The sequence below is a fragment of the Streptomyces sp. NBC_01717 genome, assembly GCF_036248255.1.
In the GTDB taxonomy this organism is placed as follows: Bacteria; Actinomycetota; Actinomycetes; order Streptomycetales; family Streptomycetaceae; genus Streptomyces.
On record NZ_CP109179.1, the window covers coordinates 575,344 to 633,014 of the forward strand.

Consider the following 57,671-nt stretch of genomic DNA (forward strand, 5'->3'; position numbering starts at 1 on the left):
CCGGGCCGGCCACGACCGCCACATTGCCGGTGTCCCGCAGAGCCCCCCACGCGGCTGGCTCTAGATCCTCGATACCCGCCGGGCGCCAATCCTCCACCGGGATCAGGGTCGTTGGGCGCAGCGTCGGCGTGCTCGTCGGGGCGAGACGGTCGGAGACGCTCACAGTGAGATCTCCTTCCGGACGTGCTCCACGAGGGCCACGAGCACCTCCGGTGCATTCAGTCGGATCTCCTCGTCACTGAGCCGGCCGAGCGCGCTCAAGTGAGTACTCGGTTTCGAGCGCGACAGGAACAGGTAGCGGTACCAGCCCAGCCACTCGGCCCGTGTCTCGTTCCAGTAGCCTGGCCTGGTCCCCTTCTCTCCCAGGACCGTGGTGATGGGATCAGTGGAATCCGGCCCGCGCTGGTTGCCTTCAAGGTGTCTGTAGGCGTTCTCGAACGCGCACAACATGGCGTAGTCGAGGTCAAGCGGCTCGGAGTAGAAGACGGCGAATGTACGCAGGTGTTTCAGGATCGGCTTGATGTGCTTGAGACGGAGGCCGTCGTGGATCTCGTCGACGTCGTCGTAGTCGGCGAGACCTTCCAGTGGGTCGAGCCCGTTGTCCATGAGGCGGTTGCAGGCATCACGTAGCCGGGCCGGGCCCGCGCCGACTTTGCCGTAATCGAGGTCCAGCAGGGTGGCATGGGGGATGTCCAAGTCGTGGAGCAGCTTCCACATGTGGTTGGTGTGCCGGCCGTCGAGCGGCACCATCGCCACGAACGACGGGTCCAGCTGCACACCGTGAGCCTGGGCGATCCGGGGGATGACGAGCTGCTCGGTGTCGCCTTCGCCGAGTACCACGAACTTGGCGAAGTACAGCTCCGGGTGGGCACGCACCGCCTCCCGAATGTATTTGCCCGCCTCGGTGGTGTCGTCGGGGAGGGTGATCTCGCGGACTGATGCCGTCGAGGCGGCCTGCTCCGTACGGAAGTATCGGACGTCTTCGGGGCGGATACGGGGCATGACACTGGCGGAGTGGCTGGAGAGGATCGTCTGCGTCGCTGTGGTGCCGCTCAGATCTTGCAGCTGGTCAACGATCCGGGACAGGAAGAACGGCGAAAGGCTGTTCTCGGGTTCCTCAACCGCGATCAGGGTTAGGTGCGGCAGGTGAGCCGCTTGCAGGGTGAAGTCATCTATGTGCTGGCCGTCGCAGACCGCGGCCTCGACGTCGATAGCTGCCGCTACCAGGGCGAGGTGCAGCAGCGACCGCTGCCCGTCGCTCAGCATGCGGCCTGGCCTGGGCCGACCGTTGTGGTCGGGCTCGAAGACGAGTTCGGAGTTGCGGACCAGCTGGTTGAAGTCGCCGTCGAGAAGTCGCAGCTTGGGATCCGAGTGCATCCCCGCGTCATGCAGTTCCTGCCATCGGGCCGTCAGTGCGCCTTCGACCGCTTGGATCACGGGCTCCTCGGTGAACTTCTCGGCGACTTCGGCCGCTTGGCCACTGACGAGGTCACGCAGACCAGTTGACCACTGCGCAGCTCGCCACAGTCGGCTGCGGAGAAAGGCCGTCACCTGGCGCACGCCATCACGGGAGGCCGGGATGTAGATCATCTGGATACGGCTGCGCTCCGCAGCAGTCAGCTGTACGTAGTCGTCCTCGCCGTACTCCTCGGCAAGGGTGTTGACGATCACGCGCGACTCGGTGATCGCCCCCTCCACCGTGCCGTCATCGACCCATTCGGCCCGGAGTGCCACCCGGACCTTCAGGTCGCCATCCTCCGCGGCGGCCATGCGCCGGAAGAACTCCGGGACCGCTCGGGACGCGCCGGCCTGCTGCTGGTGCTCCGCGTCCTCCGCGGCATCGCCATCGTCGCCTTCTCCGACTTCGTCGTTTTCCCCGCTGTCGTCGAGTTCGGGGAAGGCGAGCACCGCTTCGATCGCCAGCTCGCGGCTGGCGGGCAGGTCGGTCTCGCCGACGGGCACGTGAAAGTCGTCCACACGTACGGACCGTTCCTGCCCGGATATCCCGAACAACCGCAGCAGCGCCTCGCAGGCCGCGGTCTTGCCCGAACCGTTGGCGCCGATGAAGGCAGTCATGCCCCGGTCCAGGCGAAGGGACGTGCGCCCCGGCCCGAAGCACTTGAAGTTCTCCAGCACGAGCTTCTCGATGAACATTCGCCACTTTCCGGTACAACGACGTCATGAACGGCGACTGCCCATGACGGTATCGAAACCGTGTGATCTCCGGGCTCTATCGATCAAAGTCGGCGCCGGTCCTGTCCGCGGCAACACCACGAATCGCAGCTGACGAGAGGCGTGCTGGGGGTGTGGCTGCCCTGCCCCGCAGGGCAAGCAGTACATCGCCTCCCGCGACGGCCTCACCGGCGTCGAGTGGTCGGTTATCATCCCAGGAAAAACGCAAACCTTCGCCAGCCCGACATTCTGGAACATCAATCACGAGATTCATCGCTACTCCTGCCCCTTGTTGTGGAAACTCAGTGGGGAGCCATTGGGGCTTCACTCAACGGCTCTCCGTATGCATGCTTCACGCGGCTGAAGCCACGCAACCCGAGTCAGCCCAGCGCGTCGATCGCCTTCACGATCAAGGCCCGTGCATTCGCCCCATACACAGCGATCTGCCGCATCTGCTCGAACGCCCGCACGTACAGGGCGATCTCGCTGGGCTGGGTAATCCGCACCTGAGCGGACACCAACTCGACGGACACAAGCGAATCGTCATAGACGTGAAACGTCTCGCGCGGCCACTGCCCCCGGCTCGCCGTTGACGGAATGATGCCGAGTGAAACGGCCGGCAGGGCGCCTGCGGTCAGCAGGTAGCCGAGCTGCGCCGCCATCGCATCGGGCGTTCCGATCCGGTAGCGCAACACGGCCTCCTCGATGAGGAGGACGAAGCGATGGCCCCGCTCGTGAATGATGCGGGACCGCTCGACGCGTGCCCGTGCCGCGGCCGCGCTGTCGTCGACGGGGAGTTCGCGGAAGCGGGCGCTCATGCCGAGCACGGCGGCAGCGTAGCCCTCGGTTTGTAGGAGACCGGGGACGAGGGAGGAGGAGTACACCCGGAACAGCTGTGTCTGATGAAAGAACGTGACGGCGCTGTCCTGCAGCTGTTTGAGCCCGTTGCGGACTTGGTGGCGCCACTCGGTGTACATCGACTCGGCATGGAGCGACTGAGCGATCAGGTCTTCTGCCTGGTCGTCCACTCCGAGGGTGCGGCACCACCGCCGGATGTCCGTGGCAGATGGGGCGGTGCGGGCGTTCTCGATCCGGGACGTCTTCGCGTGGTGCCACCCGCACCCGTCGGCCAGCTCAACGACCGTGAGCCCTGCCCCCTTACGCAGGTCCCTCAGCCGTCGCGCGACGACTTCGCGGGCGGCCTGGGCGGAGGAGGAGGGAGAGATGGTCATGGGCTGGCCTGTCCGGTGCTTCCTGCTAGCGGATCTTGTACTGGTCGTGCGGTACTGCCCGCTCCCACACCGCCTCGAAGGCGTCCGCGCACAGCTTCACCGCGGCCGGGCTCTCGGTGAGCTCCGGTCCTTGAGATGAGCCGTCCCCGGCGAAGTGGTTCCACTGGACCAACTGCCCGTCGAACAGCCAGTAGTCGTTTCCGGGCAGGGCAAGGTCCGACGCCTGCCGCCGAGGCAGCCATCGCACCTGCTCCCCGGCGGCGAGGTTCGTGAAGGTGCCGGAGTGCTCGTACTGGATGTACTCGCTGACCGGCTCGGACACGATCCGTGCCCGGCGCACGACCACACCGCGGCCTACCGTCTCGGTGATGAGGTCGAGCCAAGGCCGCCACCATGACGTCCGGTCGTCCAGGTTGTGGCGGAAGCCGGCACGCCAGTCGGCGAACGGGCCGCTCTCGTAGTCGACGGCGTAGGCGTCCCGCATCTCCAGGTGGACGGCGGAGCGGGTGCAGCTGGAGATCAGGTCACGGAAGGTGGGCTGTACGTTCGACGGCATCGCACGCCTCCCTGATCATGTGCACCATCCTGGCGGGGATTCGGATCACGGCCTCGCTCTCCGGGATTCCCACGGCGTGGCCGGGGAGTTCGAGCGCGGCGCACTCGCCTTCGAGTTCCGGGCCCGGCTTCCATCCCTGGAACACGAGCTCCTTCTTCTCCTGGTCGACCCACACGGTGGGGCTCTCGTGATCCCCGGTGTTCGGGTCGATCCCGATGAACAGTAACGACATGCCGGTCTCCATCCATGTGGTGTGCAGTTGTGTGCATCACAATCCTGCAGCGGGCCGAGGCGGTCAAGGGTGCGAAATGGCCAACTGACCACGCTAGCGGCGTGTGTGCACACTTCTGCACACGAGTTGCTGTAGTGCACATCGGCTCCCTACCGTCAGCGGTATTCACCGACCGACGGCGGGGGGCATACCCGTGACGATGACTATCAAGGTGTACGAGGTCGACCGGCAGGGCCTCACGCGCGTCTTGCGCCCGGAGACTGCGGTGGTACCGGCCACCACCGTTGACCGGAGCTCTGCCTACCCGGACTGCCAGTGCCCGCGGTGCCGGGCAGCTGAGACAGCGGACCTGTCGTATCGGGTGCTTCTGGACCACACCACGGTCTGTGGGGCGTGCCGAGCCGGGGCCCCGTGTGTGACCGCGGGCGCGCTGGGCCGGGCGTGGCGTCGGGGGCGGGCATGATCTGTGCACGCTGCGACCAGCCGATGACCGACGAAGAGTCGGCGGCGTACGACATCCCGGGCGCGACCGGGCCAGGGGTCACGGTTCGCGTCCACAAAGCCCGCTGCACACCACCGCCCCGGCCGAGGACGTACACGTACTTGCCCCACTGACCTCCCGCCCGCACCCGAGGCCGGCGGTCGTCGGGGTGCGGGCGGGTCCACTGATCACGGATTCCGGCCACGCGTACGAGATCCACCGCATCCGCGTGGGCTGACCTGCTGAATCAACGATGGACCACCCAGCGCGCGTTCGGCGGTCCGGCGGCAGGGCTTCGACGAGTTCTGGCTGGGAGAGCCGGGTGAGCGGTCAGCTGGCTGCGCACCAGCATGGCCTCCACCGGCGAGTTCGCCGCCCACCGGGGGACAACGGCCACGCCGGACACAGACAAGTCCCCGACGCGGTGGTAGTCGCAGAAGGGATTGGTTACCGACGGCGGTCGCTGCCGCGAAGCCGACGGAAGAAGATGTCTTTCCTCAATTGGTGGGCTCCCACAGGCAGGGCACATTCCTGATCAGGTCTGGCCTGGCACACGGGGCACGAGACGTTGTGCAGCCGGAAGCCGGGCACCATGCTCGCGGTCCCGCGGAGCGTTCGCTGGTCTTCCGCTCGCTGTGTCGCTTTGGCTTTCGCGGCCGCCTGGCGTTCCTTCACGATCGGCATGATTCGCTGATCGTGGCCGTGCTCCCGCTGGACCTCCTTGCCGTTGTCCTCGCCTTGTTCCACGCATACTTGGCCGGGCCGGGCGTTACAGACGGGGCAGGCCCGGCGGATCCAGAACCGCCGGGCAACCTGTTCGTGCAGAAGAACCGTCCGCGTCGGCCGGGGGCGTTTGAGCGTGGTCTCCGCCTCGTTTGTGACCTCCGCGTTGCTCTTCCGGACTGTCGCCCGGTTCCTTCTGTTTTGGATGCGCGCGGCAAGGTAGTCAGCGGCTGCGTCCGCGATGTTGTTCTCTTTCTCGGTCCGGTCGCTGCCTGCGGTCACCTTGGCGCGGTTCAAAAGCCGGCGGACTTGCTTGGTGTCCCGTGCGGTCACCGCCTTGTCTAGGTGGAAGAACAGAAGGCGGCGGCGTGCCTCGGTACTTGGCACACGCTTCTTGGTCTCCACAGCGGTCCACCGGGACGGGGGCGGTGTGCTGCGCGAGCGGACGATCTGCTCCACCATCGGTGTCGACAGCCCGCGCTCCGTCATCTCGCACTCGTCCAGACCGAACCACTCGGTCGGCCGCGCGAACGCCTCGGTGCCGATGCTGACCCGGCGGGCCGTGCCCTCGCTGTTCAGCCGGATGCGGTGGACATACCAGCGGCGGATCAGCGTTTCCTGGTCCACCGGCACCGATACCCCGAGCACCGGCTCCAGGCCGTCCTCGTCCCACATAGGCTCCACCGCCTGGTCCAGGTGCACGCGCAGCCCACGTGCCTTGAACCGGATGTCGACCACGGAGCCGATCGCCGCGCCGTCCGGCCGGGCGAAGTCGAAGTTGGCCTGATCGCCGCGGCCCCGGAACCAGGCCGCGGCCGCGGACTTCACGTACAAGTGGTCGGCGCTGGCAACGCCCCGGGCACGCCGCCCACAGACGTGAGGCAGTCCGTCCGTGCCCGGGTGGTGAGCAAAGTGGCAGACGCGGTCGGTGTAGAGCTTCGTCGTCAGCTGGCCGCCGCAGCCGCCGAGCAGCAGCCCGCACCAGAATGTGTCGTCACCGTGCCGCCGGCGGAAGGCGTCCAGCTCGATCGCCTCCAGCGGCAGCGTCAGCGGCTCGTCCGAGTCCGCACTTCCCATCACCGCCGTCTGAATTTGCCGCCTGTCACCCTGCACGAACCCCCGTCTTTCGTCCCAACTCATCGTTTCAGTTCGGACGTTGGTCCAACAGGTCATCGCCGGGAACAAGCCGTCGTTCGCAGCGAGGCAGGGTGCGCGACAACAGCCGCGGTTCCAGCCTGCTGGGCATTGCGTTCGGCACGCGCCCGCCGAAGGGCAGCCGCCTCGGTGGCGGCGGCTTCACGGCGGCGCTGGACGCGTGCCGCGGCGAAGGGGACCGGCGCATCCTTCGGCACGGTCTACGGCTCCGGGAACGCCCACTGGCTCAACTAGCGCATCGCCCTGGTCTCCCTCTCCACCGCCTCCGTGATCCCCGGCTCCAGCCGCTGTGCAGGAGCGACAGACTGATGCGCGGCAGCGAGCGGCGGTAGCCCTCGCACGCCGTCTCCCTGGTCCTCGCTGGACCGGTGCCGGGACCGGGTCCGCCGGGGCGACGTCGGCGGGACCGGGCGCAGGCGCGGCGCCGGGCGGCAGGATTCGCAGGGCGCTCACGACATTGCGGCCCGCTACCTTGTTGGCGGCCGCGATGAGAGCGGGTCTGCTCCAGGCGGGTCTGCGTCGCCCAGGCTGCCGACTCCGGGCACACGGTGAACTGGCCGGAGTCCGGGTCGTACGACACGGCGGTGACGTGCCGGGCCAGCTCGGGGGCAATGGCTGCCCACCGCTGGCGCAGGGAAGCGCCGGCGGCCGGAACCTCCCAGGCCCGCTCGGTAAGTAGCGCGCCGATCGTCGCTCCGAGGTCCATCGGATCGCGCCCGTCGCGCCGCGCCGTACGGACCGGCCGCGGCCTTTGCTTCGCCTTCTGGCCGCTGCCGCTCTTCCGGGCCCGCTCCATCGCGGCCCGCAGCGCGACCTGGGCCAGGTCGACGCCGTGCGTCTCGCTGTCGCTCATGCCTGCCCCCACGGCGTGTAGCCGAGGTCCAGGTGCCCGAGGCCGGACAGGCGCTGCACCTGGGCAACGAACGCCCGGGTGAACAAGCGCTGCGCCGACGTCTCGCCGTACCGGTCGATATGGTCGAACACCAGCTGGTGATCGGCGGCAGCGCGGTTGCGCCAGTCCAGGACCTGCTCGCGGGTCAGCTCCTCGAGGAAAAGCTGCTGGTCGTCGTCGATGTCGGCGGGCTCCGGTGCCGGAGCAGAGACGACGGCGGCCGGACGTGGCGCGGGCAGCACGACCGGCACCATCGGCGCGGCCGGGACGTCGTCGGCCAGCTGCTCGGCCGCGGCTTCAGCACGGTCCTGAGCTGCGGCGGCCTTCCAGGAACGGTGCTGCTCCCACTCGTACGCCTTCGCCCACGCCCTGGCGGTCACGTCCTGGTGCAGCTGCTGCTCGGTCGCCGCACGGCGCTCGGTCTCGGAGCCGCTCGGCATCGCTAAGTCGACGGCGGCCGCGACCGCACGTCGCTGGTCGCGGCGGTCGTCCTGCCTCTCCGCGCAGCGCGGGCAGTCCTGCCCGGAGTCGAGCAGCACCCGGTCGTCGCACCGCACGTCGCCGCACCGCTGGCGCTGGGGCAGTGCCAGGCCGATCAGCCAGCCCGCCGGGTCCTTGATCGGCCCGGCCAGCCGCATCTGGTCCTCCAGGCGCCGGGCGACCCGGTCGGCGAGGGCCTGCGGCGCATCCGTACGGCCGGTAAGCCCGACCACCCTGTCCAGCTCGCTACGGGCGGCGGCCACCACCAGCTTCCGGGCGGCCGGACGCTCCAAACGCGCCCACACCAGGTCGACCGAAGCCAGGACGGCCCGCAGATCCTCCGGCGGCAGAGGAACCCTCCCCCGCTGCTGCCTGCCCTGACCCGAACCGTCCACGACCCGCACCGAAGCCCCGGCCACCGGCCCGCGGCCGTCCTTCCCGCCTTCGACGACCGGGGACTTCTTTGGCTGTTCCCCGCGGAGCGGGCCGCCGACCTCGCGCACGCACACGCGGTCCGGCAATTCACCGGACCCACCACGGCCTTCGCCGGAAAAGCCACCAGAGAGCGCGAGAGACCCACCGCGAGTAACTACAGAAGCGTGGAGAGCGTGGTGCTGTGCAGTTGTGGCGAGGTCTGCCGATCCGGCCATCTTGCCCTGCCTGGTGCCCTCCACCCCAGTCGTCACACGGGTCTCGCCCGTCTTGACGGGATCAAGATCTCCGGATGCAGTACCGGCGAGGTCTGAAAACACGGCGTTCGCCACCCGGCGGGCCTCCCGCATGGCCACCCCATGGGCCTCAGCCACAGGCACCAGGCGCACCCGCGAACGCGCGCACAGGCCCGAGCCGGTCTCCTGCCGCACCACGTCCGCGACGCCGTGCTCCTGGAGCCGCTTGAGCACCTTCGCCCCGGCCGCCGCCGTACAGCCCAGCAGCCGCGCGACCGTCGTCGCCGGACGCCCCCGATGGGTGCCCACGGACCCGGGGCACAGCTGCAGCCAGCCCGCCGAACCCGTCGTCAGCACCATCAGCAGCAGCCCGAGCCGATCCGTCGCAGCCCCCCGGCCCGTACGCCCGGCAAGCAGCCCGGCCGGGACCGGCGCCTTGTCCTTCGGCGCCCACCCCGGACCGAACAACACCTCGATCAGGCTCAGCAGCACCGCCAGCTCCGAGCGGGACAACGCCAGCGCGTGCCGCCGGTCGCCGGCCTTCTGCGCCCGGTACATCGGAATCACCCAGCACTCCAGGCCCGTCGCGTGCCCGAAGGCGTTCGTCGCGACGTTTGAGCCAAGGAACCCCGCGCCGCGCAGCTCGGGCAGCACCGTGTGCGCGACCGTCGACTGCGACACCCCCAACCACCGACCGAGCTCCGCCGCCCAGATGGACGCCTGGTAGTCGTTGCGGGCCTTCGACTTCGCCGTCAGCACCACCGAAGCCAAGCGGGCGCCGTCCGACGCACCGGCCAGCGCCGGGGACGTCACCAGTGCACGCACCGCGGCAAGCAGCCGGGCGCGCATCGTCTTCGAGAGCTGGAGCGGGTTGCCCAGCTCCAGCGGAGCCACCGGACGGGCCTGCGCCCGAACCGACCGCAGCTGACGCCGCGAACGCTGGGCCGAGGCCCCGTCGACGGAGTCCCAGAGGGAGTGGTCCAGAGCAGCGGCCGGTGCCGCCACGGTGCTCACCGGACCAACCAAGGGAACGTCAGAACATGATCCATCCGGCGCCCATGGACCAGGTCGCCTGTGGACAGAGCCCGCTCAGCCGGTGCTCCCGCACGGCAGGCAACAACCTTGAGACCCGTCCCGCCACACGGGACGACACCCTCGCGAACCCCACCGTCCAATGCACCGAACTGCGCGTGCACGAGCGGGGCGGCCGACACCGCAACCGCGCTCATCGACACCCCGAAAGGGCTGCTCTTGTAGCTTCCTACCGGAAATCCAACTTCCGGCACGAAGCACACAAAATCATATGAACGGGACGCCGATCCCGTCACACGGAAAGTCCGCTGCTCCCGAACCGGGGTGAAACGGACAGGGTCAAGCTGACAGGGGACACCACTCTCAGGCACTATGAGAACGACCTACCTTCCATAGCTGGACCGACCAGATCCCCTCGGGGCTGGCCGAACCAGATGTGTGGATGTGTCAGGTGAAGCCCCCTTCGTGAGAAGCGGGCGAACACCGATCGGGTGGGGGGAGATTTCTCCTCTCCTCTCGGTTCTGGTGAACCGCGAAGCCCCTGTGGTGGGGGCCCGCGGTGACACCGGCGGCGCTGTCCGTGGCTGTGGTGGCCGTGGTTAGTGGCCGTGGTGTGGTCCTGGTTAGGGGCCGATAGAGGAATGTGCGGCTCGGTGAGCCGCAGCTCAGGACCGGGAGTGAACCGGGACCTGAGCGGCCGACGCGGGTGGTCAATCCGGTCGGTAGACGGGCCGCGCGAGGCCAGCGGGTGGTTAATCCGCTTCCTGGCGCGCGCGGCCGATGGCCACTAGGTCATCCCGATCCCCCTTCGGAGGTCGGCGTCGGCATGCCCTCATTCAGCTCAGCGGCTTCGGGGAAACGCTCAGCGAGCCGCTTGAGCAGGTGGATGCAGGCATCTCGCTGTGGACGCCGAGGGTTGCTCTTCCCCAGCTCCCAACGCACACCGACAAGACCTTTCACGCCGACCGCCTCCGCGACATCCAACTGCGTGAGACCCGCGGCAAGGCGGAGTTGGGGGATGCAGCCACGGTGAACGGCCTTGCGATCGACGGCCGGTAGGGTTCAGAACCATGCCCGGACTTGCGCTTTTCGATCTGGATGGCACGCTGGCCGACCGGAAGTCGGCGCTCAGCGACGCCGTGACCGGCCTGTGTCGGGCCAACGCCCTTGCTCCAGACGCTGAACAGTGGCTGCGCACCGAGCTGGTCGACCGCGCGAACGCCGCCGACTTTGCCCGTCTGCGGGAAGTCTTCGACCTGGAGGTGCCCGCCGCGCAGCTGTGGCAGGAGTACGTCAGCCTCATGTCGGCCGCCGTCACCTGCCGACCGGAGGTTCTTGAGGGCTTGGCCCGTCTGCGCGCTGCCGCGTGGACGATCGGTGTCATCACCAACGGGGCCGGCGACATCCAGCGCGCCAAACTGGCCGCGACCGGCCTCGCTGCCCTGGTCGACGGCGTCGCGGTCTCGGGCGACCTGGAGATCCGCAAGCCGGACCTGCGCCTTTTCGAACTCGCGGCATCCCGTTGCGGCGTGAGCCTCGCGGACGGCGGCTGGATGGTCGGCGACAACCCGGCCGGGGACATCGGCGGCGGACACCGGGCTGGCCTGCGCACCATTTGGCTCCGCGGCCGCCCATGGCCGGACGACCTCGCGGTCGCACACCATGATGTCGACGACGTCATCGGCGCCATCACCATCTTGCTCAACGAGACCTCGGAGTAGCACCGTGAACCAGCCGACCGTCGGTATCCTCCACCCCGGCAGCATGGGCGCCGCCGTCGCCGGCTGCGCCGTGGCCAACGCAGCCGCGGTCCTGTGGTGCGAGGCCGGGCGCAGCACCGCTTCCGCAGCGCGCGCCGAGCAGTTCGGCCTGACGTCGGTGGTCACGCTGACCGAACTGCTGGACCGCAGCGACATTGTCATCAGCCTCTGCCCGCCGGCCGCCGCCGAGGACCTGGCGCGCGACGTGGCCAAGCATGGCTTCACCGGGGTGTACGTGGAGGCGAACGCGATCAACCCCGTTCGGACGACGCGGATTGCCGGGCTGCTTGGACCGGACGCGACTGTCGTGGACGGCGGCGTCATCGGCTCCCCGCCCGTCCGCGGTAAGACGCCGACGCTGTATCTGTCCGGCCCGGCCGATGCGACCGAGCGGATCGAAGCGCTCTTTGCGGGCACGGCCGTGCGGACGGCGACGTTGGGCCCGGAGATCGGGAAGGCGTCGGCGTTGAAGTTGTCGTACGCCAGTTTCCAGAAGACCTCACGCGTGCTGGTGGCGCTCGCGTTCGGCATGGCGCGCGAGCACGGCGTCGACCACGAGCTCATTGAGGTCGCCTCCCGGCGGACCGACTCGTACCTCGCGGAGCCTGAGTACGTGGCTAAGACCGCAGCGCGCGCTTGGCGCTGGGGACCAGAATTGGAGGAAGCCGCCGACACGCTCGCTGCCGCCGGCCTTCCGCCGGAGATGCTGCGCGCGGCCGCGTCCACGCTGGCACGGTGGCACGACGTCAAGGACGACAGCGAGCTCACGCTCACCGATGCCCTGGACCGACTCGTCCAGCCGTAGCCCGCGTTCATGCCGTCGCCACTCCTGCCCGCTGCGTCAGTAACTGGTCGATGAGCCGCGCCGCGTCCTGCGGGGACGCCGTCGCGGTGTCCACGGTCAGATCCCAGTTCATATCCGGGTGCGCGTCCAGGTCCTCACGGGTCGCCTCCCACGCGGCCAAGCGCGCCGTGGTGTCGCTGTCTCCTCGCCCCGCAGACCGCTGCGCGGTCACCTCGCGCGGGCACCACAGCACCACCACGGTCCAGCCGGCCGGGTAGCCGCCGACCAGAGCCCGGATGCCATCGACCTGCCCGAGGTGCACCACCGGCACCCCGGCCGCGAACGCCGCGTCGACGCCCGGCCGGTCGATCACGTACGTGTTGCCGTACCGCGCGTTCGCGTAGACGACATCGCCCGCAGCCTCCAGCTCGCGTAGCTGCTCCTCTGTGCCCATCCGGTAGCCGGCGGACTTGCCCGTCCCAACCTTGAGTCGCGCGAACTGCGCGTACTTCGAGTTCAGCTCGGTGAGCGCGGTGGTGACGGTGTCCTTGCCCGCCGCCGGTGGGCCGTACAGGATCACGCCTTGCTTCGGGTTCACGCGTACATCGCCCCCATCGCCTGCCGGGCCTGGTCCGCGAGCGTCACCGCGGTCCCCAGCCGGTTGTCGACGACCAGGTGCGGCACCGCCGGGCGCAGCTCCAGGTCGATCGTGGCCATGTACTCCTCCCACCGCGCCAGCTTCCACGCGTCCCGGGCCGCGGAGCGGAATCCGATGTACTCGCGCATCGACTCTTCGTCGCAGCGAACCCACACCGGGAAGACGTCGACACCCATCGATCCCGCGCGGTTGCTCAGGCGCTGCATCCAGGCCGGATCCGTCATCTCCGCGATGAACGGGGCGGTCAGCACGGTGCTGATACCGCACTTGATGTTGGCCATGGCCGACTGCATCAAGCAGTCGTACTCCACCGGCCGGACCTTCTTCCGGTAGAGATCGGTGTGCCTGTCGTTCGCGTCGCCGCCCAGCGCGACCAGAAGGCGTTCCACGAGCGGGCGGGTGAGCGGGTCCTTGTCGAGTAGCGGCCAACCGGTGAGCTGAACGAAGAAGCGGGCAAGCTCGGTCTTCCCACTGCCGGCGAACCCGCCGACCAGGATGAGCACCGGGCGGTGCGGGTCGCCGCCCGTGTGCCTGCGCTTCCACGCGTCGATGATGCGCTGCTGCAAGTCGAAGTGGTCGGCTTCGCCCGAGCCCGGCGCAATGCGATGAATCGCCCGCTCAACAGCCAGGACATACGCGCCGTTGAAGCGGTCGTCCATCGGCGTGAGCTTGAAGGACGTCTCCTCACCCGGCAGGGCAGTGCGGAAACCGAGGTCGGGCTCGGTGGCCCGGTACAGGAGGCAGTAAGCGCGCCGGTAGTGAGGACCAGGGAAGACCTCGCCCTGCTCGTGCTGCCACAAGGTCTGAGGATTTGCGGCGGGGATGCCCTTCAACTTGGCCCGCTCGGCGACCTCCCGGAGACGCTCACCGGCCCTTTCCAGAGTCAGGCCGTGTCCCTCCCGCTGCTCGCGCAGCCGGTCCGGCCTCCACCCTGCACGCTGCTTCCCCACCCTCTGCCCCTCCGTCATCGTCATGGCCCCGAGCCTAGGACTCAGGCCCCAAATCCCATGTGTACGTGGATGTTGAAAACCCGTGAATGGAAGTGCGCACGGGCTTCGACAAGCCGCTGTGATGTTCCGTTTCCCTCGCCGCCGGTGTGATTGCCCCCAGACAACGAAGCGGTCGAAGGGGGCACAGAGCTATGGCTGGAGAGTTCCATCGCGAATGCAGTACCCAGCTCTTACACCGGGCGTCGGACAGTAAAGAGCTGATGGGCTCGGTCCGATCGGACTGGAAGCCGTTGCCGTGCAAGCCCACGGTCCACGAGCTCGTCGAGATGACCGAGGAGCGTGACGAGGGTGTATCCGAGGCGCGATGCTGCGTCCACGGTAGTAAAGCGAGTGTCGGCGTAGGACTTCCAGATCGCTCTATGCGCAGTTCGGCTGAGATCGAGCGGAGGAGGCTGCTCGATGCTCTCCACCGTCGGCGAGGTCTTCTCGACTACTACTACCAGGCCGCTCTCAACTGCGTTCCGCACCGTAGACACCGGATCCCTCTCGAACACGAACCACTCCCCGTGCGATCGAGCTTCGGCGAAGTGAGCGTGGATGGCTTGCTCGAGAGCGTTGCTGCCAGGACAGCTCCACAGAACCTCGAGCTTCACGGGGGACATGTTCTGAATTTCGCGCAGCCGACGCTGGAGGTCGCTTGTCACGCCGATCTTTGCTGTGAGTACACCTGGAACGCCGATCACATACACGTACACGGGTTCCTCCTAGCGATGATGCTGTCCGTGCGAGAGAACATTCAGGTGCCGCTGGGTCTCACTCGATCAACGTATCACCTTAAGGCGGGTCGACTTAAGGGTGGGATCGCAGAAAAGTGCCCCCACCGTCACCTTGAGGCCAGGCGCACTTGGATGGAAGCTTCAGGCGACGCTGAGCCGGTATCTCATGCGATACCGATGCGCAGCCTTCGCGAGCAGGGACACCTCGATCGGGCGGTCGTTGTCCGAGTAGACGACTCGGAAGGTCAACAGCACTGGCATGTCCTTGGGAAGTTCGAGTGCTACCACCTCGTCCTCCGTGGGGATCTCCGAGGAGACCTCGTCCGTGAACTCTCTTGGTGGGTAGCCCAATTCGCTGAGGAGCGTGGGCGTGCCACCACGGATCTTGCGGCGCTCCATCATCGCCGTACCTTGGGCCAGATCGAGCGGGTAGTACGACCTCGTGAGCTCGGTGGGTTCCTCGTCCAAGAACAGCACCTGCTTGCGCATAAGGACCTGACAGTCCTGCTCCAGTCTGAGTGCCTGCGCCACTTCACTCGGTGGTGTCACCACTGCTACCTCAATCAGCTTGGACGAGCCTCGCTGCGATCGCTTCTCGGCCTCGCTGATCCATCGGTAAGGCTCTCCGGCAGCCGGAAGGGGCATGTACACAGCTGGCGAAATGGCCTGCTGGGTGCTGCCTTTGACGAACACCCCCTTGCCGGGTTGACCGACCAGGAGCTCTTCGTCTTTCAGCATGAGGAGAGCTTTCTGGACGGTGGTTCCGGCAACGCCGTAGTGCTCCATCAGGGCAGGGGTCGAAGGCAGCTGGGTACCGGGAGCCAAGTCTCCCCGCGTGATCTGGCGTCGCAAGCCCGCGGCGATCTTCTGGTGAGCCGACCGCTTGTCGTCAAATGTTCTCGCCATGGATCAGCTGGCCTGCTTCCTCTGTCGGTACTGGAGGTGCCGCGTCATGGTCATGATGCTGACCTCCATCGGCGTGCCGTTGGTGGACGTAGTGAATCGAGTCAGAACCAGTACGGGCGTGCGTACCGGCAGGCACAACTGTCCGCACTCGGCCGAAGTCGCAGTGGAGGCGGCGACATCTTCAAGGGGCTCGCTTTCGGGAGTGAATCCCAGCTTGGCCAGCAGGGTTACCGCGCCGCCAGGAATCCTTCCCATCTCGGCAAGCCGGGTGCCACGGGCGATGTGCAGGGGGTAGTACGAGTCGGCAAGTTCGACCGGCTGGTCGTCCAACGTGATCAGGCGGCGGCGGACCACCACTTTCGTGCTGGTGTCGAGGCCGAAGAAGTCACGCACGGGCTCTGGAGCGTCTACCTCCTGCACGGCAAGGAGGCGCTGACTGCCTCTCCTGCCGCGCGTAGCGGCCTCCACACTCCAGGCGTCGCGCTCTCCTGGCTTGCGTGGTGCGAGATACGGCTGCGCTTCACCCATCCATGCATCATCGCTGCTCACGACTCATCCCCTCGGCTCGTCTCGACCTGCTCCAAACCATAATCCTCTCTCGCTTAAACCAGCATGGCGCGATCACATCCTTGCCACCTTAAGCCTTATAGCCTTATGGTCCAGAGGTCTCCCCGCAAGGGACGGGTCGCCAGAAGGCGCCTATTTGGCCTGCCCGAATACACCTGACCTGCCTCTGTGCCGGCTCCTACCGAACGGATCACCACCCCCATGAACGTCACCCGCCGTCCCGCTGTCAGCCTCGCCACCGAGCACTTCGACACGGAGACCCAGGAACTGTTGGACGCGATCGATGTGGAGCTGCGGATTTCGGCGACATCGACCTGGACGTTGTGTTCGATACGCCGCTGGAGATGGACGAGTACTTCACGCCGGGCAAGTTGGCCCGCCTTGATGCCACGGGCAGCGGCACCAAGGCTCGGGACGAGGTCGTAGCGGAGCTTTGGGCCCGCCAGGACGCAGATGAGGACATCGTCGCCACCGACCCCTCCATCACCGAGCGGGTTCGCGAGCGGCTGCTCGAGGCCCTGAAGCCGTCGATTGCCGAGTGGATCCGAGAAGAGCTGATGGGCGCTGCCCACTCCGTCGGCGCGCAGATGCTCCGCCCGACCCCCGACGCCTTTGCGCGGGCCGCCGAGCGGCTGCAACTCGTGGCTTGACCCGCTGGGTCTTCGGACCCGGCTCCTTCACCCGGAACTGCCCCGGCGGCGCCGGATGTGGGAGCCGGACCTCACAACCCAGCCCCTCCTTCAACTTCATACGTCTGGTTGTCCGGCTTACATGCCGGCCCGGGGTGACGAGTACGACGCGGTCCTCCGAGAGCAGCAGCCAGTTGTGCCACCCGCGGCCGTTGCGCTGCCCGTCGGTCAGGAGCGGGACCCCGTCCAGCTCCTGACCGACGGAGAACGCAACAGCAAGGGAGAACTTGATGCGTCACAACGGACGTACCCCGCTTCTGGCGAGCACGATGCGGCCCGAACACCTCAACCTTCGCGAAGGCGATCCCCGCATGGCGGTCTGCCCCGACTGCCAGACCTGGCACCGCCTCACCCGCTCAATGATTACCCCGCACCGCTCCAGCGACGGCGTTATCGCCTCCAACGACAGGCCGCGGCGCTTCTTCGGCGAAAAACCGGCCGGCGGTCGCCGCTGCCCCGGCAGCGCACAGCGCATCACTATCGACATCACCGTCGAGCAGTGGGGCGAGAAGTTACTCACGGCTGAGAGCACGGCGACCGGCCTCCGCTCCGCCCGGCAGCACTACAAACCGCTCCCCGCGCCGGCCAAGCCCGTCGCCAGGATGACTCCGGCACCGGTGAACGCGGCCGACGCGCTCACCGCCTACCGCGAGCACCTCAAGAAGTGCCAGGCCAGGAACACGGTCGATCGCTGCGGCAGCACCCACCGCTGCGCAGACGGCGCCCGGCTCGCCGCACTGTACGACCAGCTGAAGCGAACCCAGCCACACCGAGACCGCGAGCACCAAGACGATGCCCGCGTCGATGCACTGCTCACCCGCTACCGGGCGGCCAAAGCCACGAAGAACACCGCAGCCGAGTGGGCAAAACACCGCGAAGACACGGTCGACGCAAAGAAGGCCACAGCCAAGCGCAGCGGCACGACCGTTGAAGAGGCCAACAACGCATGCCGGATCCGCCCGGCCGAGACGGTTTCCGAGTTCCGCGGCTCGGCCTTCCACTGCTGACCACTTGAGCTGAACACCGACGAACGACCACGGCCGCCGCCACCCGCACATGCCGGGTGGCGGCGGCCGTGGCTGCTCGTACAGCAGTCACGGGGCCAACTGGCCCTGAATGCGACGGACCCCCGGGGGTGCAACCCCGGGGGTCCGTCTTCGCAGGTCACCTACCTGAAAGGACGACCTACGCATGCACAGGATGACATCTACTCAGGCCCGGCATACACGCCGGGCCGTACTCCAGTCCGCAATCGACGCCAGCGCCCACTGCGCCACCGCCGACCCGGACCTATGGTTCCGTACCGACGGCGAGCCCCAAATCACCTGGCAGGCCCGCCGTGCCGAGGCGATCCGGGTCTGCAACGGCTGCCCGGTTCGTGCCGCGTGTGAGGAACTCGCGCTCCGCGACGGCGACGGCAACCACCGTGTCGACGACATGGTGCGTGGTGGTCTCTCCGGTACCCAGCTCGCCGCCGCCCGTACAGCTGAGGCCGACCGCCTCACCGCCGTAGTCGACGGGGACCGGGACACCGAGGGCCGCCTGCTCGACGACCTGTCCATCGAGCTCCGCACCCAGGCCGGCCTCAACCCGGACGGCCGCCGCCACGGAGGCCGTCTCCGCCAGGACGAGAACCGGACCGAGCAGAACCTCCCGATCCGGGCCCTCGCCGCCAGCATCCGCCAGATCCGTACCGCCCGCCGGGCGCACGCCGGCTGGGGTGTGGCGGCATGGCCATCACCCTCACCCCGTATGCCGGGACGATCGACGACATCCGGCGCGAGGACGACTGCGGCGGGGACGACGGCCGCGGATACGAGCGGGACGAGACGGACAAGCTCCACCGAGTCGTGCGCCAGCTGGTCGCCGACGTCAACGACCGTGCCCGGGCCGCCAGCCGCCGAGCATGCCGCACCCTCGCCGAGATGGCGCCGGGCTACACCCGCCACCCGGTCCAGCGGCTCATCCTCCCGCTCAATTTCCGGGCGGCAGACGACGCTTGCGTGCTGTGCGGCTACTGGACGTGCCGCTGCGGCAGTACAGGGGCGGCCCGATGACCACCTGCACCTCCTGCGGCGGCTCTGGCCAGCAGATGGTCACCGTCAACCATGTCGGTGCCGATGGCACCCCCTACCAGGGCGTCGAGATGCAGACCTGCACCGACTGCAACGGCTCCGGACAGACGAGCTGACTGAGCCCTGGACCTCCAGATACGCGGTGCCCGCATCGCCCGCCACGGGGCGGTGCGGGCCATTACCGCACACGGTTTGGCCCACCCACTCCCCCTCGCCCTGCTCGCGGCCGCCGCCACGGCGGCCGCGAGGGCCTTGGGCGCCGGCCACTCCGTCACCGATATCCACCCTCGCCCCGAGAGGCACCACCTCCGATGGCTGACGACCTGCACGCCCGCTATATACGCGCCACCGACACCTGGCGCGCCCACCGCATGGGCTGCCCCACCTGCCAGCACGGCACCCCCTGTGAGGCCGGTGCCCCACTTGCCCAGCGACTCGAGCGCCTGCAAGACGCCTACCTGAACCGCCGTCGCACCTGAATTGATCAGAAGGAGAAGGCATGGAAATGCCGAAGCGTTTACAGAAGCCGCGTGGGATGGTCCTCTCCATCCTGGGGGTGATCACCCTGGCTGTGGCCGTCCTATCGGTGGCCGTGACCTACGACATCCTCGAGCCCTGGTTCGGAGGGTGGGCCGTGCCCACCGTCGGCGCCCTGGATGCCCTGTGGGTCGTCTTCCAGGCAACGGAGATCCTGGCCGGCAACAACAAGTCCCGCGCCCGGCGCGTCCAGTACGCCGGGCTGGCACTCACGCTCATCAACGCCGCCGTCCCCACAGCTCACCTGATCCTGGCCGCCAAGGGCGGCGCGCCGCTCGACCTGGCCGTTGTCATCACCCCGATCGCAGTCATCGCGACCAAGGGCGCTTGGTGGATGGCCCTACCCTCGCTCGGCCGTCCGGTGTCCGACACGACACGGCAGAACCTCGCCACCAAACGACAGACTGTGGCGGACCGCCTGGAGGAGATGGAGGCGGAAGCCGCGCACCGCATCGAACTGCTGGAGCTCGCCACCACGCTGGAGACGCGAGTCGCAGCAGCCGAAACGAACTACCGCGTGTCGGTCCTCAAGGCCCAGCAGGACATGACCCAGCAGCTCCACGGGCAGGCCGAGACAACCGAGAAGACCATCGCGGAGAAGCCCCTTCCCGCGTCGGTCGCGGCGATCCGGCTCCCGGAGCTGGAGGGCTGGGAGCCGACCGCGCCCGCCCTGCCCGGCACAGCCGTCACCAACCGGCACGCCCTCGGCACGCAGGTCAGCGGCCTGCCACTCGAAAACGGCACACCGTCCGGCACACCTGACGGCACACCGGCACAGCGAACGGCACGGGCCGCCGCCCTCGCGGACCTCGCAGCCGTGGCGGGTGTGCCCGTCCCCGAGCCCGGCGAACCGCTGACCGACGGTCAGCTTGACGTCGTGCTGCGGCACCTGCGGTACGTCGATGACCCGCCACAGTCCTACCGCCAAGCCCGCGACAGCTTCCGCGACAACGGCTACATCGGCTCCGAGGAGCGGGTGCGCCGCGCCTGGAGTGCCCTGATGGCGAAGGAAAAGGTCGGCGGCCCTCAGGTCGACAGGGACGGGGGAGCCGAGCAGGCCGAGGAGGAGGAGCCCGAGGACGCGGGCGCCTGACCCGCGGACACCGGACATCTGTCCGGCACCACCGATGCAGCCCAGCCATCACGACGGCTGGGCTGTGTCGTGACTGCCGGAAAACAACGCAGTCGAACGGTGCAGAACCGGTGAGTGATCCGGGGAGCGAGAGCGATCAATCGCAGACCCGGAAAGCAGATCCGGAAAGCACCGCGAAAACCCGAACGGAATTGTCAGGGACGCGATTTGCGCTCGCCAGTTCTCATCTCAGGTGACACGAAAATAGGGTGGGATATGGGGAAGAAACAGCAGTACAAGCACAACAACGAGGACACATACGGGCAGTTGGCCGGCGCGATCGGTGGCCTTGTCATCATGTTCGGCGTTCTGGCCGCCATCAAAGACAAGTTGGGCCTGTCTTGGCCGGCCACTGTTCTCCTTACCGCAGGGGCATTGGTCGCGCTCGGCTATCTGGCCTGGCGGCTCCGCACGGCCGTCGCTCGTCTGTTGGCGGGCGACGCGAACGCTGTCGTGGCCCTGAGCCATGATGCGCCCGACAAGGGCGCAGACAGGGCCCCTGTGGGTGCCGAGGCTGTCCCGACTCATCCGGGCCTGACCACGGTTCTGAGCCGGGCCGGGGCCATCGGCAAGGACGAGGTCATTCTCGCGGATGACGTCAGGACCGAGCAGCTGCCCGAGGTGGGGACCCTCTACGACTTCTTGGTGCCCCTGGGCCGTACGCATGAGGATGTCGCCAAGAAGCTGGGGCCTGTCGCGTCGATGTTCGGCGTTACCCGTCTGCATCTGAAGCTGGAGGCGAGCAGAAAAACCGAGCGCCGTGTGCGCTTGTTGGTGCTGGACGAACCTCCGTTCAGCCGCTCGTTCCCCGCGCCGACCCGCAGCGAGATCCAGACGTTCGCGGGAGTTCCGCTCGGGCATGAGGTAACCGGCAAGCTCGCCGGGGTGGCGACGTTCGACAAGGCGTCGCTGCTGATTGGCGGCATGACCCAGATGGGCAAGACGACGCTGGTCAACGGGCTCATCACATGCCTGCTGATCGCGTACGGCGAGTTCGATCTGTATCTGCTCGATGGGAAACTCTGTGGGCTGACAAAATTCGAGAAGCTTGCTGTCCGCTATGAGGCGTCCGATAGTCCGGTCGTTTTGGAGAGCATTCTCGATGAGCTGCTTGCCCGTGTGGACAGCCGGTATACGGAGTTGCAGAACGCCATCCGGTCTCGGCAGCCTGCACCGGTCTTTAAGCCGGTGTTCTTCATCATCGATGAGGCTGCCGACTTCTTCACCCACAACGGCACCAACGAATCGAAAGACTTGGTGCGCCGTGTAGAGGACAAGTCGCGGTCCCTGGTCGCGAAGTCTCTGGAATCCGGCATTTCCACGGTGATGCTGACCCAGCGCCCGGCAAACGATGCAATTCCGGTGAAGGTACGCGACCAATTCCTCTACCGAATGTGCCTGTACGTGGCATCGGAAGGCAGCGCAAAAGTCGCCCTCGGAGACTCATATTTCGACACGGTGGCCCCGATCCACCCGGCACTCCTCGACGCAAACATCAAGGGTCAGGGAGTCCTCTTCGCCAATGGGACGTCCACCCTGATTCGCGGATTCAACTTCCCGGACCAATTCATCTGGGAGACAGTCGATGAAGCGTTTACGCGACGAGAAAAAGCAATCCCTGAATCCCCACTCAAGCAGGCCATCAACCTGATGCAGAACAACGGGGTGGACTTCATGCCCACCCCCGACCTGGCCGCGTCCCTCGGAATCACGGAAACCGACCCAACAGAACGCGGTAAACGCTTGAAAGCGCTTCTCGACGTTCCCGCGGACAAAGGACCGAAGGGCGTACGCGGGTATCGACTGGCCGACCTCACCGCAGCCGCTATGTCCCGATCGTGACCGCCCCCGGCACCGCCAGACAACCGCACCGCCACCGCCACCGCACCGCCACCCCCACTCATCGGTGGCGGTGCGGTGGCGGTGGTCCGGCGCTCCCCGGGCGGTCACCCGTGGCGGCCCTGACCAGCAAAAACACTCAAAACTCCAGGAAAGGAGGTGGGGCCGTTGCGTGCCGCTGCAGCCGTCTCCATCGGTGTAGGTGCCACTGCGGCCGTTCTCGTGGCCGGCCTCGTACAGGCCGCCAACGAGAACCCCGCCATAGGGAAGGTGCTCAGCCTGTCCGTGCCCACCAAATACAGGAGCTTGGTCGAGGAGGCAGGGAAGACCTGCCCCGAGGTCAGCCCGAACCTGTTAGCCGCCCTCCTCACCCAGGAATCCGGCTTCAACCCGAAAGCGTCCTCACCGGCCGGCGCTCAAGGCATCGCGCAATTCATGCCCTCCACGTGGGAGACCCACGGAATCGACGGCAACTCAGACGGCAAGCGCAATGTGTGGGACCCGGAGGACGCGATCCCCTCAGCAGCCGGATACCTGTGCGACATGGCCAAGGACGTCAACGACGTTCCCGGCAACAAGCGGAACAACATGCTCGCCGCCTACAACGCCGGGAGCAGCGCCGTCCACAAATACGGCGGCGTCCCTCCCTACCGGGAAACACAGAACTACGTCCGGTCCATCAGCGCACTCGCTGACGTTCCGTCCGGCGGAAAAATTACGACCACCGAACAAGCCGCCACCGCCATCAACGCAGCAAGCGGAAAACTCGGAACCCCTTATTCATGGGGCGGAGGCAATACAAATGGCCCCAGTACCGGGTCCTGCTGCTCCCCCAACGGGAGTTCCGGAAAGAACCTCAAGGGTTTCGACTGCTCCGGACTCACGCTCTATGCCTACGCCAAGGCCGGAATCACCCTGCCCCGCACGGCAGCACAGCAATATGCCGCCTCAGAACCGGTAAAGCCCGGACAGAAACGCCCCGGAGACCTCCTCTTCTACGGAAACAGCCCCAGCAGCATTCACCACGTCGCCATCTACGTGGGAAGCGGCTACATGATCGAGGCCCCCCGGCCCGGCACGTCAGTTCGCTTTTCCTCCATCGACTCAATGTCCGACCTGTATGCGATCGCACGCCCCCTACGTCACGCGAACAAGGAGATCTGACCCGTGAGCAAGCTCGTTTTCCTCGCCAAGCCCGTCGACATGTCCGGCGGCTTCAAGGACTTCTTCGACACGATCGGCCTCACCGGCGGCGGGCTCGTCACCAAGGGCATCGCCGCCGTGATCGCCATCATCGCGATTCGCATGCTGCTCCAACTGTCCAACGACCCCAAGGGCGCCCTGCAGAAGGGGAGCATGGCGCTGGGCACTCTCTTCGTCGCCGTCATCCTCGCGCTCTACGGCGACACCCTGTTCTCGACCGTGACGAACGCGAAGGGCTGAACATGCCCGACAAGGACCCTTGCGGCCTGATCACGGGCATCGCCAAGAAGATGTGCGAGAACGACTGGGAACCCGAGGGAGGCGGGTCCTCCGACACCGGTGGCGATGGAATCACCCAAGGGGCCTCCGAGCACGTCAACCACCTCGCCAAAACGCTGATCAAAACGCTCAAGGGGCTGCTCGCCCCCAAGCACGCGTGGGCGCCGGAGAAGACCGACAATCCGGTGTACCAGCAGTTCTTATGGCTCGGGCAACATCTGGCCATCGCCATTTTGATCTGCGTGATCGTCGTGTGCGCCCTGACCGCATGGCAGGGCACACCCCGCCTCAAGCAACTCGGCGCATCCACAGGATGGACGCTGGCCGCCGTCGCCGGCATGGCGTCCGTCCCAGGGGTGGTGATGCTGCTGAACCAGGCCGTGAGCTCCGCGTTCACGACCGCGTTCGACAGCAACCAGTCGACCCTCCTCAAAACCATCAGCAAGGACCTGGATCACGGGGCAGATTCGGGGAATCCCGTGGCGATCCTGATCATCATCTCCGCACTCGTCGTAGCGCTGGCGTTCGCAGCGCTGGTGTTCATGACGCGCCAGCTCGGGATCCTCGCGTTCGTGCTCATGGCCCCCCTGGTCCTGGCCTCTATGGCTCGCGGGGGTGACACGTCCGCAGTCCGCGCCTGGGCGATGCGTCTGCTGGGGCTGATGTTCGCCCCATTCGCGTTGCTGCTTGTCAGCCCGTTCGTCCAGATGGTCAAGGGTTCGCTCGTGATGGATGCCGTGCTCCTGGTCGCGGCGGACGCGCTGATGCTGCGGATGATCTTCCACGGGATCCCGTACTTCGGTCCCAAGATCGCAGGAGCCGCACGCGGCTTCGTGGAGAGCCGGACGACCAACCCGCTCGCACGGGCGGTAGTCCGGGCCGGGTCCCCGGACTTCTACGAGCAGGAGAACCAGCCGCGGATGCCCCGCACCGTGGACACCCCGGGCCGCGCCGCGCACCAAGACCGCGGTGTTCTCTTCGCCGCCTACGGGATCAAACAGAAGCAGCGGTCCTCACGGCTGACCACCGCGTCCGCCATCGACAAGACCCAGCGGGAAGCGCCGCGCAATCAGCAGCTCATCGAGGCCCGCAGAACGGCGCGGGCTGCTGCCGCACAGACCAACACCCCCGGTCCCCGGACACCGGGGCGGGCACAGGGGCGCGGACCGACCATCCGGACGCAGGCTCCGGCGCCGGGGCCGGGGCCGGCCCCGGTCCGGCCGCCCAATCCGTAGAGAGCCAACACCCCCTGGCCCCGGCGTACGACCTCCCGCCCGATCTGGCGCGGAGCGTACGCCGGGGCCAAGGGCCCTTTCTGGCCCAGACTTCAAGGAAGAGGAACCCGTGTACTCCCTGACTCCCGGCTACCGCATTCCCGCCCTGCAACGCGGCCTGAGCCCCGCCGAGATGGTCCTGACGAAGCTCAACGCCGGGGCAGGGAGCGCCGTCCTGATCTCGGCGGTGCTCGCCCCACCGCCCGCCTGGACGTTTGGCGCGGTGGGCGCGGCCGCGGTGCTGCTCAACCTCGCGCCGGGGCCCCGCTCCATCGCCCGGTGGGCGACGGTCGGCTACCGGCACCTGCGCGAGCGCACCGCACCCGCCAGCGTGATGCCCGACACCGGAGCGACCAGGACGTGGGCGCTATATCCCGGGCACGGCACCATGCAGGACGCGCACCAACGCGCCGCGTTCCATGACGCGTTCTCCCGCGCCCTGACGTTCGCCGGCGGGCAGGCCCGCGCCGCCGGGATCCAGGTCCACGTCACCCACCACGCCACGGTCGGCGACTACACCGCCCACACCCAGACGATTTCCGTCCACGTGCCCAAGGGCCTCGTCGGCTACCCCACACGGGTCATCGACACGCTGGAAGGCGAGTTCGCCACCATGGGCGTCCTGACGCCCATCACCCCGGACCCGGTCCCGACAGTGACCGAGCGCGGGGCCGGCTGGGCGGCGCTGGACGACGGCCGCTACGCGGCGACCGCACGCATTACCGCATGGCCCGAGGAAACCGACGGAGACTTCATGCCCAAGCTGCTGCTGGGGCACGACGCCGACCGGTCCCTGGCTGTTCTGTACCGGCCCCTGCCGGCGGGGCAGTCACGCCGCTCCGCAAGATGGCAGACCGCCGCGGCTGAAGCGTTCACCACCGACAAGATCAAAGCCGACGCTCACGACCTGGCCAGCGGAGCCACGCATGGCGCGCTGGTCCAGGGCGCGGCCCTGGTGGACCTCGACGCGTATCTGACGGTGTGGGGCGACAGCCCCGAGAGCGTCACCGAAGCCCGCTGGCAGACCGCACTGACCGCCGACCGCCACCGGCTCCGCCTCGACTGGCTCCCCGGCCAGCAGCACCGGGCCCATGTGATGACCACTGCCCACGGAGCCTCCACCAGGAAAGGAGCGATCCTCTGATGATTCGACTGCCCTCCACCCACGCCGCGATCACCGCGCCCCTCATCGCCTCCAGCACCCGCTTCCCCGGAATCCCGGTCGGCAAGTCGTTACTGGACGGACGCCCCTTCCACCTCTCCCCGGTCCTGGCCGAGGCCTCGATCCTGCCCTCCACCAACAGCCTCGCCCTCGGGGGCCTCGGGTCAGGCAAGTCGACCACCGGCAAGATCCGGATCCGCCGCGAAATCCTCCACCACGGCCACCAGGCCGTCGTCATCGACAGCTTCGGGGAGGACAGCACCGGAGAGTGGGGAGCCCTCACCCACTCACTGGGCGGCCGGGTCATCGAGGCCGGCTCATTCACCCTGAATCCGTGCAGCCGCCTGTTGCCGCCCGAGGTACGGGAGCAGCTGATCCGCTCGCTGATCACCGCTGTCGAGCCCGGCGCACTCACCTACCAGTCCACCCACGCCCTGCAGCACGCCCTCAATCACCCCAAGGCGACCAACCTGAACGGTCTGGTCGATTCCCTGGTGCGGCCCGAGGACGGCAGGTGGCCGGCCGCAAAGCTCGCCGAGTGGGGAGAGGGTGTGGCGATCGGACTGTCCCGCTACACCGAGGGCTCGCTGCGCGGTCTCTTCGACGGCCAGGACGCGACCCTGCCGCCTACGAACCTGCCCATCCTCACCTTTGATTTCTCCCGCCTGGACCGCAACAGCCCCGCGATCCCGTCGCTGATGGCCGCGGTCTCGTGCTGGGCAGAACACGTATGGCTACGCCAGTCGACCGCCACCCACCGGCACCTGGTCCTCGAAGAGGCCTGGCAGATCCTGCTGTCCCCCGCCACGAGCGAAATGATCCAGCGGCTGCTCAAGAACAGCAGGAAGGCCGGGTTGAGCTTGGACGTGCTGATGCACACGTTGTCCGACCTCGGCGACGGCAAGGCACGCGACCTGGCCCGTTTGTGCGAGATCGCCCACGTCGGACGCCTCAATCCGGAAGAAGCCGCCAACGTCGGCGCGCTGCTCGGCCTGCCCGCTTGGGCGATCAAGGAAATCCCGAACCTTGCCCCGGGCCAGGCTGTATGGAAGGTCGGCCCCCACTACGTCGACATCATCGAGACCATGCGCAGTGAGGACGAGGCCCGCCTCACCGACACCTCCTCTCGGCGCCGCCAAGCACAGGAAGCCCTGGCCGTACCGGACCCGACGCTAGTGAAGGAAGAGGAGGAGGACAGCAACTACGAAGACCAGGGTCAGAGCCCGCCGGAACCCATCGACATCGAGCAGGGTGATGCCTGGGACTGGCAGATGCCTCCCAACGTCATCGACCGGCACTACGACGTGATCGAGGCAGCCCGGCAGGGCCGGTGCAACGAAGCGGCCGACCTGGCGGCCCTCGGCGAACGCCAGGACATCACCGCCCACGGCATCAACTCCCACCAGGCCGTCTCGTGGCTGTCCACCAGGGCCACGGTCGCAGAGCTGTGCGGAAGCCCCGCCACGGCTACCCAACTACGCGCTACCGTCAGCCACATGGGCAAAGAGGTCGAATGGTGGACCAACACGACCAATGCCCGCACGCCACCGGCAGAGCAGCACGGACCACCCCCGGCCGCACCTACAGCCGCAGCAGATCCTGACAGCGGACAACCACCCGTTCCGTTGAAGCGACGCACCTGGCCATACGCCGCTGCGGTCGCAGCCCTGACCATCGCCATCGCCGCCGTATGGCAGAGCGCAGCAGACGACAAGCAGGCCGCCAAGCAGGCCGCCTACAAGGGCGTCTCCGCCACAGAACTGAATATTGACGGAGTCAAGACGAGTACGTTCGCGGATTGGAGCAAGGACGGCCAGTCCGTCATCCTGTCAGTCTCGGTGGACACGGATGAGAAGGCGAAAATGGTCCGCATCGACTCGGGGAACCAGACCGCGCATGAGGAGACCCAGCCCCTCAAGGAAGGCCAGTTCGCCATGCCGATCGAGCTGGAAGTGACGGTCCCGGTCAAGGACCGCTATCAGGCGGTCCAGTTGTCGGTCATGGTCGGAGGCCCCCATTGGAAGCCGAATACCCGGGCCCCGCACCGCATCATTGAGTTCCGCCCGGACGACACCGCCATCGACACCGAAACCGGGAAAACCCTCAAGCAATGGCACTCACGGCTGCTCTGACATCTCCAAGGTCGGGTTCGACCGACGGAAGCTGACACACCAAGCACGCAGAAGGCCGGACCTCGAAGAGAACCGGGGTCCGGCCTTCTGCGTATCCTGGCCCCGCAGTGGGTCCGGCATTATCCCCCTGTGATTGTGATGCAACCCGTTCTGGAGATCTTCGCTGCCGACGACTTCGATCTCTGGCCGGCTGGGGAGCACGAGCCATATGGCTACCTCGTGCTGAACGGGGAGCTCACTCCGGCGGAGGTCGGCACGGCGGTTATGCGGATCGCCGACTGCAACGACTTCGAGCCGGAGGAGGAGCAAGGGCCGTGCCCGACCGACCCGCTCGGCACATTCCTGCACGGGCTGCTCACCATGCCGGATCTGTTCGCCGCCGGAGGGTTCCGGGTAAGCGACAAGACCACCGACACTGTCTTCGTCGAGCCGGGCTGCTGCAACGGCCTGGAGACCTGGCGAGACTGGCTGGAGGTGCTCGACGGCACCGGCTGCTCCTACTTCGGCCACGATCCGTCCTCGGTGGCCGAACGCGTTGGCGGCATCGTCCGGCTGACGCTCGACGCCCACGGGGCGGACGGCAGCCCGGTGATCGAGCTGTCGGTAGACCAGATACGCAGGCTCGTCGCGGGCGCCCAGCAGGATTTGCAGGACTTCCTCAGCCTTGCCGGAACCTGGGCTGAACAACACCTGCCAGCACACGCTGCCGCCGTCACGGCCGCCCTGTCACGGGCACTGGACCTGGCACCCACACAATGACCAGCTTCCTGACCCACCGAGCGCATGTGCACGACGCCCGCGTCCCTCTCCACCGTCGGCACAGCGCGCTGCGGACCTGCCTCACCCTCTTTGCGCCGTACGGCTTCCGGGCGACGTACCACCACCTCACGCTCAGCGCCGCGATCCCCCGGCGGCTGGAGGCGGACCCTGACGCCCTGGTGCGGGCGGTGGAGGAACTGCATGAGGCGCGGGTGCTGTGGCTCGCGCGAGCAGAGGAGTACGCCGCGCAACGCCGGGCAGAGAAGCGGGCCGGGCGGCGGGCTATACCAGACCCGCGACCGTGGTGGCTGCGGAGCAGGTGGGACGGCCCGGACCGCGTCTGGCACCAAGACCCGTTTCGCCACCCGTCGCTGCGACTGTCCGAGTACGTCCGGCGACAGAACGCGATTCTGGACGGCGCCGAGCCGACCGGCTGCCCGGCTTGCGGGGATGAAGGACCGCGGGTGCTGAGCTCGACCGGGCACGGCTGGGTCGAGCTGTGCCGTGGGTGCGCGTGGGTGCTGGCGCCATGTCCGTGCGGGCAGCGGCACCGGTTCGTCCCGGAGACCCCGTTCAACTGGAAAGGGATCTGGCAGCGGGCGCACATGAGCGATGACGACACGCCGACCGCCACGGACACACCGCCGAGGACACCGCACTCGCCGTGATCGGCAGCCGCCTGACCGAATGGCGAAGGACCGGAATCACCCCGCCAACAAGGTAAGGAGGCGTTTCATTTGGCGAGTGAGCGCGTGAGTTGGCGACCGGAGTATCCGATGCCGAGAGCTTGGGTGAGTCGGCTGCCCTGCCCCTTGTCTCGGGGCAGGGCAGGGTGTGTGGTCAGCTGACGTGGAGTGTCAGATTCTTGGGCCAGCCGGCCCGGTTGAGGTGGGTGAAGAGGTCCTTGAGGTCGTTGGGTGCGAGCTTGATGCAGCCGTTGGAGCTGTAGTCGCCGGCGTTGTCCCAGCGCCACCAGTCATCCCCGTTGAAGGGGTTGTCGAAGGCCTGCGTACCGTCGGCGAGCATCTCGCTGTGGATGAACATCTGCGTGCGCTGGACGCGCTCGTGGCCGCCAGGCTTGGGAGTGCAGGTCTTGTCCTCGATCTGGATGGCGTAGCCCTGGATCTGCACGCGGGGGTTGTAGTTCCAACCGCCGCGGTTGGTCTCGTGCCCTTTGACCTTGTAGGTCCCGCTGGGCAGCCACCCCTTGTCGGGCAGGCACTCGTCGGTGCTGCCCATTCCTGACCCGGCACGGTAGGAGTCGATCACCTTGCCGCCCCGGAGCAGCGCCAGTCGTGAGTTGAGCGGCTGATTCCCGTTCCTGGTGAGCTTCAGTGTGTAGGTGCCGGTTCCGGGCCTGGTGCTCGGCGTAGTCGGCTGAGTGGACCTGGACGTGGTGAGCAAGGCGTTCCAGGTCCTCGGGCCGATGACGCCGTCGGCTTCGAGGTGGCTGCGGGTCTGGAAGGCCTTGACCGCAGCCGCCGTGCGGGGGCCGAATGCCCCGTCCGGGGAGACGGCGTGGCCGCGGGCGGTGAGCAGCTTTTGGGCGGCGGTGACGGCGGAGCCGTGGCTGCCGGCGCGGACGGTGGTGACGAGGGCCTTCCAGGTCCTCGCGCCAGCCACGGCGTCGGCCTGGAGGTGATGGAGGGTCTGGAAGGCCCGAACGGCCGCCGCCGTGCGCGGGCCGTACGCCCCGTCCGGGGAGACGGCGTGCCCGCGGGCGGTAAGCAGATGCTGCAGGGCGGTGACGGCGATGCCGTGGTTGCCGCTGCGTGTCGTGGGCCAGTTCGGGTTGCCCTGGAGGGTGGTGGCGTGGCGAGCCGTGGTGGTCGCCGGGTCGCTGCTGGCGGTGGCGATAGTGGGTGCTTGTGCGGCGCCGAACACGGTGAGGGCCGCGATGGCGCAGGTGCTGGCGGCGGCGGTGCGCAGGGTGCGAGGTGAGCGCTTCATGATGCTGTGATCCGTTTCTGAGGATGTGTGTTCGGGGTGGCCGGGCCGCGCCCGGGCAGGGCGCGGCCCGGCCACCTGGCATGACGGGGGTGGGGCGGAGGGGTCAGCTGAAGGTGACGTCCCAGTGGACGCCGCCCCGCTTGGGGGTCTCGTAGACGTACTCGAGGGAGATGCCGTTGAGGCTGCCGTGCCAGCGAGGGTCATTGCCGCGCGGCTTGCCCTTGCGCTGGGTGTTCTTGATCCAGTTGGTGACGCAGGTGCCCTCGTCGCGGGTGCGCAGGTCGAGCTTGTAGCCCTTGGCGTGGGAGCGGGGGCCGACGCTGTGGCCGGACTCGGTGCCGCCGGTGATGGTGATGGGGCAGCCGCTGGCCTTCTTGAGGGCGATGACGCCCTGGATGGTGCGGGCGCGCACGCCTTCGAGGCTGGTGCGGCCGGAGGGGTGCTTGATGCCGGCAGCGGCGAGCTGTGCCAGGGCCTGCCGGTTGGTCAGGCGGCCCCCGCCGGACGGGGTGTGGGGGGCGGGGACGTTCGTGCCGACGACGAGCCTGTGCCAGGTGTTCGGGCCGACGGCTCCGTCGGCCTTGAGGCCGTGGCGCTTCTGGAACGCCTTCACCGCACCCGCCGTACGCGGCCCGAACGCCCCGTCCGCGGTGACGTTGTGCCCGGCGGCGGCGAGCTGGACCTGTGCGGCCTTGACGGCCTCGCCGCTCGAGCCCTGGCGGATGGTGCGGATCAGCTTGTGCCAGGTGTTCGGGCCGACGACTCCGTCGGCCTTGAGGCCGTGGCGCTTCTGGAACGCCTTCACCGCACCCGCCGTACGCGGCCCGAACGCCCCGTCCGCGGTGACGTTGTGCCCGGCGGCGGAAAGGAGGTACTGGGCGGTGCGCACGTCCGTCCCCCGGGATCCGCTCTTCAGTTGCGGCCATGCCTTCGCAGCGGCGTGGATGTTTCCGCCTGCCGGCGTGGCGGTCCTGCCCAGGGTGGAGGACAGGTGCTGGGCGCGGGCGCCCTGCGAAACGGTCCGGTTGTCACCCGCAAAAGCGAGGTCAGGGGAGGCGGCCGCGCCGATCGCGCCGAGGGCGACCAAGGAAGCGGCAGAGGCGGCGATGCTCCGCAGACGCGGAGTGAACGTGGTGTTCATGGTGGTTAACCCTTTCGTGTCATGGATTTTTGACGTGCTGTCCCGCCCAGAGGGCATGGCGGCCCAGGGGCATGGGAGTTGGGGTGTGGCCGGAACGATTGCGTCGGCCGTGAACACCATGGCGCACTCGGCCAGGGAATCTCTACGCTGGTCCGCCACCGGGTCATGCGCGTATATACGCAGCGGCATGCATGGCTCTGACCTGGTGTTATACGCGACTAGTTAGGGTGGGGATGGACGTGCAACGGGAGGCCGGCGTGCGGGGCGGTCAGAAGCCGGGGGCGGCCCGCGCCGAGCTGGGCAAGCTGCTCACGCGGTGGCGCACCGAGTGCGGGCTGAGTCAGACCCGGCTCGCCAGCAAGGTGCACTCGAATCAGCCGACGATCTCCCGCTGGGAGAAGGGCCAGCTGCTCCCCTCGGCTGAGGCGATCGAGGCGGTATGGCATGTCCGCTCGGCCCCCGAGCGCGCGCACCGGCCGGACAACGAAGAGCTTCAGACGGCTCTGCTGCTGCGCCGGCACGCGGAGGCAGAACCAAGGCCGCCGCGGCCCCAGGAACCGTCGCAGCCGGAGCCAAAAGCCGCGCAGCAGGCGAAGAAGAAGTGGGTATGGGCGGCGGTCGCCACCGTGTGTGTGGCCGCCATCGCCGCCGTCGTGACGGTTTGGGCCACCGGTGACGACGACCCCGCTCAAGCCGCGAAGCCGGGCTCGACGGCTTCCGCTCTTGTGTTCCCGACAGCTGCGGCCACAGCTACCTGTGCCGGTGCGACCTGCGCCTCGATGGAACCAGCAACCACCATCTGCTCAAAAGACGCCGTCACCGCCTTCGTCGAGCGCAAGTACGGGGCAACCGTCGAACTGCGCTACAGCCCGCACTGCCGGGCGGCATGGGCCAAAATGAGTCGCACCTCCCCCGGTGACCGGATCCTCATCACCCCCAAGAAGGGCAACACCGAGGAATACCGGCAGCAGACCGGACACGACGCTCACACCCCCATGGTCCCGGCCACCCGCCCCCAAGACGCCCAAGCCTGCGCACATATCCAAGACCGCGGAACCATCTGCGCCACCACCCCCGTCACAGCCACCGCGGCGACCAGCCCAAGCTAGCCTGCTTGTTCATTAGAAGCCGTATCTCAACCGGTCATGGAATGTGCGGGTCGAACGGGTTTCTCACGCGGGTGATCTCCAGTCGGTCGGCGCATGAAGGCGGGGCCTCCTGGTAGCTCGAAGGTGCGAACTCCAGCTCGATCTCGGTGGCTTCCAGTGCCGCGGCCGCCAACGCCGTGCCTCCCGCAGCCCTTCGACCCGCACCCGGGCAACCGCTTCCCGTTCCTCCAGCAACCGCAGCATCGACGCCACCGCGCACCCCTCGACGATCAGACGGAAACAGGACGCGGGATCCTTTCCTTCCCACGACCGAAACCATGCTGACCAGCGAGAACTCAACGATCCTGTTCGGTTGAGATACGGCTTCTCACGAACTAAAGCTGCCGTGTCAATGAGGGCGGCATGTGAAGTGATGCCATGTTTGTAGTCGCTGGGGTATCGGGACTGACCTCGATTCGTCAGCGGTGAGTTCGTGCTGATCGGTGTGGTGGTTCGCCCGTAATGTTCGCTTGTTGTGGATGCTGGGCGTCGCGTTTCGCTGCGGCTGCGCCGGGGTTCTACGTCCCTCTGCCCGACATGACCCTTTGCTGGGCACCGGCCGACGCACGATGACCGCACCAGGCGGCCAGGGGCGTTACTGGTCGGGTCAGACCGCGAGGGGAGCCGCCCCGGCGGGGCGCGGGCGTGGGCCGGGACGGTCCTCCCGGCCCACGCCCGACACCGGCACTGTCGGTCCCAACCCACCCAGCGGCGGCGCGGGGATGAACGGCCGGGGCCGCCGGAGCGACCGCCTGGCGGCGTTGTCTCGTGGACGTCACGGTTGGGCAACCGCCGGTCGGCGGGCCCGGAAGCCAGGCGGGCGGGGCCGCACCATGGGTGCCGGCGGGATTGACGAGAGAGCGGACGTGGCAATGGAATTCACAGTCGAGCGGACGCTGAGGCGGCGTGGCCGACAGTGCTTCGTCGCGGGGACCATCGTGATGGCAGGTGCCCTGGTGTGGCTGGCCGACCTTGTGCCGAACGGCAAGGTGCCGTCCGGCAACGACAGCGGCGACACGACGACCGCACTGTTCGTCCTCTTCCTGTCCGCGGTGGCGGCCCTCCGAGGGTGGCACGACCTGCGCAAGGCGAAACGGCCGTTCCGGCTGCGGATAGACGGGGCCGGTATCACGCTGCACGACGCCGAGCTCGTTTGGGAGCAGATCGACGCCGTCTCCCTCTGGCACGACCCCAACACCAGCGAGAACGTTGATGAGCACATCGCACCGCCCAAGCGGCGACTGACCCTGTGGACTGCGCCGGGCGTGACGCTCTCCCGCAAGGCGGACCGCACCTTCGGCGACGACCGGACCCGCTTCACTCTCGTGAACTGCCGAGACCTGGACCAGAGCGTCACCGAACTGGCCACCGCACTCACCAAGTACGCCGGCGCACGTTTCGAGACGGCCCCGCGCTCTGTGCGCCCGCCTGTCCCGGCGACCGCGCCGGAGCCGGGGCCCGAACAGAAAGTACCGGGCGGCGAACAGGTCTTCGTCGACGCCCGGCGGGCCGGCACCTGGACCGTCGTCTGGGCCGGGGCGGCTGTCGTCTTCATGTTCTCGTTCTGGGAGTTGATCCACAATCCCGGCGCGGGCCTCGCATCCCTCATCGCTCTCTGTTCACTGGGCGGCGCCGTGGCCTGCTGGCCCCTCGCCGGCCGGTCCTTCCTCCGATGGCACCGGCCGCTGCGGCTGCGGATCGGCCACTCCGGGATCGGCATGCGCGAAGTCACCGAGGACGAGCAGTACTTCCTCTGGGCACAGATCGCGGCCGTCACGGTCGGCCCCCGGCACACGGGTAGCGAGGACACGCGGCCTTGGCTCGTGGTGTGGCCCTTGCCGGGCACCGCCACAGACCTCCCGCACAGCTACCTGATGGACGGCCATCAGGCTTACGCCCTGCGGCTGGACCGCCTGCCCGGAGGCCCGGAAGCCGTCGTCCCGGTCATCCGGGCATACGCCGGAGAGCGCTATGCGGAAACGACCTGAGACCGGGAGTCTCCGAAAGCGGGCTCCGGCGCAGTTGCGTGAACCACTCCGAGCCAGGGCAGGTGGTGCGCTCCGGCGAGGGAACCGCGGTGGCCCGAGCTCGCGGCGGCGGAGACCGGAGCCTCGGCGGTCTCGGCGGTGGCCACTCGGACCGTGCCCTGCGTAGTGAGCATGATGGAGCATTCCGGGCAGGCAACCTCGTCGGCGCCCACCTCGGCCCCGCACGGAACACCGGCTGAAGCGGGAGCCGGGGCCCGGGACCAAGTTGTCGCAGTGCGGTCGAGGGCCTCCTCAGAGCCTCCGCGTCACTAACCCCCAGCGTCGAAATGTGCCTCAAACTAGGTCGCTGACCGATGAAGTGCCAAGTCACAACGGTCCGGTGCTCGCGGGCTGTTCGGGTGCGTCTACAGGTCGAACTCCAGGTGCTCGATATCTGTGAAGTGGACCTCCTCCAGGGAGCCGGCGCGGCGGCCGCCGTCTTGGAAGTAGGTCTCCTTGAGGGCTTCGGCGGCGATCTCCCTGAGGCGGTCGTCGCTGGCACCGGCCTCCTGGGCCTCGAAGAGGCGGGCGGCGTGGCGCGGCAGCAGGGCGACGGTCAGGTGCCGGATCCGGTCCTCATCCGTCGACCCGATCGGCGCGACGTAGCCGAGCCGGGCCCGGGTGTCGATGACGATGCCGCCGGTGCTCGCCGCCTTCTCCCTGGCCTTCGCCCGGATCTGCGGCTGCCAGCGGGCCTTCACCTAGCGCTCCAGGCGCGCAGCGAGCATCTGGGCAACCGCCTTCGTGCCCTTGTACTGCTTGACCAGGTACCGCATCTGCGCGCCCGCGCGATGGCGTCGGGCGGGTGAATGCCTTCTGTACCGCCTTGTCAAGGCCGTCCCCGAACGTGCTCATCGCCTACCTACTCCCCGTTGTCCTGGTCGGTGACGGTGCCGTTCTTGATGTACCAGGCGAGGTTGAGCTCCGGGGCCTGGAACTGCTCCCTCACGCCCTCGCCCCACAGCACGCTCTGCGTGCCCTCGTGGGTGTTGCGGAATGCTCTGTGACCTCTCGCTGAAGGTTGAGCGTTGTCACCGAAGACTGCTCAGCGGTTGTCTCAATGAAGGTTGGGCGCGGATCGATGAAGGGGCTGCCGTCCGCTGGTGTGCGGACAGCAGCCCCGGTCGGCACGTGACGCGGATTAGTCGACGAGCCGCTCGATGATCCAGGTGCACAGCTCTTCGGTGATGGCTGTGTGCGCGGTGGTCATGGACGAACAGAGGAAGCCGTCCAGCTCGCTCTCCTGCGGTTCCAGTCCGTTGATGTCCACGTACAGGTCATCCTGCTTCTCGATGTCGCGGATCGCGACCGCGCTGACCGAGGGAACGAAGCACACGTCCTCGTGCCGCAGGTCCGCCCTGCCGCCGAGCTTCTCCATCGTCTCGGCAAGGATCTTGTAGGTGTGCAGCGTTCCGCCCGGCGCGCCGTCCACTTCCGGGAAGCCGCTGGTCGTGATGGTCTTCTCAGCCTTGGGGAACCTCCGGTTCAGGTAGGCGGCCGTCGCGTCGTTGCCCTGGGCCTGGATGTAAAAGGTGGTGCCCGGGTAGATCTGGTCGATCCGCAGCGCGACCTCACCGGGCCTCACGTCCGGCAGGCCGACCCCGTCGGCGCGGCCGTTCGCCACGGCGATCTTCATCGGGATCTGTGGCCACCCGCCGACCCGGTCCAGGGCGGCCAGGAACTCCGTGCGCTCCGGAGCGGTGCCGATCTTGCCGGTGTCCTTGTCGTAGTGCTGCCACAGCATCTGGCGCGCGGCCGGGCTGTTCATCTGCTTCGCGAAGTCGTTCGGGAACGGGATGAAGTGGGAGAACGCCTGCACACCGACCGGAATGGAAGCGCCGCGGTGCGGGCTGTCGTAGGAGAAGTACAGCCCGGTCCGGTGGTCCATCCGCTGCCTCTCCAGTTTGGCGAGCGCATAGCGGGTGACGATGCCGCCCATGCTGAAGCCGCCCACGACCAGGCGGGCGTCGCCCAGCTGCTCGGCGATGGCCCGCATGATGGCGGCCTGGGCCGCCTTCTCGATCGGGTTCATGCCGCGCGTGGGCGGGTGGTTCGAGGCAGCGGCGGGTAGCTCCGGAGTCGCTGCCGCGGGGCTCAGCCCGTCAGCGCGGCGCTCGGCCGGTGGTACCCGGATGCCCGTACTCGGGGCAGCCGGGTGTCGCCGGCGCACCGCTGCAGTGGGTGGTGAGGGCGCCGGATCGCATGGTTGAGGTAGAGGGAAGGAAGCTTGTGAACGACGCCTCGCCGGTCATCGACCCGGAGGGAACGCCCCTGCGGGGGACGCGTTCTACACCCCGCCGTCCCGGCTGCCCGACGGCATCCCAGGAGATCCCGTCTATGTGCGACGGCTGGACAACAAAGTGGCGGCCGCTGGAGGCGGGCGAGAACTGGCTGGTCCTCTACCGCTCGCAGGACGTACGCAGCAAGGAGGTGGCGACCTCCGGGATCATCGCGCTGCCGGGCCGGCACGAGCGCCCCGTGCCCGAAGGTGGTTATCCGCTCATCAGCTGGGCGCACGGCACCGTGAGGGTCGCCAGCTCCGTCGCACCGTCGCGAGAGCCCGCGGGTGCGGGGAGCACCCCTCCGCCGCCAGCCTGGTGACCACGTAAGGACCATCCCCGCGGGTGCCGGGAGCAAGTATCGAGCCTCGCGTGGGAGCAGCCGGCCATGGGCGCATCCCCGCGGGTGCGGGGAGCAGGCAAACGCGTGGGACGGGGACGCGAACTCCCCGGGACCATCCCCGCGGGTGCGGGGAGCAGGGGGTCGCCGCCGAGGTCGGGGTCCCATTCGGAGGACCATCCCCGCGGGTGCGGGGAGCAGACGGCCGGCGTCCCGCGGTTCGCGAAGGGCGTGGGACCATCCCCGCGGGTGCGGGGAGCAGCAGACGGGGCACGGTCGGCGGGAGCCAGTGCGGGGACCATCCCCGCGGGTGCGGGGAGCAGTGGTGAGGGTCCCGGCGACAGCGCGCCCCGGTTGGACCATCCCCGCGGGTGCGGGGAGCAGTCCGCGGGGAGGGCTCCGCCGAACAGGAACCGGGGACCATCCCCGCGGGTGCGGGGAGCAGACCGCGTTCAGCAGCCCGTCCGGCCGGTTCCCGGGACCATCCCCGCGGGTGCAGGGAGCAGATCCTGATCATCATCTCCGCGCTGGTCGTCGCGGGACCATCCCCGCGGGTGCGGGGAGCAGGCGGAGGCGTCCTGTGCGGACGGGGACCATGCGGGACCATCCCCGCGGGTGCGGGGAGCAGACCAGCTGCTGCGCGAACTGCTGCGGCGTCATGGGACCATCCCCGCGGGTGCGGGGAGCAGCCCGTGGCCGCGACGAACTCGTGGGCGTAGATGGGACCATCCCCGCGGGTTCGGGGAGCAGATCAGACCGGTGTCGATCATCGGGTACTGGCCGGGACCATCCCCGCGGGTGCGGGGAGCAGACGGCCGCGGCAACCTCGATGTTCCGCTGCAGGGGACCATCCCCGCAGGTGCGGGGAGCAGGCCGTGGGGTCGATGTAGATGATGGCGTGGCCGGGTCCATCCCCGCGGGTGCGGGGAGCAGAATGTATGTAGGGCAAACCCTAATTTCCGATGGGGACCATCCCCGCGGGTGCGGGGAGCAGCGACACCGTGAAGGGGGCGCACGGTGCTTGACGGGACCATCCCCGCGGGTGCGGGGAGCAGTGCTCGTCGTAGTGGTCCCGCCATGCCGGGCTGGGACCATCCCCGCGGGTGCGGGGAGCAGGTGGTGCCATCGGCGTCCTCGGCGGTGATGGCGGGACCATCCCCGCGGGTGCGGGGAGCAGACTCCGCGACCTGCGGTTTTAGCGCGGGCGCGAACGGTTCTGGAGTACTTTCATAGATTCCGGCAAATGAATCAAATAGTTCATTATCGACATTCATATCCTGCCAAAGCGGCGCCGCTTGGATGCTTTGCTCCAGCCCGTCTTCGGGCCATCGCTGTCCGTCCGCGGTCCTGCCTCAACGTTCGGACGACGAATCAGCGTCAGTCCCTCATGGTCGATCGGGAGCCAACTGTGTTCGTGGGTCCGGAAGGTAAAGCCCTGCTCGTTGTTCGTCGTATGGGCAAGCAGCACCCTTCCCTGACCCGCGTACAGCTGTACCTCGTCCCACAGCACGTCGCGAATTCTCGCCGATGGGTTGCCGATAAAAACGCCTGCGGAGATCTCGAGCAGCCAGCGGGTGAGGAACCCCGGTGATGGCGTTGGCGTCCCGGTGCACTGTGCAGCGCTCCAGGTAGATGAAGGACAGCCGTTCGCCGGTGCGGGTGAGGTGGCGTGGAGTGAGGGCAGTGCGCTGGGAGACCGTTGTCACCCTTTCACCCGCTGCCGGTGAGTGGTGCCAGGGTGATGAGGCCGCAGCCGTACGCCTTCGCCTTGCCGATGCCTTGTGTGAGGGTGCTACGCAGCGCGGCGGGGTCAGTTACTTCGAGCCGGCCGTCGAAGGTGACCGTCACAAGGCTGACGGGCCTCCCATGGGTGCCGGCGCTGCGGGACTTGTCGAAGGACAGGTCGCGTTTGTCACGGACGGTCAGTTCGTACTTGTCCCCGGAGTGCTCGCACTTCTTGAACGTCGTTCCGCCGGGCAGCAATCGCTTGCCATCCGGCTTCTCGAGGATGCGGAAGCCTCCGCGCTCCTGGCGGTCCAGGAGCCACGCCATCTGATGCACCGGAGTCAGGTGGGCGGTGCGCTTTCGTGGCTCGTCCGCCTTGCGGCGGATGTGGTGGACCGGGTTGGCGGTCAGCCGGAATGCCCAACTCTCCCCTGCGGTTAGACGGTCGAGGAACGGGGCGTACGGCTTGGTCTGCCAGCCTGGAGTCTCCGGGTCGGTGGCGGCCGCGGGCCAGCCGGCCTGTTCCACGAGGTGCGTGAGGTCGGGCCGGGCCGGGCTGACGATGTACAGCAGCACCTCGGCCCGCGCGTTCTGATCGAGGCGCCACAGCACTCGTGGTCCCTCGGGCGCGGCCGTGTCTGCGGGCAGCAGGCCGGGGAACGACGCCATGACTGCCGCGTGGAGCACCTGGGGGGAGGAGAGCAGGCGGCGGGCGCCGGGGCGCGCGGTGTTCACACGGAAGCGGGTCAGGAACATCAGGCGCTCTCCTCCAGTGCCTCGAACGGATCGTGGCGGGGATGCCAGGGCGCGGCAGCTGGGTTGGGGATGTCCACGGTCCTGCTGACCACGGTGCGCAGGGCGTGCCGGCGGTGTTCGGCGGCGAAACTGAGGGGCTGGTCGCGTTGGAAGTCCGCGTCATGTTCGTCCTCGTGGGACTCGCGCAGGACGACGAGGGACACCGTGGCGTCTCGGTGGTGCTGTCGGCGGTACCAGGGGGCCGCCTGCCATGGTTCGTCCGTGAGTGCCTGGTGGAGTGAGACGTCGTCGTAGAGTCCGAGGTCGACCGGGTGCGCTGGTGGGCAGGAGCGGCGGCCCAGGAACGGCGGAAACACCGGTGCGCGCAGGGAGGCGTGCAGGGTGGTGAGCAGTGCCCTGTCGCCTTCGAGGGCTGCGACGAAGACTGCGTCGGCGAGGTAGAACCGCTCGGACAGTGGCATGGAGGTACCGGTGACGCCGTGGTGTGCGGTCTGGAAGTCCCGTACCCGGGTGCCTGGCTGGTCGATGCGTACGCCGAACCGGAGCGCGCCCAGTTTGGCCAGGGCTTCGTCGTCGTCGCGTTCGATGCCGGAGGCTGCGGCGAGCATGCCGATCACGCCGCTCTTGGTCGGCGCGGACTCGGTGGTGCGGCGGGTGAAACGGGCGGAGGCCCCCCAGGACTGCAGGGGGCCCGCCAGTCGCAGGGTGAGCACGCTCATGCGGGCTTCTCCAGTCGTTCGGCGACGGCCTGGCCGATCGAGGTGATGAGTTCGTTGATGCTCGCTGTTTCTGTTCCGATGGCGGCGAGTTTCTGTGTGTTCGGGCCGACGCGGAGCACCCATGTGAGGGTGGAGTCGTCGTTTCCGTAGGCGCGCTCGATGTCGGGGATGTACTCCGCCAGCCGTGCGGATGCCTCGGACACGTGGCCGCCTTGGTTGCCGCGGACGGGCTCTTCGAAGGCGGCGACGAAGCTGATGGGGCGGGTGGTGCGAAGTTTGACGATCACGGCGTCAGGGAGTGTGTGGTGACCGAAGGTGTTGATCTTGCCGGTCGGCAGTGACCCGGTGAAGCCGCGGACGAACGCTTCGACGGCGCGGCGTACCGGGGTGGTGCGCGACTCGTCGTCGCGGAGTCCTTCGCCAAGGTTGGCGGCCAGCTGATGGACGCCGAGGGCTGCGTAGCGGTAGAGGGTTGCTGAGTTGAAGTCGACGGTGCCGATCATTCCGGCGCCCGGCTCGGTGTCCTTGTTGTGGTCGTCGACGGCCGTGAAGTAGTCGGACTCGTTCTCGACCCGGTGCACGCTGATGGCATGGGCGACCTGGACAGCGGCGTCGACGTTGATGTCGGCGGAGTCGGCGACCATACGGCCGAACAGTGCGATGTCCACGGAGTGGCGGGTGTCGGCGATCTGCTTGGCCCGGGCCTTGTTGTCCTTGTCCTTCAGGAAGGCCTTGATGTCGGCGGCGCCTTCGATGGCGAGACGGGCGAGTCCGTCGAGCTGGCGGGCGCTGAGGAACATGAGGTACTTGGACTGGGGTACCGGCTCGGCCGCATCGTCCTCCGCTGCTGCCTCCTTCGCTGAGGTCTTGCGTTTGGGTGCCTCGATCTTCAAGCCTGTTGCGACGATGACCTCGGCCGCCAGCTTCAGGGCGTCGGCCTGCCCCTGTGAGGGGTCGGCGTCGCGGATGTAGTCGGCCAGGACCTCGACGACCTTCTTGGTGCGCACGCCCAGTTCGCTCGGGTCGAGGAGGCTCTCGGCCTTGAAGTAGTCCCGGGTGGCCTTCTTCCATGCCTGGCTTGAGACTCGGGCCCGCGGCACTCCCCCGTACACCGCGGACTTCGGGGCACCGGTGTCGTCCCGGTTCAGGTTGCTGGGCGGGACGGTCTGCAGGGCGTGCACGTCAAGGTAGAAGCGGGTCACGAGGCGTCCTTGTCGGTGTGGGTTGTGTCAGTGGTGTCGGTGGTCGTGGCCGGGGCGCCGAGGGGTGTCTGTTCCCCGGTCTTCGGGTCCTCTTCGTGCCAGGCGTGGAACGACCGGCCCCATTCCCTGCGTACGTCGTCCGGACCGCCGGGCTGCTGCCACCGGTAGAGCTGTCCGGCGAGCAGCGCGTAGTCGAGCGGGAACTGGTCGCGGCGCAGCAGCAGGACGATGTCCCGCAGGCGCTGGGCGAGGGCGGTCAGATCCGGTGCCGTGCCGGCTCGGACCAGGCGTTTGCGCAGAGGTTCGTCGATCTCGCCCGGCTTCATCATGCGGCGCACGGCGGCGCCTACTCCGCGCGGCTGTCCGCGGCTGCCGCTCTGGTGCATTTTGGCCTCGCGGCGGGACTGCTGGTGCAGGGCCCACAACGTGAGGGCCACGTGCAGGGCGTCTTCGGCGCAGACCAGTTCCCCTTCGCTCAACGTCCGGGCGCCGTTGTGCGGTTCGTGCAGCGGGGTGGTGTCGATGAGATTCCACAGGTCGGGGAGCTGTCCGGCTTCGCGGCCCGCACCTCTGCGGAGCCTGGCGAGGGCGGCAACGGCCGTCGCCTCGTCGGCCAGATATCCGCGCTGGAGCGCGGTGATGCGTTCGCCGGCGAGCTGTTCGACGCGCCGACGGACGGTGGGCGGAGCGGTGGCGGTCGTCATGCGTGCACCTTCGTGGCGGTCTCGGTCACCGGGGCGCTGCTTGCACCCGATGGCTGGTCGGGAAGATTCGGGTGGCCCAGGCACCTGTCCAGGCGGGATCGGAACCACTTGCCCGCGAGAGCGGAGTTGAGCCACTCGGTGCCGTGCTTGACCGTGATGGTCCGGCCCTGCCACGCGGCGTCTCCGGCCTCGGTGATGAGCCGGTCACCGAGCCTGCCCACGATCCGGTGCACCCGGCGCTGCCATTCGGTGCGCTGCTCGTACGGGTCGCCATGGCCGTCCAGGCCGGCCAGCCACGTGCGGTACGCAGTGTCGAGTGCTGCAAATCCGAGATCGCGTGCTGTGGCACCGGGTCCTTCGGTCTCGGTGCCGGCGGCACGTGCGAGGTCCGTGGCGAGGTCGCCGAGCGCCTTGACGGCGTCATCGGCATCGGTGGCGGCTCCGACGGCCTGCTCGGCGAACTCTCGTTTTTGCTGGTGGAGCAGGACCACCGCCATGGAAATGTGATCATCGACGACCTCGTCGATGACGGACTGCTGCGTGCCGTACTGGGCGCCGACGATCCGGGCCCGAACGAAAAAGCCTTCCTCCAGCTCGCCGTCTGTCACCAGACGCGCAATCCACTCAAGGACCCTGGGCCGCAGATAGCTCGCGGCTTCAGCGCCCTGGGACGCCTCGGTCCGGTCGGCGATCAGGGAGGCGATCCCCCGCCACGCGGAGCGGGCCGGGTCGTGTTCCCGGGGCATGTAGACCAGGGGTTCGCCATGCTTCTTCTCCTGCGCAGCACTGCGCCGCCAGGCGGTCATCGGCTCGTAGACGTGCTTGTTGCGAGCGGTGAGCGGGTCACCGTAGCCAAGGACCACGCCGTGCACCGCGTCGGCGTCGGCGTGCAGGAGCAGGCGCCGCGACTGCCAGGTGTACAGATCGCGTACACCCGTGGGCGGACGCTGCGGCCCTGCACCTGGCCCGCACGCCTCGCGCCGCCAGGCAGGAAGGTCGTGGTCGCCGTCGGAACTCAGACCGGGAGTGTCAGCAACAGCCACAAGGTTGAGCAGGAGGGTCTCCCGCAGTGTGTGCCCCTCTGCGAAGACTCCTCCGAGATTGCCGGTCCACCCGACCCCGAGCGGATACACCTTGCCGCCCTTGACCCGGTCGTCGCCCGCGACACCGGTCTTGATGCCGGAGGTGTCGTAGGCGTGTGTGTGGACGACCCAGCGGGCGGCCTCGGCGAACGTCAGCCGGTCGACGGTGGGCATCCTGGAGCTGAAGAAGGGCTCCCCGTTGGGGACATCGGCCACGATGCGGTTGAGCGGAAAGACCTCGTTCTTCGCCGTGTGCAGCCCGGCAACCTGAAAGAATGGGATACGGGCATCGAGCAGGTCAAACCGGGGGCGGTGTTCGTCGAGATAGGCGGACAGCGGCGCGAAGCACTCTTCGTCCGCCCATACATCTGCCCAGTGCTCGGCGTCTCGTGGCCCGTCGAGCGCGTCGTGGGCCAGGGCGAGCAGCAGGCGTAGCAGGGCGAATTCCTGAGTGGGCAGGTCCCCGACGAGCCGACGCAAGGTGTCGGCCTGTTCGAACACCTCGCGCAGCGACAGTTCGTCCTGGCCACCGTCCTGTCTCAGCACCGGAATCCAGGGCTGTGTGGTCAGGTCGAACGACAGCCCGCCATCACTCCTGCTGTTCTGGTCGGTTTCAGGCACGGGTCACCTCGAGGCCGTCGTGCTGGCTGTAGCGGAGTGCGAACCCTGCCAGACGGGTCTGACAATCCTCGTCGAGCGGAAGAATCAGCTGGCCGGAGAGCCAGTGACTGTCCTTCAACTGCCATGCGGGTACGTAGAGTTCCTCCAGCTCTTCGATCGCGCGGTCCATGACAGCGGCGTACGAGAACTGGATCGGCAGCCTCAGTCCGCAGCTCGCTGCCGCCCGTGCCGTTCGCGGCGGCGGGGGCTGGTCCCGGGGCAGTTCCAGCCCCCCGAGTCGGTTGCCGTGGCGGTCCTGCGCCAGCCAGGGAACCGTCGTCAGCGATCCGTCGGCGCGCTGCTGCACGACGACGACCTCAAGACTTTCCCTGCTGTCGCGGACCTGGGCCCGCCCGGTTCGGGTGTCGTCCGCGTCGCCCACTCCTGCCGCAACCCACCCGAACAGGGGCCTGCCGTCCCTTCCGGCTTCCTCCAGTCGGAACACGGCCGCCCGTTCGGCCTGGTCTGCACGGTGCCGCTCGTACCGTTCGAGGGCATCGGCCATCGCGGGTGCCCAGCTCTGCGGGCCTGCGGGACCGTCGGCGTATGCCGCCTGTACGAGGGGGCTGATGTCGTCGGGCAGCCGTACCGGACGGCTTGATGCTTTCTCGAAGTGGGGCAAGAGCGCGGCCGCGGATCGCAGGAGCGCGTACGCCCCGTACACGGCGACCGAGCCTCGCACCGGCGCCGGCACGTCGCCTGTCCAGTCGACACCGGTGACCAGACAGCGCGCCCGGCGCAACCGCTTGGGACGTTCGTGCTGCCCTTCACCCCGCTGATGCCGGTGCAGACGCCCCATGCGCTGGAGCAGCAGGTCGACCGGGCAGAGGTCGGTGACAAGTAGGTCGAAGTCGACGTCGAGGGACTGCTCGGCCACCTGGCTGGCCACGACGATGTGCGGCCCCGTCGGGCGGCCTTCCGCTTTGCCCGGCGGCCCGAAGCGTTTCAGGAGATCTGCGTCCTTCGCCGCGCGGTCGATGTCGATGAAACACGAGTGGGCGACCGTCACGTGCTCATCACCGAACGTCGCCCTGAGCACCTGGGCGGTCTCCAGCACCCGCTTGACCGTGTTACGTACGACCAGCACGCAGCCGCCGCCGTCCAGCTCAGTGGCGAGTCGGTCAACGAGAACGTCCAGGTCGTCGTCGATCCGCTCCAGGATGACGTCCGTGCCCCGGGCGGAGGCGCCAGGACTGCTCAGGACCGGTTTCCCGCCGGGTGTCACGGCGGTCAGCAAAGGATAGGCGCCGGCCTTGCCCACCGCCTCGAACTCCGCGGCACTCCGGGCTTCTTCGGCGCTGCCGCCCGCGTACGCCTCGACGAGCTCGCGGCGCCTTCCCGCGGGCAGGGTCGCGGACAGCACCACCACTGGCACGCGATACGCGCCGAGCCACGACAGCACGCGGTCGAGGTAGACGCTCATGTACGTGTCATAGGCATGCGCCTCGTCGATCACGACGACCTTCCCGGCGACCGCGAGGTGGCGCATTGCCAGGTGTCGGCTCTTGAGCCCGGCGAACAGCAACTGGTCGACGGTTCCCGCGACGAACGAGGACAGCATGGCCTTCTTACGGCCGCGCAGCCAAGCGTGCGCGACGAGCTCAGCAGGAGCGGACCGTGTCGCGTGCGTGGGGCGCCATGGCGGCTCTTCGGGCGCGTCCGCGTCGACCGCGACGATCCGGTGGCCGCTCTCGCGCATCAGGTCGGCAAAGTCCTCGTTCAACGCGGCCTTCGAGTGAGCGAGCAGGACGGAGTACCGGGCGTCTTCGGCTGCGGGCAGCCGCTCGAGCCAGTTAAGAAGGCGGGGGAACATCGCATTGCCAGTGGCCATGGTCGGCAGCGCGAAGAACACGCCGCCCGCCCCCGAGCGGGCAGCGAAGATCTCGGCGACCGCCAGGGCGGCCTCGGTCTTCCCCTCCCCCATCGGCGCCTCGATCACCATCAGCCCCGGGGCTGCCATCGCCCGGGCCAGTTCGACGGCGGCTTCCTGCACCGGCCGGACCTTCGCCCCTGGCGGCAGATCGAAGCGGGAGGCGACCAGTTCCTGGGCGTCCCCTGCGGGCTCGTCCGGGCACCAGGGCGCGGGCAGATCCAGCCCGCGCCAGGCCGCGGCCACCCGCTCCTCACTGCTGCGGACGACGTCCTGCGGGAAGTAAGGAAAGAGGTCGGTGTTGCTGGAGACCCAGTCGGCGACGATCACCAGCGCTGTGAGCAACACCTGCACCGGCTGCGGCAGTTTCACCGACCGCCACTCATTCAGCCGGTCCCGTACGCCGTACTCGTCGGCGCACGCATCGAGCAGGTCATCCTGCACCCGCTGCCACGCGGCTCGGCTCAGCCCCGGGGTACGCAGCAGGTGCCCGTGCTTGTGCAGGGCTGCAATGTGACCGTGCTCCGGAGGCACCCCGTGGTGTCCTCCCACGACGACCGTGACCTGCCCGGTCTGCTTCACCGTCCAGCCATGCCGCTTCTGCAGCCACTCCCCCAGCAACGCCTGCCCGGCCAGCCCGTGCGGCGCCACCCTGCGGTCCGGCCCGAGGACCCGCGCCGAGCGCATCTGCAGCCCTTGCTCACGCATATGGTCTGCGAGCTGTTCGACCTGACAGGCGAAAGCGGGCGTCGCCTTCCCGATGTCGTGCACCCCCGCCAGCCACACGGCAAGCCGACGTGCGTCCTGCTCACCACCGGGCAGCGCCGAGGCGATCAACTTCCGTACGCTCGCGGGCAGCCACGTGTCCCACAGCAGACCGGCCACAGCGGCGCTGTCCTCCATGTGCCGCCACAACGGCAGCCACCCGTCGGAATCCCTGTCGTGCTTCGCCCATACCGTCAGCACCGGTCCATCGAGCCTGCCCCGCAGGCCCGAGCGGGACATTCCCTCACCCGTCATGCCTGATGAATACAGGCAAACCCGGTCCCAGAATGCCTATATGACGAAAACTCAAGAAATCTTCTTCTGACCCGACAGTAACTCCCTGACGGCAGGCAGACAGGATCTAGGATGATCACTTTGCACTGCCGCCCACCGGACGTCTAGACGGAAGAACCAGGTGCGTTATGCCTGTTATGCCGGACTCGGTGAAAGTATGCGAAAACTGCGTGTCGTCGCGATAAAGGCGCAGGTCACGCAGTCTGCTCCCCGCACCCGCGGGGATGGTCCCGGATGCTGACCGCCGGGGCGTGGTCCGGAGTGCTGCTCCCCGCACCCGCGGGGATGGTCCCGGATGCTGACCGCCGGGGCGTGGTCCGGAGTGCTGCTCCCCGCACCCGCGGGGATGGTCCCGCGGCCGGCGATGCGGTGCTACAGGAGAGACACTGCTCCCCGCACCCGCGGGGATGGTCCCGTGTTGTCCTGGGTGCGGACGTCCCACACGATCTGCTCCCCGCACCCGCGGGGATGGTCCCGGCGGCGCACTGACATCGCGTTCGCCCTGGGCCTGCTCCCCGCACCCGCGGGGATGGTCCCTGGCTCGATGTCTACACCGGAGTGAACGGAGGCTGCTCCCCGCACCCGCGGGGATGATCCCAGCCCGAAGTGGGACAGTTGGCTTTCGCAGATCTGCTCCCCGCACCCGCGGGGATGGTCCCGTCCTCCAGTTCCACGCGGGTGAAGTGGTCAGCTGCTCCCCGCACCCGCGGGGATGGTCCCGATCACCGCCGACGCCGGGGGAAACATCACAGCTGCTCCCCGCACCCGCGGGGATGGTCCCGTGGCGGGGGCCCTGCCGGACCCACGGCACTGCTGCTCCCCGCACCCGCGGGGATGGTCCCGGTGTTCCGCCAGACCGAGCGGGGCCCGGACACTGCTCCCCGCACCCGCGGGGATGGTCCCGACTACGTCTCCGCCTGGCTCCGCATCATGCGCTGCTCCCCGCACCCGCGGGGGATGGTCCCGGTGTCGATTCCAGCAGGCATGGTCATGGGTCCTGCTCCCCGCACCCGCGGGGATGGTCCCCAGCGACCACGGCAGACCGTCGCGCTCCACCTCTGCTCCCCGCACCCGCGGGGATGGTCCCACGGTCACGAGCGTGACGTGCGCGACCGGTCTCTGCTCCCCGCACCCGCGGGGATGGTCCCGGCGTGACCAAGACCGTAGACGAGCAGAACAACTGCTCCCCGCACCCGCGGGGATGGTCCCGGCACCTTCACTTCCGCCGGAACGCTCACCGTCTGCTCCCCGCACCCGCGGGGATGGTCCCGGGCGCGACGGGGTCGACGGGACGGACGGTCGCTGCTCCCCGCACCCGCAGGGATGGTCCCATGGCGCCTGCCATCGAAATGGAGGAGACTGGCTGCTCCCCGCACCCGCAGGGATGGTCGCCCTGCGGATCCCTGGCATATGCCGCAGGGTCACTGCTCCCCGCACCCGCAGGGATGGTCCCTGCGCCGCCTGGTAGGCGGTCGTCTGCATCGTCTGCTCCCCGCACCCGCAGGGATGGTCCCGTCATGCACGCGTCGAAGCCTGGCGACACCGCCTGCTCCCCGCACCCGCAGGGATGGTCCCTGCGCCGCCTGGTAGGCGGTCGTCTGCATCGTCTGCTCCCCGCACCCGCAGGGATGGTCCCGACCCGCCAGGCGGAACCTCGTAGATCGGCCACTGCTCCCCGCACCCGCGGGGATGGTCCCTCACCACTTGCCTACCTTCTTCGCCAACGTGTCTGTTCCCCGCACCCGCGGGGATGGTCCCGGCCAGGCGTTGGTCAGGATCGGGTCGAAGGACTGCTCCCCCGCACCCGCGGGGATGGTCCCAGTCGCGGCCTCGGTGAGGGCGGCCGGTCGAGCTGCTCCCCGCACCCGCGGGGATGGTCCCCTGCGCAACTCTTTCGTCGGTCTGATCGTCGTCTGCTCCCCGCACCCGCGGGGATGGTCCCGTGTCGAGCAGGTCGTCGGCCTTGTTGGCGCTCTGCTCCCCGCACCCACGGGGATGGTCCTCCGGCGCCGATCCGGTACGAGGTCGGCACCCACTGCTCCCCGCACCAGCGGGGATGGTCCCTCATGCCGCACTCCTCAGTTCGTCTTGTGCCACTGCTCCCCGCACCCGCGGGGATGGTCCCTGCATGAATTCCGGGACCCTCGTGAGCCGGCTGCTCCCCGCACCCACGGGGATGGTCTACGGGACGATCCTGCTACCGCTCGAGACCCGCGGCAGCTCGACAGAAAGGGCTGTGCCTCAAGAACGGTACGGGTCACGTCTCCTCCTCAGCCTGCATGCGGGCCGCTTGCCGGCGCCACACCCTGACGGCCACCGCGACGGCCAGAACGAGGGCCTCGGCACCGACCATGGTCGCCCACCAGGCCGGCGGGTCCCCAACAACGAGCCAGACAAGGCCAGTACACAGAGCCGCGGCGAGCAGGCCGTGGATGGCCTGCTCGGCGAGTTCGAGAGTGCGGGGCATCGGTTCCTCCGAGGTGGGGTGACTGGCGGCGGTCGGCCGCCAACCACAAGACGAGACCAGGCGGTGGAGGGTTCGAAGGGGGGCGCACAAGTGCTTACAAACACCTGCCCGTGCCAACGCGAGCCGCCCTCCCGGTGTGGCCGCAGTTGCAGCGTTTCGTGTCGATGCCGGAGCATGCAGGGGCTGGGCGGGGGCGTCGGGTGCGAACGCGTCGAGGATTTCGACGAGGTCCCGATTGGCATCCGGGTAGCCGTCGCCCCATCCGTTGGTCGGGGTGGTCTCCTCGGCAACAAACTCGCGGATGGCTGCCAGCCGGCCCTGGTGCCGAATGAGGAGGATCGCCTGGCGGATCGCCCTCTGACGGAAGGCGTTGACCTGGTCGCGCAACTGCTCGATCTCCCGGTCCCGGACGCCGAGTACGGCGTCGGCAACGGCGTGCCGCTCAGGGCGCTGCCGGAGCCGTACCAGCTGACCGAAGTCTGAGTACAGCGAAGCGGCCCGCCCGATTGGGCCGGGGCCGCATTTCTTGTTTCTCAGAGGTGACTGGTCAGGATGTCGAGCATCGCTTCCAGATCACCACGAGTCATCTTCGCCGTGCACAAGTTGGCTACAGCCAGCGGGTTCGTCCACTCCTCCATCACTGTGGATGACCCAGATGAAGAGCCTCCCCGGGGTTCGGGAACGCTACTACGGCCGTCCCGATCAGTGGATACCCGGCGCTTTCCGCCACCCGTCTGCGTCCCGGAACCGCCCCACGCGGCGGCGCCGGGGCCCAGACAGGCCGCCGGCCTCGCGCACCATCCCTCCCACCACAGTGCCTGCTTCTTAAAAGCGTTCGCGGACAGGCACTTTGACCGTCCGCGAACGGAAGCTATGAGTCGTACGGGTTACCTGACTCATCAGTAATCGAGATTCCCTGCCAAAAATGGACCTTCACGCCGTTGTTTGACCCGACCCCCGGGGACCGGTCAAGGGGCGCTGCCTGTGCCGTGCCAGCAGTGCTCACGGCGGCCACGAGGACCATGGACGGTACGGAGATCAGAGCGGCTGCCCTGATCTGCATGACGGTCTTGCGCTTCATCGGCTCCCCTTAAATTCGTTGTCGGGCGCGCGCCCGGTGTGTTCTTTAAACGCTCTCGGAGCGATCCGGTCACTGTGGTGCAGCTGGCCAAGGAGCCGGTCGAAGAAGGTGCGCAAGGCGGCTGTGTGCTGGTCCCCGATACTTCGGCGGCGGTCATAGTGGGCGCGAGATTCGGATAACGCGGCGAAGGACCAGAGGTAGCCGACGTCGGCCAGTCGTGTTCTTCACCTTTAGGCACTGTTTCTCGGATCATGTTCGGAGCCAGATCATGATGGCTGCGAGGGTGACGGTTCCGAGGTAGATGTAGGCGCGTTTCTCGTAGCGGGTGGCGACGGCGCGGAAGCCTTTGAGTCGGTTGATGGCGCGTTCGACGGTGTTGCGTTTCTTGTAGCGCTCGCTGTCGAACCCGGTGGGCCGGCCGCCTCGAGAACCTCGGTTCTGCCGGTGTCTTTGCTGGTCGAGACGTTCGGGGATGGTGTGCCGGATTCCGCGTCGTCGTAGGTAACGGCGGTTCTTCCGGGACGTGTAGGCCTTGTCCGCCAAGACATGGTCGGGTCGCGTGCGGGGCCGTCCGACTCCGGTGCGGGGCACGGAGACCTGCTCCAACACACGCTCGAGCTGCGGGCCGTCACCGTAGTGTCCGGGCGTCAGGACGAAAGCGAGGGGGCGGCATCGTCCCTCGGCGACGAGGTGGATCTTGGTGGTGAAGCCGCCGCGGGAACGTCCCAGACACTCGCCGATCTGACCACCTCCTCCAGCCGGACGGCCAGTCTCCGCAGCACCGGATCGACCTGGTTCGTCCCCCGGCCGGCCCCCTTTTCAGGGACCGCGGCCGCCGACGCTTTCCTCGCGCCGGCGGCGTGCTGGTGGGCCCGCACCGCCGTCGAGTCCACCGACACATCCCAGTCGATCCCGCCCGCGGCGTCCTCGGCAGCCTGGATGCGAGACAGCAGCATCTTCCAGGTTCCATCAGCTGACCAGCGACGATGCCGCTTATAGACCGTTTCCCACGGCCCGAACCGCTCCGGCAGATCCCGCCACTGCACACCCGTCCGCACCCTGTAGAGAACCCCGTTGATCACCCGCCGATGATCGCTCCACCGACCTCCACGCGCACCACCAGGAGGTAAGAACGACTCCAGCCGATCCCACTCCGCATTCGTCAGATCCCCACGGCCCATGCAGCCAGCCTGACCCCAACACCCCACTCACGTCCGGAGATCCGAGAAACAGTGCCTAGTGATGGGCGATCAAGCTCTTGCCGGAGGCTCTGGTGGTGGGTGGTGAGCCGGCGTCTGCCTTGAGCGCACGGCCGTCGGCGAACAAGGACCAGTCGTCGCTGATCTCGGCCAGGAGTTGCGGGCTCCGGTGGGTCGCTGTCCGAGAAGCGCCAGGGCCCCTCAATGCCCCCGTGGACGACCTGGTGCAGTTCCTCCGCGACCGCCTCGACGAAGACGAAAGAAGACGGGCGCTGCCGCCGAGTCCGCATGGTCGGTCGACCACGGGCACTACGCCAAACTGGTCTACGGGGCCGACCAGTCCGCGGTCCTCTGTGGTGGATGCTGGGGCGGTGAGGCTTCGGTATCGTCGACGGCCGACGCGCTGCACATCGTCCGCCATGACCCGGCCAGCGTCCTGGCCGTGGTCGAAGCCAAGCGGGCCGCCATCAGCCATCACAAGAAGCTACGCCCCTTCGCCGAGTTGGAACGCCGTGAGGAGTACATCCTTGCCGAGGGCGCCGGCGCCGTCGTGATCAAGATGCTTGCCCTGCCCTACGCCGACCACCCTGGCTACCGCGACGACTGGCGGCCGTAGCGCGCCATGGAGCCATGACCGTCCGTTTCTCGTCGACGTGTGCGGCGCCCAGGCGGACTGAACTACAAGTGGCCTCGACGGGGGAGTGCGAGACCACGGGCGCGTGTGTGTTTGTGACGGACCCTAGTTGTCCGGATCGCTGGTTTGAACGGCGGTATGCCCGGATGGGCCGGTCGGCTCACGCCTCTGCTGCCAGCCCACGACGAGGCGATCGAGGAAAGCGGCCCGTAACGGCGCGTGGGTCCTCAGGTGACCGTTCTTCGTGAAGTAGGACATCGCGGTCTCGGCCAGATCCTCGTCCGAGTTCGTTTCGCCGTAGCCGCTGATCGGGCGCTCCTTGACAAAGAACTTCCGTGGCTGGCCGTCTTCGGTCCAGGTTCCTGCCTCGCGCGCGAACCGAGGTATTTGGTCCTTTAACTCCTCGGTGATACGGATCGCCGCTGCGAAGGGCGACTCGCCCGGGTTCAGGACGACCACAGCGGGCCGGAGTATCTGTACGGTATGGATCGCAGCAGCGTGCTGAGGTGCCTCCTGCCGGAATTTCTCAGAGTCCTGCAAATGGCGGAATAGGGAGTTTCTGAAATCGTCTAGCGGAGTTTTGGCGGCAATGTTGCCAAACTTCGTGGGTGACTCCACGCCCTCCCAGAACTCCGTCGTGAATTCCGCCAGTGCGTACTTGAGGAGACCGTGGGACAGTTCGTGTGTGGCGGTCTGCTCGAGCGTGTCAGTCTTGCTGAGATGTGCGGTCGTGTAGATATTGAACAGCTTGCGGGACTCGAAGTACTGCCCCGTTGCCTGCGCGAAAAGCTTCTTCTGCCGCAGTGCCCAACTCACCGACCCCGCGGTTTTGACTTCTTGCTCGACATCACTCCGGGTGGATGTCGCGCGCCGGTCGCCGAGGATCGGTGCGTAGTGGTCCATCGCAGCGTGCAATTGCTGCACGAGCGGCAACGGCCAGGCGCGCGGCTGGATCTTGTCCTGAACTGTCTCCGGCGTGCCCAGATTGTTGCTCTTGACCGCCTCGACCCCGGCAGCCGAGTCCAAATAGATTCCGAAATCATCGGCGATCTTCTGCACCATCAGTTGTCGCCGGTGCTCGTGTTCGGTCAGAGCGATAGCGATGGACCGGCCGTCGTGCTCCACCGGAAGGAGGTGAATGCGTGCAGCGTCCGCGCGTACTTCGTATTTCGCGTCGTCACGGAGCGTGGCACGCAGTCCGTTCCAGTTTGCAACGCGGCCGATCCAGCCGTTGTCGCCGCGGAGTATGAAGCCTCGTTCGTGGAGGAAGTCGTCGCCGTAGCGGAGCCAGTGTCCGACGATGGCGACGCCGTCGGGGAGGAGGAGGGTGCCGGCGTTGCCAACGCGGTAGGTGTAGGAGCGAGACGAGCGGGAGTAGGAGCGGGTGAAGTCGTGGAAGATTTCAGGGTCCTTGCCCTTGCCGTGTTCGGTGTAGGTGATGTCGGTTGCGGGTTTGGGCAGGCCGTAGCGTTCTGCCATGAGAGCGATCTCGTGGCCGAGTTGCCATCCCTGGGCGCGAGGGTCGACCCCGTGGTCGCGTGAGCCGCCGCTGAGTCCTGGGTGTGTTGTGTCCTTGATACGCGTGAGAGCGTCGAGCAGCTTCTTGACACTGTCGGCGGGCGTCTGGCCGGCGAGCGCCGCGGTGATCTTCTCGTGTGCCTCTGCCGCCGCGGCGCGATATTCGACATTCCTGCCGGGGAGCGTGGCGCGGTCGCCGAGCTGGACTTGGTGATCGGGCCGTACCACGGTCCGCTGGAGCCGGTCGCGGAAGTCCTCGAACCGCGCCTGTCCCTGCGGATTCACTGGGGCCGGGCGCGGAGCGCTCTCCCTGAAGGACGGTCCCAGCGCGCCGGCGGCCTGAGGCTGCTGATCACGGCCCTGAGGAGTGCCCGAGGCCACCGGCGGGACAGACACTGCGCCCTGCGGCGCCCAGAGATCGAAGGTGTGCGCATCGGGAGTGCGCGCGCCGCGGGTGGGCGCGCTTGCCTGACTCTTGATCGGCCGGACCTGCGCGCTCTCGCTCTGCGGAACGGGGAGCGAGAGCTGAGTGTTCGACGCGCTATCCACTGCAGGCGCCTGGGGGGTGCCGATGCCTTCCGTGGACTGCGACGATCTTGGGCCGGAGTCGTTGTCGTCGGGGGGCGTGAGGGGCGTGGCGGCCGTCGGCGAGGGCTGAGCGGTGGATGTGGACGTCGACGCAAGAACTGATTCCGGCGTCTGCGGTGCCCCGCCTCGCAGACCGGCCGGCCGGCCGGTGAGGAGGATCTGCGCGATTGCCTCACCACGTTGGCGAAGCGTCCCTGTCCGCAGGTGGGAGGGCAGCTCGTCGTGAAGCTGCTCCACCGTCTCGGCGTCCACCGGGCCGTGGGCCGGGTCCAACGCCCGCATTTCTCGGGCGACTTCCGTGCGGAGCAACGCGAGGTCCTGGGAGAGAGCCGACTCCGGGCGGGTCCCTTCGGACGACGTCGGCTCCAACCCCTGAACCGACGGCGCATTGTCCTCATCGGCCCGTTCGGCAGGCCCTGTTCCGCCTGTTTTGGGCCGTGGCGCGCGTGGTTGCGGGGCGATGTAGTGGTTTTCACTGTCATGGATGACGACGGCGAGTGGCACCTCGGGTTCCTCCCGTCGGGCGGCACCGGCGATGCGGCCATCACCTGTCGGCCTGTCACCGACGGCCCCGTCGCTTTCGTTGTGCCCCTGGTGTCCGCCGCCGATGAATTCGACTTCTTCGTTCGAGTTCACCAGCGCTATCCGGACGCCCAGTTCCCGGGCTGCCACGGTGGACAGGACGCGGGCCGTCAGCTCCCTTGTGGTCTCCTCTTCGTCGTCTGCGTACGTTGGGTCAAGGAGCAGGAGCCGGAACCGTTGGACGAGACTCAGGCCGGCATCGGTGAGGGGCAAACTTCCGCCCCCCAGAGCACCCTGCACCTGCTGCCCTGGCGAGTACGGCACACCGGCGCCGCGCAGCAAGTCCAGCGGTACCAAGGCCCCGCCGTCCAGAGGCGGTAGTGCATGGCCGGGGACGTCGGCGTCGGTGACGCGAAGCGAAAGCCAGGCGGAGAACGCTTCGGCTGTGCCGGCATCAGCTGCTGCGAGGATCTCAAGCGCAGCAGGTGCCGCGTGACGCAGGGCGAGCAGTAGCGACCCGGTGAAGCCTTTGTCCGGCTGCGGGGGCTCGTTGGGAGTCAACGTCAGCACCACGCCGTCCAGTTCGGCGGAGTTCGGCCCAGTACGGCGGTAGGCGCTTTGTGGAGGCGACGCGGTGGCGGAACGCGGCTCAGTGGCTTCCTCGTCGAGGTCGGTGTACTGCTCGTCAGGCGAAGCCGAGCGTAGGGCTGGTGCGGTGGTCGTGGCTGCGGAGTGCGGGGAGGCCGCGCTTTCGGGGAGGGGTCGGGGCGGTAGGAAGTGCGGGCGGTACGGAAGCACCGCCCGCCACGTGTCGGGTACGGCCTGTCCGGGGGAGGCGGTCAGGTGGACCTGGGAGATGCCGTTGGCGCCGGGGTCGGTCACGGTCAGACCGTCGGGGTCGGTGTGGTGGAGTACGCGTCGGCCGGTTCGATCCGCGATCGCCTGCGCCAGGGCTCCCCGCCCAGCGAGATCTCCCGAGACCACGAGCACGATGCGCTCCAAATCATCGGGGAGTGCGGGGTCCTCGGCTGCAAGTTCAGCGACTTGGTCGAATGGCAGCCGATGTCGGACCCCGTTTGGCTCGACCATGTCGACGTGGTCGGGGCCGACCTTGGCGACCAGGAAATAGATTGCTTTCTCCCCCGGGGCGAAGGGCAGGTGCAGTTTGTTGATCGGCCTGCTGGTGAAGTTGCGGCCCCAGGTCTCGACGTGGGTGCCTTGAACAAGTGTGGTGAGGGAGAGGAGATGGGTGGTGGTCTCGAGGTGGTGGGCGGCCCAGGCGGCGGGTCCGGTTCCGGTGCGGCCTGCGGCGATCGCGTGTGCCACTACAAGCCCGGCGGCGTCTTGCCATTCTGGGGTGGCTGGTTGGGTTTCATCCAGGTGGAGCACGTTCCGCACAAGGTTGTCCGTGGGCCCGCCCCAGGTGCCGATGGCGACTTGGGCACGCACCAGAGACCAGAAGGCCAGGCCGCGCCGGTCGTCCTCGGTGACCGGACCAATCACGGGGCCGTTCACCGGTTTGGAGAAGTCCACGTTGTCCAGGACGGCATTTGTCGCGGCTGCGCTGGAGTGGGTCCACACCTGGCGAAGGTTTTGGACCATGGGGAGGGGCAGGTGGGCGGTGAGCCGGAAGGCCTGGGGGGCGTCGGCAGAGGCACGGACCCACCGTTGGGCGTGTGCGAGCAGTGCACGGTAGGCGTCGGTGTCGGCCGCGGGTGTGGGCCGACCGGGAACTTGGTGGAGTTGTTCTGCGGCGTACTGGAAGAAGGCGAGGGTGAAAGGGCCCGTTCCGTCGAAGACGCGATCTGCTTGACGGAGTCGTTCCAGGGCGCCGATACCGGCCACGAGGTGCGGTTCATGTTCGGCGGTGGGGCCGAAGACCTGCCGCAGGGCCC

Annotated in this window: 46 protein-coding genes, 4 pseudogenes and 2 CRISPR repeat arrays (2 of these 52 only partly in view); of the genes and pseudogenes, 21 read left to right on the plus strand and 29 right to left on the minus strand. The window is 68.0% G+C overall.

Going from position 1 to position 57,671, the window contains the following annotated elements; all coding sequences use genetic code 11:
- The 8 genes from OHB49_RS44385 to OHB49_RS44420 all read right to left on the minus strand — a co-directional run.
- A protein-coding gene (locus OHB49_RS44385; protein WP_329167302.1) for an ATP-dependent helicase crosses the window boundary here: on the minus strand, positions 1–163 show its 5' end (the start). It extends 1,769 nt beyond the left edge of the window; 163 of the gene's 1,932 nt are visible here — the first part of the coding sequence; it begins with the start codon at positions 161–163; the stop codon falls past the left edge of the window.
- The gene (locus tag OHB49_RS44390) at positions 160–2,154 is read right to left on the minus strand and encodes an ATP-dependent nuclease (RefSeq protein WP_329167303.1); all 1,995 of its coding nucleotides are present in this window, start codon (positions 2,152–2,154) and stop codon (positions 160–162) included. Before OHB49_RS44390 ends, OHB49_RS44385 begins: the two co-directional genes overlap by 4 nt.
- A 398-nt stretch (positions 2,155–2,552) precedes the next feature.
- Positions 2,553–3,404 carry a helix-turn-helix domain-containing protein gene (locus OHB49_RS44395; protein WP_329167304.1) on the minus strand — a complete coding sequence of 284 codons (852 nt, stop codon included), beginning with the start codon at positions 3,402–3,404 and terminating at the stop codon, positions 2,553–2,555.
- A gap of 25 nt (positions 3,405–3,429) precedes the next feature.
- The gene (locus tag OHB49_RS44400; RefSeq protein ID WP_329167305.1) at positions 3,430–3,960 is read right to left on the minus strand and encodes a DUF6879 family protein; all 531 of its coding nucleotides are present in this window, start codon (positions 3,958–3,960) and stop codon (positions 3,430–3,432) included.
- Positions 3,929–4,192, minus strand: coding sequence for a hypothetical protein (locus tag OHB49_RS44405; protein ID WP_329167306.1), 264 nt, complete (start codon positions 4,190–4,192; stop codon positions 3,929–3,931). Before OHB49_RS44405 ends, OHB49_RS44400 begins: the two co-directional genes overlap by 32 nt.
- A gap of 928 nt (positions 4,193–5,120) precedes the next feature.
- Positions 5,121–6,581: a hypothetical protein gene (locus OHB49_RS44410; protein ID WP_329167308.1), complete on the minus strand. Its 1,461-nt coding sequence runs from the start codon at positions 6,579–6,581 to the stop codon at positions 5,121–5,123.
- Positions 6,582–6,777: 196 nt separating this feature from the next.
- Positions 6,778–7,404 (minus strand): DciA family protein, encoded by a 627-nt coding sequence (locus OHB49_RS44415; protein WP_329167309.1) that lies wholly within the window; start codon positions 7,402–7,404, stop codon positions 6,778–6,780.
- Positions 7,401–9,605, minus strand: a complete 2,205-nt coding sequence (locus OHB49_RS44420) for a hypothetical protein (protein ID WP_329167310.1) — start codon at positions 9,603–9,605, stop codon at positions 7,401–7,403. Before OHB49_RS44420 ends, OHB49_RS44415 begins: the two co-directional genes overlap by 4 nt.
- A gap of 1,088 nt (positions 9,606–10,693) precedes the next feature.
- Between OHB49_RS44420 and OHB49_RS44425 the strand changes: the two genes are divergently transcribed.
- Entirely contained in the window at positions 10,694–11,344 is a 651-nt protein-coding gene (locus OHB49_RS44425) for an HAD family hydrolase (protein WP_329167311.1), read from the plus strand.
- On the plus strand, positions 11,289–12,188 hold the full coding sequence (locus tag OHB49_RS44430) for an NAD(P)-dependent oxidoreductase (protein ID WP_329167468.1): 900 nt from the start codon (positions 11,289–11,291) through the stop codon (positions 12,186–12,188). Before OHB49_RS44425 ends, OHB49_RS44430 begins: the two co-directional genes overlap by 56 nt.
- Positions 12,189–12,195: 7 nt before the next feature.
- Here OHB49_RS44430 and OHB49_RS44435 read toward each other — a convergent pair whose 3' ends face one another.
- The 5 genes from OHB49_RS44435 to OHB49_RS44455 all read right to left on the minus strand — a co-directional run bounded on the left by OHB49_RS44435 (position 12,196) and on the right by OHB49_RS44455 (position 16,006).
- A complete protein-coding gene (locus OHB49_RS44435; protein WP_329167313.1) occupies positions 12,196–12,765 on the minus strand; it encodes a phosphotransferase-like protein in 570 nt (189 codons plus the stop codon).
- A complete protein-coding gene (locus OHB49_RS44440; protein WP_329167314.1) occupies positions 12,762–13,799 on the minus strand; it encodes an AAA family ATPase in 1,038 nt (345 codons plus the stop codon). Before OHB49_RS44440 ends, OHB49_RS44435 begins: the two co-directional genes overlap by 4 nt.
- A gap of 206 nt (positions 13,800–14,005) precedes the next feature.
- Positions 14,006–14,530 carry a GIY-YIG nuclease family protein gene (locus OHB49_RS44445; RefSeq protein ID WP_329167316.1) on the minus strand — a complete coding sequence of 175 codons (525 nt, stop codon included), beginning with the start codon at positions 14,528–14,530 and terminating at the stop codon, positions 14,006–14,008.
- Between the two features lie 162 nt (positions 14,531–14,692).
- The gene (locus OHB49_RS44450) at positions 14,693–15,457 is read right to left on the minus strand and encodes a GntR family transcriptional regulator (protein WP_329167317.1); all 765 of its coding nucleotides are present in this window, start codon (positions 15,455–15,457) and stop codon (positions 14,693–14,695) included.
- Positions 15,458–15,460: 3 nt separating this feature from the next.
- Positions 15,461–16,006, minus strand: coding sequence for a UTRA domain-containing protein (locus OHB49_RS44455; protein WP_329167318.1), 546 nt, complete (start codon positions 16,004–16,006; stop codon positions 15,461–15,463).
- Positions 16,007–16,368: 362 nt separating this feature from the next.
- Between OHB49_RS44455 and OHB49_RS44460 the strand changes: the two genes are divergently transcribed.
- The 3 genes and pseudogenes from OHB49_RS44460 to OHB49_RS44470 all read left to right on the plus strand — a co-directional run.
- Complete coding sequence (locus tag OHB49_RS44460; RefSeq protein ID WP_329167320.1) at positions 16,369–16,674, plus strand: hypothetical protein; 306 nt, start codon at positions 16,369–16,371, stop codon at positions 16,672–16,674.
- Positions 16,675–16,940: 266 nt separating this feature from the next.
- A complete protein-coding gene (locus OHB49_RS44465) occupies positions 16,941–17,720 on the plus strand; it encodes a hypothetical protein (protein WP_443079731.1) in 780 nt (259 codons plus the stop codon).
- A gap of 193 nt (positions 17,721–17,913) precedes the next feature.
- Positions 17,914–18,066, plus strand: a pseudogene (locus OHB49_RS44470) (WhiB family transcriptional regulator); the annotation flags it as partial.
- Here the strand turns inward: OHB49_RS44470 and OHB49_RS44475 are convergent.
- Positions 18,004–18,423, minus strand: coding sequence for a hypothetical protein (locus tag OHB49_RS44475; RefSeq protein ID WP_329167486.1), 420 nt, complete (start codon positions 18,421–18,423; stop codon positions 18,004–18,006). The pseudogene OHB49_RS44470 and the gene OHB49_RS44475 sit on opposite strands and share 63 nt — an antisense overlap.
- A 20-nt stretch (positions 18,424–18,443) precedes the next feature.
- Between OHB49_RS44475 and OHB49_RS44480 the strand changes: the two genes are divergently transcribed.
- The 11 genes from OHB49_RS44480 to OHB49_RS44530 all read left to right on the plus strand — a co-directional run bounded on the left by OHB49_RS44480 (position 18,444) and on the right by OHB49_RS44530 (position 29,773).
- Complete coding sequence (locus OHB49_RS44480) at positions 18,444–18,770, plus strand: hypothetical protein (RefSeq protein ID WP_329167487.1); 327 nt, start codon at positions 18,444–18,446, stop codon at positions 18,768–18,770.
- A complete protein-coding gene (locus OHB49_RS44485; protein ID WP_329167488.1) occupies positions 18,767–18,904 on the plus strand; it encodes a hypothetical protein in 138 nt (45 codons plus the stop codon). Before OHB49_RS44480 ends, OHB49_RS44485 begins: the two co-directional genes overlap by 4 nt.
- Before the next feature lie 383 nt (positions 18,905–19,287).
- Positions 19,288–20,418 carry a hypothetical protein gene (locus tag OHB49_RS44490; protein ID WP_329167321.1) on the plus strand — a complete coding sequence of 377 codons (1,131 nt, stop codon included), beginning with the start codon at positions 19,288–19,290 and terminating at the stop codon, positions 20,416–20,418.
- A 255-nt stretch (positions 20,419–20,673) separates the two neighbouring features.
- Complete coding sequence (locus OHB49_RS44495; RefSeq protein ID WP_329167322.1) at positions 20,674–22,299, plus strand: FtsK/SpoIIIE domain-containing protein; 1,626 nt, start codon at positions 20,674–20,676, stop codon at positions 22,297–22,299.
- A gap of 156 nt (positions 22,300–22,455) precedes the next feature.
- Positions 22,456–23,460: an NlpC/P60 family protein gene (locus tag OHB49_RS44500; protein WP_329167323.1), complete on the plus strand. Its 1,005-nt coding sequence runs from the start codon at positions 22,456–22,458 to the stop codon at positions 23,458–23,460.
- Between the two features lie 3 nt (positions 23,461–23,463).
- Complete coding sequence (locus OHB49_RS44505) at positions 23,464–23,739, plus strand: hypothetical protein (protein ID WP_030927542.1); 276 nt, start codon at positions 23,464–23,466, stop codon at positions 23,737–23,739.
- Positions 23,740–23,741: 2 nt separating this feature from the next.
- On the plus strand, positions 23,742–25,013 hold the full coding sequence (locus OHB49_RS44510; protein ID WP_329167325.1) for a hypothetical protein: 1,272 nt from the start codon (positions 23,742–23,744) through the stop codon (positions 25,011–25,013).
- Positions 25,014–25,122: 109 nt separating this feature from the next.
- Entirely contained in the window at positions 25,123–26,196 is a 1,074-nt protein-coding gene (locus OHB49_RS44515) for a hypothetical protein (RefSeq protein WP_329167326.1), read from the plus strand.
- Positions 26,196–28,346 carry a hypothetical protein gene (locus OHB49_RS44520; protein ID WP_329167327.1) on the plus strand — a complete coding sequence of 717 codons (2,151 nt, stop codon included), beginning with the start codon at positions 26,196–26,198 and terminating at the stop codon, positions 28,344–28,346. The genes OHB49_RS44515 and OHB49_RS44520 overlap by 1 nt, the downstream gene beginning before the upstream one ends.
- 138 nt (positions 28,347–28,484) lie before the next feature.
- Positions 28,485–29,105, plus strand: coding sequence for a hypothetical protein (locus OHB49_RS44525; RefSeq protein ID WP_443079744.1), 621 nt, complete (start codon positions 28,485–28,487; stop codon positions 29,103–29,105).
- Positions 29,102–29,773, plus strand: coding sequence for a hypothetical protein (locus tag OHB49_RS44530; RefSeq protein ID WP_329167330.1), 672 nt, complete (start codon positions 29,102–29,104; stop codon positions 29,771–29,773). The genes OHB49_RS44525 and OHB49_RS44530 overlap by 4 nt, the downstream gene beginning before the upstream one ends.
- Before the next feature lie 172 nt (positions 29,774–29,945).
- Here the strand turns inward: OHB49_RS44530 and OHB49_RS44535 are convergent, their stop codons facing one another.
- Together OHB49_RS44535 and OHB49_RS44540 are read right to left on the minus strand one after the other, a co-directional pair.
- Entirely contained in the window at positions 29,946–31,055 is a 1,110-nt protein-coding gene (locus tag OHB49_RS44535) for a L,D-transpeptidase family protein (RefSeq protein WP_329167332.1), read from the minus strand.
- A gap of 103 nt (positions 31,056–31,158) precedes the next feature.
- The gene (locus tag OHB49_RS44540; protein WP_329167333.1) at positions 31,159–32,196 is read right to left on the minus strand and encodes a peptidoglycan-binding domain-containing protein; all 1,038 of its coding nucleotides are present in this window, start codon (positions 32,194–32,196) and stop codon (positions 31,159–31,161) included.
- A 233-nt stretch (positions 32,197–32,429) separates the two neighbouring features.
- Between OHB49_RS44540 and OHB49_RS44545 the strand changes: the two genes are divergently transcribed.
- Together OHB49_RS44545 and OHB49_RS44550 are read left to right on the plus strand one after the other, a co-directional pair.
- Positions 32,430–33,305, plus strand: a complete 876-nt coding sequence (locus OHB49_RS44545; RefSeq protein WP_329167335.1) for a DUF2690 domain-containing protein — start codon at positions 32,430–32,432, stop codon at positions 33,303–33,305.
- A 911-nt stretch (positions 33,306–34,216) separates the two neighbouring features.
- Positions 34,217–35,332, plus strand: a complete 1,116-nt coding sequence (locus tag OHB49_RS44550; protein ID WP_329167336.1) for a hypothetical protein — start codon at positions 34,217–34,219, stop codon at positions 35,330–35,332.
- A 404-nt stretch (positions 35,333–35,736) separates the two neighbouring features.
- On the opposite strand, the pseudogene tpg reads toward OHB49_RS44550, so the two are convergent.
- Together tpg and OHB49_RS44560 are read right to left on the minus strand one after the other, a co-directional pair.
- Positions 35,737–36,226, minus strand: a pseudogene (gene tpg / locus OHB49_RS44555) (telomere-protecting terminal protein Tpg).
- A gap of 286 nt (positions 36,227–36,512) precedes the next feature.
- Positions 36,513–37,376 (minus strand): annotated as a pseudogene (locus OHB49_RS44560) (hypothetical protein); the annotation flags it as partial.
- 224 nt (positions 37,377–37,600) lie between these two features.
- Here OHB49_RS44560 and OHB49_RS46110 point away from each other — a divergent pair.
- The gene (locus tag OHB49_RS46110) at positions 37,601–37,972 is read left to right on the plus strand and encodes a hypothetical protein (RefSeq protein WP_443079732.1); all 372 of its coding nucleotides are present in this window, start codon (positions 37,601–37,603) and stop codon (positions 37,970–37,972) included.
- A gap of 7 nt (positions 37,973–37,979) precedes the next feature.
- A CRISPR array of direct repeats spans positions 37,980–39,167; the repeat unit is 29 nt; unit sequence GGGACCATCCCCGCGGGTGCGGGGAGCAG.
- A 93-nt stretch (positions 39,168–39,260) separates the two neighbouring features.
- On the opposite strand, the gene cas2e is transcribed toward OHB49_RS46110, so the two are convergent.
- The 9 genes and pseudogenes from cas2e to OHB49_RS44605 form a co-directional block, all read right to left on the minus strand.
- Positions 39,261–39,557, minus strand: a complete 297-nt coding sequence (gene cas2e, locus OHB49_RS44565) for a type I-E CRISPR-associated endoribonuclease Cas2e (protein WP_329167471.1) — start codon at positions 39,555–39,557, stop codon at positions 39,261–39,263.
- 19 nt (positions 39,558–39,576) lie between these two features.
- A pseudogene (locus OHB49_RS44570) lies at positions 39,577–39,696 on the minus strand (type I-E CRISPR-associated endonuclease Cas1e); the annotation flags it as partial.
- 4 nt (positions 39,697–39,700) lie between these two features.
- A complete protein-coding gene (gene cas6e, locus OHB49_RS44575) occupies positions 39,701–40,471 on the minus strand; it encodes a type I-E CRISPR-associated protein Cas6/Cse3/CasE (RefSeq protein ID WP_329167338.1) in 771 nt (256 codons plus the stop codon).
- On the minus strand, positions 40,471–41,190 hold the full coding sequence (gene cas5e / locus OHB49_RS44580) for a type I-E CRISPR-associated protein Cas5/CasD (RefSeq protein WP_329167339.1): 720 nt from the start codon (positions 41,188–41,190) through the stop codon (positions 40,471–40,473). The genes cas6e and cas5e overlap by 1 nt, the downstream gene beginning before the upstream one ends.
- The gene (gene cas7e, locus OHB49_RS44585) at positions 41,187–42,392 is read right to left on the minus strand and encodes a type I-E CRISPR-associated protein Cas7/Cse4/CasC (protein ID WP_329167340.1); all 1,206 of its coding nucleotides are present in this window, start codon (positions 42,390–42,392) and stop codon (positions 41,187–41,189) included. Before cas7e ends, cas5e begins: the two co-directional genes overlap by 4 nt.
- Positions 42,389–43,096 (minus strand): type I-E CRISPR-associated protein Cse2/CasB, encoded by a 708-nt coding sequence (gene casB, locus OHB49_RS44590; RefSeq protein WP_329167341.1) that lies wholly within the window; start codon positions 43,094–43,096, stop codon positions 42,389–42,391. The genes cas7e and casB overlap by 4 nt, the downstream gene beginning before the upstream one ends.
- A complete protein-coding gene (casA, locus tag OHB49_RS44595; RefSeq protein WP_329167343.1) occupies positions 43,093–44,799 on the minus strand; it encodes a type I-E CRISPR-associated protein Cse1/CasA in 1,707 nt (568 codons plus the stop codon). Before casA ends, casB begins: the two co-directional genes overlap by 4 nt.
- Positions 44,792–47,728: a CRISPR-associated helicase Cas3' gene (gene cas3, locus OHB49_RS44600; RefSeq protein ID WP_329167344.1), complete on the minus strand. Its 2,937-nt coding sequence runs from the start codon at positions 47,726–47,728 to the stop codon at positions 44,792–44,794. Before cas3 ends, casA begins: the two co-directional genes overlap by 8 nt.
- A 242-nt stretch (positions 47,729–47,970) precedes the next feature.
- A CRISPR array of direct repeats spans positions 47,971–49,951; the repeat unit is 29 nt; unit sequence CTGCTCCCCGCACCCGCGGGGATGGTCCC.
- A 73-nt stretch (positions 49,952–50,024) separates the two neighbouring features.
- Positions 50,025–50,234, minus strand: a complete 210-nt coding sequence (locus OHB49_RS44605; RefSeq protein ID WP_329167346.1) for a hypothetical protein — start codon at positions 50,232–50,234, stop codon at positions 50,025–50,027.
- Positions 50,235–50,408: 174 nt separating this feature from the next.
- Here OHB49_RS44605 and OHB49_RS44610 point away from each other — a divergent pair, with 174 nt between their 5' ends.
- Entirely contained in the window at positions 50,409–50,717 is a 309-nt protein-coding gene (locus OHB49_RS44610) for a hypothetical protein (protein WP_329167347.1), read from the plus strand.
- Between the two features lie 847 nt (positions 50,718–51,564).
- Here OHB49_RS44610 and OHB49_RS44620 read toward each other — a convergent pair.
- Positions 51,565–52,496 (minus strand): IS5 family transposase gene (locus tag OHB49_RS44620; protein ID WP_443079468.1). Its coding sequence is split into 2 segments (ribosomal slippage): positions 51,565–52,091 and positions 52,091–52,496, totalling 933 coding nucleotides; the frame shifts between segments, so codons are not numbered across the junction.
- A 187-nt stretch (positions 52,497–52,683) separates the two neighbouring features.
- On the opposite strand from OHB49_RS44620, the gene OHB49_RS44625 reads away from it, so the two are divergent.
- On the plus strand, positions 52,684–53,130 hold the full coding sequence (locus OHB49_RS44625; protein ID WP_329167349.1) for a DUF6221 family protein: 447 nt from the start codon (positions 52,684–52,686) through the stop codon (positions 53,128–53,130).
- Positions 53,131–53,253: 123 nt separating this feature from the next.
- Here the strand turns inward: OHB49_RS44625 and OHB49_RS44630 are convergent, their stop codons facing one another.
- On the minus strand, positions 53,254–57,671 hold the 3' portion of the coding sequence (locus tag OHB49_RS44630; protein WP_329167350.1) for a lonely Cys domain-containing protein. The gene runs 4,255 nt beyond the window's last position; only the last 4,418 of its 8,673 coding nucleotides appear in the window; its start codon lies off the right edge, out of view — the gene reads right to left on this strand; its stop codon occupies positions 53,254–53,256.

Bases quoted from the DNA above. Each gene is read 5' to 3' on its own strand.
- OHB49_RS44520 (WP_329167327.1), top strand. From the start codon at position 26,196: ATGATTCGACTGCCCTCCACCCACGCCGCGATCACCGCGCCCCTCATC.
- OHB49_RS44405 (WP_329167306.1), bottom strand. From the start codon at position 4,192: ATGTCGTTACTGTTCATCGGGATCGACCCGAACACCGGGGATCACGAG.
- cas5e (WP_329167339.1), bottom strand. From the start codon at position 41,190: ATGAGCGTGCTCACCCTGCGACTGGCGGGCCCCCTGCAGTCCTGGGGG.
- OHB49_RS44605 (WP_329167346.1), bottom strand. From the start codon at position 50,234: ATGCCCCGCACTCTCGAACTCGCCGAGCAGGCCATCCACGGCCTGCTC.
- OHB49_RS44540 (WP_329167333.1), bottom strand. From the start codon at position 32,196: ATGAACACCACGTTCACTCCGCGTCTGCGGAGCATCGCCGCCTCTGCC.
- casB (WP_329167341.1), bottom strand. From the start codon at position 43,096: ATGACGACCGCCACCGCTCCGCCCACCGTCCGTCGGCGCGTCGAACAG.
- OHB49_RS44400 (WP_329167305.1), bottom strand. From the start codon at position 3,960: ATGCCGTCGAACGTACAGCCCACCTTCCGTGACCTGATCTCCAGCTGC.
- OHB49_RS44425 (WP_329167311.1), top strand. From the start codon at position 10,694: ATGCCCGGACTTGCGCTTTTCGATCTGGATGGCACGCTGGCCGACCGG.
- cas6e (WP_329167338.1), bottom strand. From the start codon at position 40,471: ATGTTCCTGACCCGCTTCCGTGTGAACACCGCGCGCCCCGGCGCCCGC.
- OHB49_RS44390 (WP_329167303.1), bottom strand. From the start codon at position 2,154: ATGTTCATCGAGAAGCTCGTGCTGGAGAACTTCAAGTGCTTCGGGCCG.
- OHB49_RS44530 (WP_329167330.1), top strand. From the start codon at position 29,102: ATGACCAGCTTCCTGACCCACCGAGCGCATGTGCACGACGCCCGCGTC.
- OHB49_RS44610 (WP_329167347.1), top strand. From the start codon at position 50,409: ATGCAGGGGCTGGGCGGGGGCGTCGGGTGCGAACGCGTCGAGGATTTC.
- OHB49_RS44480 (WP_329167487.1), top strand. From the start codon at position 18,444: ATGGCCATCACCCTCACCCCGTATGCCGGGACGATCGACGACATCCGG.
- OHB49_RS44525 (WP_443079744.1), top strand. From the start codon at position 28,485: ATGCAACCCGTTCTGGAGATCTTCGCTGCCGACGACTTCGATCTCTGG.
- OHB49_RS44535 (WP_329167332.1), bottom strand. From the start codon at position 31,055: ATGAAGCGCTCACCTCGCACCCTGCGCACCGCCGCCGCCAGCACCTGC.
- OHB49_RS44495 (WP_329167322.1), top strand. From the start codon at position 20,674: ATGGGGAAGAAACAGCAGTACAAGCACAACAACGAGGACACATACGGG.
- OHB49_RS44550 (WP_329167336.1), top strand. From the start codon at position 34,217: ATGGAATTCACAGTCGAGCGGACGCTGAGGCGGCGTGGCCGACAGTGC.
- OHB49_RS44510 (WP_329167325.1), top strand. From the start codon at position 23,742: ATGCCCGACAAGGACCCTTGCGGCCTGATCACGGGCATCGCCAAGAAG.
- OHB49_RS44485 (WP_329167488.1), top strand. From the start codon at position 18,767: ATGACCACCTGCACCTCCTGCGGCGGCTCTGGCCAGCAGATGGTCACC.
- OHB49_RS44415 (WP_329167309.1), bottom strand. From the start codon at position 7,404: ATGAGCGACAGCGAGACGCACGGCGTCGACCTGGCCCAGGTCGCGCTG.
- OHB49_RS44490 (WP_329167321.1), top strand. From the start codon at position 19,288: ATGGAAATGCCGAAGCGTTTACAGAAGCCGCGTGGGATGGTCCTCTCC.
- OHB49_RS44395 (WP_329167304.1), bottom strand. From the start codon at position 3,404: ATGACCATCTCTCCCTCCTCCTCCGCCCAGGCCGCCCGCGAAGTCGTC.
- OHB49_RS44545 (WP_329167335.1), top strand. From the start codon at position 32,430: ATGGACGTGCAACGGGAGGCCGGCGTGCGGGGCGGTCAGAAGCCGGGG.
- OHB49_RS44460 (WP_329167320.1), top strand. From the start codon at position 16,369: ATGGACGAGTACTTCACGCCGGGCAAGTTGGCCCGCCTTGATGCCACG.
- OHB49_RS44450 (WP_329167317.1), bottom strand. From the start codon at position 15,457: ATGGCGAGAACATTTGACGACAAGCGGTCGGCTCACCAGAAGATCGCC.
- OHB49_RS44440 (WP_329167314.1), bottom strand. From the start codon at position 13,799: ATGACGATGACGGAGGGGCAGAGGGTGGGGAAGCAGCGTGCAGGGTGG.
- cas3 (WP_329167344.1), bottom strand. From the start codon at position 47,728: ATGACGGGTGAGGGAATGTCCCGCTCGGGCCTGCGGGGCAGGCTCGAT.
- OHB49_RS44430 (WP_329167468.1), top strand. From the start codon at position 11,289: ATGTCGACGACGTCATCGGCGCCATCACCATCTTGCTCAACGAGACCT.